50 protein-coding genes (1 of these 50 running past the window's edge) are annotated in these 57,671 nt (G+C 34.3%); 24 read left to right on the top strand and 26 right to left on the bottom strand.

The annotated features are described in order from the left end of the window. Nucleotides 1-955, bottom strand: partial view of a cytochrome c biogenesis protein CcsA gene (gene ccsA / locus EV142_RS15035; RefSeq protein WP_132036684.1) — the beginning only. 2,258 nt of this gene lie to the left of the window's left edge; only the first 955 of its 3,213 coding nucleotides appear in the window; its start codon is at nucleotides 953-955; its stop codon lies off the left edge, out of view. A gap of 319 nt (nucleotides 956-1,274) precedes the next feature. On the opposite strand from ccsA, the gene EV142_RS15030 reads away from it, so the two are divergent. The 11 genes from EV142_RS15030 to EV142_RS14980 all read left to right on the top strand — a co-directional run bounded on the left by EV142_RS15030 (nucleotide 1,275) and on the right by EV142_RS14980 (nucleotide 13,970). Then, on the top strand, nucleotides 1,275-2,036 hold the full coding sequence (locus tag EV142_RS15030; RefSeq protein ID WP_132036683.1) for a Rossmann-like and DUF2520 domain-containing protein: 762 nt from the start codon (nucleotides 1,275-1,277) through the stop codon (nucleotides 2,034-2,036). Further along, complete coding sequence (locus tag EV142_RS15025) at nucleotides 2,020-2,547, top strand: KdsC family phosphatase (RefSeq protein ID WP_132036682.1); 528 nt, start codon at nucleotides 2,020-2,022, stop codon at nucleotides 2,545-2,547. Before EV142_RS15030 ends, EV142_RS15025 begins: the two co-directional genes overlap by 17 nt. A 171-nt stretch (nucleotides 2,548-2,718) precedes the next feature. After that, a complete protein-coding gene (locus tag EV142_RS15020) occupies nucleotides 2,719-3,645 on the top strand; it encodes a geranylgeranylglycerol-phosphate geranylgeranyltransferase (protein ID WP_132036681.1) in 927 nt (308 codons plus the stop codon). Then, nucleotides 3,638-4,222, top strand: a complete 585-nt coding sequence (locus tag EV142_RS15015) for a Maf-like protein (protein WP_132036680.1) — start codon at nucleotides 3,638-3,640, stop codon at nucleotides 4,220-4,222. The genes EV142_RS15020 and EV142_RS15015 overlap by 8 nt, the downstream gene beginning before the upstream one ends. Before the next feature lie 12 nt (nucleotides 4,223-4,234). Then, nucleotides 4,235-4,765 (top strand): mechanosensitive ion channel domain-containing protein, encoded by a 531-nt coding sequence (locus EV142_RS15010; RefSeq protein ID WP_132036679.1) that lies wholly within the window; start codon nucleotides 4,235-4,237, stop codon nucleotides 4,763-4,765. A 115-nt stretch (nucleotides 4,766-4,880) separates the two neighbouring features. Further along, nucleotides 4,881-5,981, top strand: coding sequence for an AI-2E family transporter (locus EV142_RS15005; RefSeq protein WP_132036678.1), 1,101 nt, complete (start codon nucleotides 4,881-4,883; stop codon nucleotides 5,979-5,981). Between the two features lie 74 nt (nucleotides 5,982-6,055). Continuing rightward, nucleotides 6,056-7,882 (top strand): BamA/TamA family outer membrane protein, encoded by a 1,827-nt coding sequence (locus tag EV142_RS15000; protein WP_132036677.1) that lies wholly within the window; start codon nucleotides 6,056-6,058, stop codon nucleotides 7,880-7,882. Nucleotides 7,883-8,106: 224 nt separating this feature from the next. Next, entirely contained in the window at nucleotides 8,107-8,625 is a 519-nt protein-coding gene (locus EV142_RS14995) for a hypothetical protein (RefSeq protein ID WP_132036676.1), read from the top strand. A 154-nt stretch (nucleotides 8,626-8,779) separates the two neighbouring features. Continuing rightward, complete coding sequence (locus EV142_RS14990) at nucleotides 8,780-11,311, top strand: PIG-L family deacetylase (RefSeq protein ID WP_132036675.1); 2,532 nt, start codon at nucleotides 8,780-8,782, stop codon at nucleotides 11,309-11,311. A gap of 121 nt (nucleotides 11,312-11,432) precedes the next feature. Then, nucleotides 11,433-13,163, top strand: coding sequence for a sodium:solute symporter (locus EV142_RS14985; RefSeq protein ID WP_132036674.1), 1,731 nt, complete (start codon nucleotides 11,433-11,435; stop codon nucleotides 13,161-13,163). Between the two features lie 180 nt (nucleotides 13,164-13,343). Then, nucleotides 13,344-13,970: an MCP four helix bundle domain-containing protein gene (locus EV142_RS14980; protein ID WP_132036673.1), complete on the top strand. Its 627-nt coding sequence runs from the start codon at nucleotides 13,344-13,346 to the stop codon at nucleotides 13,968-13,970. A gap of 100 nt (nucleotides 13,971-14,070) precedes the next feature. On the opposite strand, the gene EV142_RS14975 is transcribed toward EV142_RS14980, so the two are convergent. The 5 genes from EV142_RS14975 to EV142_RS14955 all read right to left on the bottom strand — a co-directional run bounded on the left by EV142_RS14975 (nucleotide 14,071) and on the right by EV142_RS14955 (nucleotide 17,764). After that, nucleotides 14,071-14,913, bottom strand: coding sequence for a DUF2911 domain-containing protein (locus tag EV142_RS14975; protein WP_132036672.1), 843 nt, complete (start codon nucleotides 14,911-14,913; stop codon nucleotides 14,071-14,073). Between the two features lie 72 nt (nucleotides 14,914-14,985). Then, complete coding sequence (locus tag EV142_RS14970) at nucleotides 14,986-15,648, bottom strand: HAD family hydrolase (protein ID WP_132036671.1); 663 nt, start codon at nucleotides 15,646-15,648, stop codon at nucleotides 14,986-14,988. Nucleotides 15,649-15,736: 88 nt separating this feature from the next. Next, entirely contained in the window at nucleotides 15,737-16,453 is a 717-nt protein-coding gene (locus EV142_RS14965) for a tRNA threonylcarbamoyladenosine dehydratase (RefSeq protein WP_132036670.1), read from the bottom strand. Nucleotides 16,454-16,517: 64 nt separating this feature from the next. Continuing rightward, nucleotides 16,518-17,165: a TatD family hydrolase gene (locus EV142_RS14960; RefSeq protein ID WP_132036669.1), complete on the bottom strand. Its 648-nt coding sequence runs from the start codon at nucleotides 17,163-17,165 to the stop codon at nucleotides 16,518-16,520. Next, on the bottom strand, nucleotides 17,165-17,764 hold the full coding sequence (locus tag EV142_RS14955) for a DUF1684 domain-containing protein (protein ID WP_132036668.1): 600 nt from the start codon (nucleotides 17,762-17,764) through the stop codon (nucleotides 17,165-17,167). The genes EV142_RS14960 and EV142_RS14955 overlap by 1 nt, the downstream gene beginning before the upstream one ends. Nucleotides 17,765-17,861: 97 nt before the next feature. Here EV142_RS14955 and EV142_RS14950 point away from each other — a divergent pair, with 97 nt between their 5' ends. The 6 genes from EV142_RS14950 (at nucleotide 17,862) to EV142_RS14925 (ending at nucleotide 24,204) form a co-directional block, all read left to right on the top strand. Further along, entirely contained in the window at nucleotides 17,862-19,079 is a 1,218-nt protein-coding gene (locus EV142_RS14950; protein WP_132036667.1) for an MDR family MFS transporter, read from the top strand. Nucleotides 19,080-19,232: 153 nt separating this feature from the next. Beyond that, nucleotides 19,233-19,601 carry a BlaI/MecI/CopY family transcriptional regulator gene (locus EV142_RS14945; protein ID WP_127340561.1) on the top strand — a complete coding sequence of 123 codons (369 nt, stop codon included), beginning with the start codon at nucleotides 19,233-19,235 and terminating at the stop codon, nucleotides 19,599-19,601. Nucleotides 19,602-19,607: 6 nt separating this feature from the next. Continuing rightward, nucleotides 19,608-21,443 (top strand): M56 family metallopeptidase, encoded by a 1,836-nt coding sequence (locus tag EV142_RS14940; protein WP_132036666.1) that lies wholly within the window; start codon nucleotides 19,608-19,610, stop codon nucleotides 21,441-21,443. Between the two features lie 111 nt (nucleotides 21,444-21,554). Further along, nucleotides 21,555-22,997, top strand: coding sequence for a serine hydrolase (locus EV142_RS14935; protein ID WP_132036665.1), 1,443 nt, complete (start codon nucleotides 21,555-21,557; stop codon nucleotides 22,995-22,997). A 91-nt stretch (nucleotides 22,998-23,088) separates the two neighbouring features. Beyond that, nucleotides 23,089-23,229 (top strand): SsrA-binding protein, encoded by a 141-nt coding sequence (locus tag EV142_RS14930; RefSeq protein ID WP_132036664.1) that lies wholly within the window; start codon nucleotides 23,089-23,091, stop codon nucleotides 23,227-23,229. A gap of 129 nt (nucleotides 23,230-23,358) precedes the next feature. Further along, nucleotides 23,359-24,204, top strand: a complete 846-nt coding sequence (locus EV142_RS14925; RefSeq protein ID WP_132036663.1) for an EamA family transporter — start codon at nucleotides 23,359-23,361, stop codon at nucleotides 24,202-24,204. 80 nt (nucleotides 24,205-24,284) lie between these two features. Here EV142_RS14925 and EV142_RS14920 read toward each other — a convergent pair whose 3' ends face one another. Then, nucleotides 24,285-24,839 carry a fasciclin domain-containing protein gene (locus EV142_RS14920; RefSeq protein ID WP_132036662.1) on the bottom strand — a complete coding sequence of 185 codons (555 nt, stop codon included), beginning with the start codon at nucleotides 24,837-24,839 and terminating at the stop codon, nucleotides 24,285-24,287. Between the two features lie 209 nt (nucleotides 24,840-25,048). Here EV142_RS14920 and EV142_RS14915 point away from each other — a divergent pair, with 209 nt between their 5' ends. Beyond that, on the top strand, nucleotides 25,049-25,579 hold the full coding sequence (locus EV142_RS14915; protein WP_132036661.1) for an ExbD/TolR family protein: 531 nt from the start codon (nucleotides 25,049-25,051) through the stop codon (nucleotides 25,577-25,579). Nucleotides 25,580-25,663: 84 nt separating this feature from the next. Here the strand turns inward: EV142_RS14915 and EV142_RS14910 are convergent, their stop codons facing one another. From EV142_RS14910 to EV142_RS14855, 12 genes are all read right to left on the bottom strand, one after another. Next, nucleotides 25,664-27,967 (bottom strand): DUF7619 domain-containing protein, encoded by a 2,304-nt coding sequence (locus tag EV142_RS14910; RefSeq protein WP_132036660.1) that lies wholly within the window; start codon nucleotides 27,965-27,967, stop codon nucleotides 25,664-25,666. A 61-nt stretch (nucleotides 27,968-28,028) separates the two neighbouring features. Beyond that, on the bottom strand, nucleotides 28,029-29,843 hold the full coding sequence (locus tag EV142_RS14905) for a T9SS type A sorting domain-containing protein (protein WP_238698739.1): 1,815 nt from the start codon (nucleotides 29,841-29,843) through the stop codon (nucleotides 28,029-28,031). A gap of 37 nt (nucleotides 29,844-29,880) precedes the next feature. Beyond that, nucleotides 29,881-30,735: a leucine-rich repeat domain-containing protein gene (locus EV142_RS14900; protein WP_132036658.1), complete on the bottom strand. Its 855-nt coding sequence runs from the start codon at nucleotides 30,733-30,735 to the stop codon at nucleotides 29,881-29,883. Between the two features lie 140 nt (nucleotides 30,736-30,875). Next, entirely contained in the window at nucleotides 30,876-32,654 is a 1,779-nt protein-coding gene (rpsA, locus tag EV142_RS14895; protein ID WP_127340550.1) for a 30S ribosomal protein S1, read from the bottom strand. A 174-nt stretch (nucleotides 32,655-32,828) separates the two neighbouring features. After that, nucleotides 32,829-33,707: a hypothetical protein gene (locus tag EV142_RS14890; RefSeq protein ID WP_132036657.1), complete on the bottom strand. Its 879-nt coding sequence runs from the start codon at nucleotides 33,705-33,707 to the stop codon at nucleotides 32,829-32,831. Between the two features lie 268 nt (nucleotides 33,708-33,975). After that, complete coding sequence (locus EV142_RS14885) at nucleotides 33,976-34,647, bottom strand: hypothetical protein (protein ID WP_132036656.1); 672 nt, start codon at nucleotides 34,645-34,647, stop codon at nucleotides 33,976-33,978. A gap of 319 nt (nucleotides 34,648-34,966) precedes the next feature. Beyond that, on the bottom strand, nucleotides 34,967-36,343 hold the full coding sequence (locus EV142_RS14880; RefSeq protein ID WP_132036655.1) for a nucleoside permease: 1,377 nt from the start codon (nucleotides 36,341-36,343) through the stop codon (nucleotides 34,967-34,969). Nucleotides 36,344-36,411: 68 nt separating this feature from the next. Further along, entirely contained in the window at nucleotides 36,412-37,104 is a 693-nt protein-coding gene (gene cmk, locus EV142_RS14875) for a (d)CMP kinase (protein WP_132036654.1), read from the bottom strand. Between the two features lie 45 nt (nucleotides 37,105-37,149). Continuing rightward, nucleotides 37,150-37,749, bottom strand: a complete 600-nt coding sequence (locus EV142_RS14870) for a murein L,D-transpeptidase catalytic domain-containing protein (protein ID WP_132036653.1) — start codon at nucleotides 37,747-37,749, stop codon at nucleotides 37,150-37,152. Between the two features lie 8 nt (nucleotides 37,750-37,757). Then, nucleotides 37,758-38,777, bottom strand: a complete 1,020-nt coding sequence (gene porQ / locus EV142_RS14865) for a type IX secretion system protein PorQ (RefSeq protein WP_132036652.1) — start codon at nucleotides 38,775-38,777, stop codon at nucleotides 37,758-37,760. A 142-nt stretch (nucleotides 38,778-38,919) separates the two neighbouring features. Beyond that, nucleotides 38,920-41,373: an endopeptidase La gene (gene lon / locus EV142_RS14860; RefSeq protein WP_132036651.1), complete on the bottom strand. Its 2,454-nt coding sequence runs from the start codon at nucleotides 41,371-41,373 to the stop codon at nucleotides 38,920-38,922. Between the two features lie 269 nt (nucleotides 41,374-41,642). Further along, nucleotides 41,643-42,254 (bottom strand): DUF6252 family protein, encoded by a 612-nt coding sequence (locus EV142_RS14855; RefSeq protein WP_132036650.1) that lies wholly within the window; start codon nucleotides 42,252-42,254, stop codon nucleotides 41,643-41,645. Nucleotides 42,255-42,516: 262 nt separating this feature from the next. Between EV142_RS14855 and EV142_RS14850 the strand changes: the two genes are divergently transcribed. From EV142_RS14850 to EV142_RS14835, 4 genes are all read left to right on the top strand, one after another. Then, complete coding sequence (locus tag EV142_RS14850; RefSeq protein ID WP_132036649.1) at nucleotides 42,517-43,071, top strand: RNA polymerase sigma factor; 555 nt, start codon at nucleotides 42,517-42,519, stop codon at nucleotides 43,069-43,071. Nucleotides 43,072-43,161: 90 nt separating this feature from the next. After that, the gene (locus tag EV142_RS14845; protein ID WP_132036648.1) at nucleotides 43,162-43,701 is read left to right on the top strand and encodes an anti-sigma factor; all 540 of its coding nucleotides are present in this window, start codon (nucleotides 43,162-43,164) and stop codon (nucleotides 43,699-43,701) included. Beyond that, on the top strand, nucleotides 43,685-44,746 hold the full coding sequence (locus EV142_RS14840) for a DUF4097 family beta strand repeat-containing protein (protein ID WP_132036647.1): 1,062 nt from the start codon (nucleotides 43,685-43,687) through the stop codon (nucleotides 44,744-44,746). The genes EV142_RS14845 and EV142_RS14840 overlap by 17 nt, the downstream gene beginning before the upstream one ends. 19 nt (nucleotides 44,747-44,765) lie before the next feature. Then, nucleotides 44,766-45,497 (top strand): head GIN domain-containing protein, encoded by a 732-nt coding sequence (locus tag EV142_RS14835; RefSeq protein ID WP_132036646.1) that lies wholly within the window; start codon nucleotides 44,766-44,768, stop codon nucleotides 45,495-45,497. Nucleotides 45,498-45,624: 127 nt separating this feature from the next. Here the strand turns inward: EV142_RS14835 and EV142_RS14830 are convergent, their stop codons facing one another. The 6 genes from EV142_RS14830 to EV142_RS14805 form a co-directional block, all read right to left on the bottom strand. After that, nucleotides 45,625-46,950, bottom strand: coding sequence for an MFS transporter (locus tag EV142_RS14830; RefSeq protein ID WP_132036645.1), 1,326 nt, complete (start codon nucleotides 46,948-46,950; stop codon nucleotides 45,625-45,627). A gap of 270 nt (nucleotides 46,951-47,220) precedes the next feature. After that, the gene (locus EV142_RS14825) at nucleotides 47,221-48,030 is read right to left on the bottom strand and encodes a M48 family metallopeptidase (protein WP_132036644.1); all 810 of its coding nucleotides are present in this window, start codon (nucleotides 48,028-48,030) and stop codon (nucleotides 47,221-47,223) included. 84 nt (nucleotides 48,031-48,114) lie between these two features. Further along, nucleotides 48,115-50,514 carry a glycoside hydrolase family 31 protein gene (locus EV142_RS14820; protein WP_132036643.1) on the bottom strand — a complete coding sequence of 800 codons (2,400 nt, stop codon included), beginning with the start codon at nucleotides 50,512-50,514 and terminating at the stop codon, nucleotides 48,115-48,117. 198 nt (nucleotides 50,515-50,712) lie between these two features. After that, the gene (glgB, locus tag EV142_RS14815; protein ID WP_132036642.1) at nucleotides 50,713-52,617 is read right to left on the bottom strand and encodes a 1,4-alpha-glucan branching protein GlgB; all 1,905 of its coding nucleotides are present in this window, start codon (nucleotides 52,615-52,617) and stop codon (nucleotides 50,713-50,715) included. Nucleotides 52,618-52,651: 34 nt separating this feature from the next. Further along, the gene (locus tag EV142_RS14810; RefSeq protein ID WP_132036641.1) at nucleotides 52,652-53,932 is read right to left on the bottom strand and encodes a glucose-1-phosphate adenylyltransferase; all 1,281 of its coding nucleotides are present in this window, start codon (nucleotides 53,930-53,932) and stop codon (nucleotides 52,652-52,654) included. After that, a complete protein-coding gene (locus EV142_RS14805) occupies nucleotides 53,922-55,349 on the bottom strand; it encodes a glycogen synthase (RefSeq protein WP_132036640.1) in 1,428 nt (475 codons plus the stop codon). The genes EV142_RS14810 and EV142_RS14805 overlap by 11 nt, the downstream gene beginning before the upstream one ends. A gap of 142 nt (nucleotides 55,350-55,491) precedes the next feature. Between EV142_RS14805 and EV142_RS14800 the strand changes: the two genes are divergently transcribed. Beyond that, nucleotides 55,492-56,358, top strand: coding sequence for an alpha/beta hydrolase (locus tag EV142_RS14800; RefSeq protein ID WP_132036639.1), 867 nt, complete (start codon nucleotides 55,492-55,494; stop codon nucleotides 56,356-56,358). 36 nt (nucleotides 56,359-56,394) lie between these two features. Continuing rightward, complete coding sequence (locus tag EV142_RS14795; RefSeq protein WP_132036638.1) at nucleotides 56,395-57,045, top strand: endonuclease III domain-containing protein; 651 nt, start codon at nucleotides 56,395-56,397, stop codon at nucleotides 57,043-57,045. Here the strand turns inward: EV142_RS14795 and EV142_RS14790 are convergent, their stop codons facing one another. After that, nucleotides 57,046-57,480, bottom strand: a complete 435-nt coding sequence (locus EV142_RS14790; protein ID WP_132036637.1) for a nuclear transport factor 2 family protein — start codon at nucleotides 57,478-57,480, stop codon at nucleotides 57,046-57,048. Nucleotides 57,481-57,671: the final 191 nt, after the last annotated feature.

Here is a 57,671-nt window from a genome sequence, read left to right as displayed (position 1 = left end):
TTTTTTCCTGTCCTTCCGATTTTACTTTTACAATTATCGCATCGTGATGACTTTTGGCCTTGAAATCTTTATTCGATTCATAGGCTATACTTCCTTTCATAGCAGGATCCGGAAATACAATTCTAATGTCTCCAATACTGTATAGAGAACGCATCATCAGAGGCTGCACATTGTCTTTTGTAACTTTTCCCTGGAATTTATCTGCCATTCGCATAAAATTACCTTCAAATGGAGTCTGAATAGTGTATTTTTCGCCGGTCGTTGTGATATTAATGGCACCGTCTGTAGGTTTATTCAAAGCAAACAAAACATTGTGAATATTTTGAACTTCACCTTCTTTCAGGAAATGTTCTTCACGCCCGCCTGCTCCTGCTTCAACTAATTTAAGATATAAAGTTCCTTTCGGATCTGGTTTTACCACTTCTTTCGCTCCCATAATGTAGTTTACGTAAGTTACTTCAAACGGGGTTTCATCAAACTTGCCGGAAATCGAGAAATCATTATTGGTAACCGGTGATAATAAAAGGCTTTTTTCGAAAACCCTGCGTTTCATTTCACCTTTATATTCTCCATCAGCAAATACGGTCAGGAATGTTTTATCAGAAAAAATTTGGTTTTCAGCAGCACCTTCACGAATGGGCATCATGCCTTCGTAGCTGACATATCGCGTAATAAAAGCGCCTAAAAGAATAAAAATAAAGGCAATGTGTAATAAAAGAGTAGCCCATTTTTCCTTTTTCAGCAATTGATAGCGTTTGATATTTCCAAAGAAATTAATCATAAAAAAGACCATTATCGCTTCAAACCACCATGTATTATAAATTAGGATTCGGGCCGTATCGGTATTATACTTACTTTCTATAAAAGTTCCGATTCCCATTGCCAAAGCAAATGTTAAAAAAAGAACGGCCATTAATCGTGTAGAAAACAAAAAAGAGAATATTTTTTTATCCATTTTTGAGGAATTACATTGTATAAAAGAGCGACAAAAGTACTTAAAAATGTTGAGTTCCTATATTTGCAATTTGTTAATTAAAACCAAAAAAAGGCGCAGCAATTAAATCAAATTCTTAAAACCGCCTGCTTAATTTGACAAAGCTATAAAAGCGGCTACTATTTCTTAGGCACAGATTACAAGAATTCTTTTTTGATGTTGGGAATTAACTTTCTTTTAAATTAATGATAACGCATTAAATCTGTTTAATCCTTGCAATCTGTGGCTAAACTTCTTTCGTAGGTATCCTCTTTAAAAAAAATAATGCTAATTTTGCGTTATGATTCGAATAACGTTAATTGGTTCCGGAAATGTAGCGCAGCATTTGATTAAGGCTTTCGCTAAAAGTGAACTTACAGAAATTGTCCAGGTATATTCCAGAAAAAAAGAGACCTTATCCTCTCTTATTGAATTTGACAAAATTACAAGTGATTTTGAGGATTTAAAAGAAGCTGATTTATACATTATTGCAGTTTCTGACAAAGCGATTTCAGATGTTTCAAAGCAATTGCCTTTTCAAAACCGAATTGTTGTTCATACTTCCGGTGCAGCTTCACTTGATGTTTTAGATTCAAAGAATAGAAAGGGCGTTTTTTATCCGCTCCAAACATTTTCTAAAAACAAGGATATTGATTTCTCGACTGTTCCGATGTGCCTGGAAGCTGAAAACACTTTTGACTTTCGTGTTTTAGAAACTGCCGCAAAAAGTATTTCAAATGTTGTTTATGCCATTAATTCAGATCAAAGAAAAGCATTGCATGTTTCGGCTGTTTTTGTGAACAATTTCACGAATCATTTGTACCAGATCGGACAGGAAATTTGTGAAGAACATCAGGTTCCTTTTGAAATTCTCAGACCTCTGATACAGGAAACGGCAGAAAAAATCAATACTTTAAATCCCGCTGAGGCACAAACAGGCCCTGCAAAACGCTGTGATTCTTTGACTATTGAAGCCCATTTGGATTATTTAAGCACTCAAAATCAAAAAAATATCTATAAAATATTAACCCAATCTATACAAAATAATGGCAAAAAGTTATAAAGAAATAATGAATGACATCACCACGTTTGTTTTTGATGTTGATGGCGTACTTACAGACAGCTCTGTTTTTGTAACCAACGAAGGAGAAATTCTTCGTACGATGAATATTCGTGATGGTTATGCAATGAAAGCGGCTGTAGAAAGCGGCTATAATGTTTGCATTATTTCTGGCGGAAGCAATGAAGGTGTTCGTGTTCGTCTTCGCAATTTAGGAATTACGGACATTCATTTGGGAACTCCCGACAAAGTTAAAACGTTTAAAGAATACACGGATATTTACAATATTAATCCTGAAAACGTGTTGTATATGGGTGATGATATTCCGGATTTTCATGTTATGAAATTGGTGGGATTACCAACCTGTCCACAAGATGCAAGCCCCGAAATCAAAAATATCTGCCGTTATATTTCGCATGTAAAAGGAGGAAAAGGCGCTGCCCGTGATGTTATCGAGCAAGTCATGAAAGTACAGGGAAAATGGATGGAACATTTTAGTGGGAAACATGATTAAGTTTTTAGTCGCAGTTTTCAGTCTCAGTTCCATTTTCAGTCATAGACTTAACATTATCTAACAAAACCTTTGTCCCTTTGAACCTTTTCGCCTCTGAACCTTTATAAAAAAAAACTCAGAACCTTAGCAACTTAGCCACTCAGAATCTTTAGAAAAAGAACCTCAAAAAAAATGAAACTCCTCAAACTCATTCGATATCAAAACTTACTGATGCTTGCTTTTATGCAGCTTTTATTTCGTTATGCTTTTTTAAAACAGCAGGACATTCCGTTGGCTTTAGCTGACTGGCAATATGGTCTGTTGGTTTTAAGCACTGTTTTGTTAGCTGCTGCAGGATATGTAATTAATAATATTCTGGATGTTGCGACAGATACCATCAACAAACCCAATGATGTTGTGATTGGTAAAGGAATTTCGGAAACTGCGGCTTACAATATTTACATCGGATTAAATATTACCGGTGTTGCTATTGGTTGTTATTTATCGAATGTGATAATGAGACCAAGTTTTGCGGTTGTCTTTATCCTAATTGCTTCTGTACTTTATTTTTATTCAACATCACTAAAACAAATCATGGTTTTAGGGAATTTTGTTGTAGCCGGTGTATTATCATTTAGTGTAATCATCATCGGAGTGTTCGATATTTTTCCTGCCACAAACACTGAAAATCGGGCGCAAATGGCAAGTCTGTTTTCTATTTTAATTGACTATGCCTTATTTGCTTTTATGATTAATTTCATTCGCGAAATCATTAAAGACATTGAAGATGTAAATGGTGATTACAATCAGGGGATGAATACCTTACCTGTTGCCATTGGAATTAACAGAGCTGCAAAAATTGCTTTAGGATTTGCTGTTATTCCATTTATATTGGCTCTGCTTTACATCAATAAATACTTTATTGAAAATAATCTTTACATGGTTACTTTTTATGCCTTTGCTTTTGTTTTAGCACCACTTTTATATTTTATGGTAAAAATATTTAGTGCGAAATCTCAAAAGGATTTTCATCATTTAAGTACTGTTTTAAAATTAATACTGCTGTTCGGAATTTTATCAATCCTGGTTATTGCCATAAATATCAAGTACAATGCTTAAAGAAAAACTAAAAAAATATACTCTGATTCTGGCCTCAGGATCTCCTCGCAGACAACAGTTTTTTAAAGATCTGGATTTGGATTTTGAAATCAGACTTAAGGAGATTGAAGAAATATACCCTCCGGAGCTAAAAGCAGTTGAAATAACCGATTATCTAGCCGTATTAAAAGCAAATGCCTTTGAAGGAGAATTAAATCCGAACGAGATTTTAGTGACCAGTGATACAATTGTCTGGCACCAGAATCGCGCATTGGGGAAACCAAAAAATGCACAGGAAGCTTTCGAAATGATCAAATCGATGTCCAATGCCACACACGAGGTTTTTACATCGGTTTGTTTTAAAACCAATGCTGCTTCTACTGTTATCAATGATGTTACCAAAGTTACTTTTAAGGATTTATCAGACGAAGCGATTTTATTTTACATAGAAAATTACAAACCCTACGATAAAGCAGGTGCTTACGGTATTCAGGAATGGTTTGGTTTTATGGCTGTTACCAAGGTTGAAGGTTCTTACACGAATGTTATGGGACTTCCAACGGCCAAAGTTTATGAATATTTGAGTACTTTAGTATAAAAAAAAATACTTATGTTTTCTTTTAAAGAATATAGTCAGGAAATAATAACGACAGGAATTCTCCTTTTTGCATTAATTGCTTTAAGAATGATTCTTGCCAAGTTAATTCGTCGTTATGCCAGTTCCAGTCAATTATTAGAGCATCGGACCAACTTGGTCATTAAATACATTCATGTGTTAATGAATATATTGGTTATAATAAGCCTGATTGTAATCTGGGGAGTTCAAACCAAAGATATTTTTGTAACTGTCTCTTCTATTGCAACCGTAATTGGTGTGGCCATGTTTGCGCAATGGTCTATTCTGAGCAATATTACTTCCGGAATGATTTTGTTTTTTTCATTCCCTTTCCGGATTGGCGATACCATAAAAATTCACGATAAGGATTTTCCAATCGAAGCGGAAATTGAAGATATCAGTGCCTTTCATGTAAATTTAAAAACCAAAGAAGGCGAAAAAATCATTTTTCCAAATAATCTATTACTGCAGAAAGGCATCTCTATTATGCCGGTCCACTACGAAGAAAAGGAGTTTTTTGATTAATTTCTGAATGGGAATTTTATAAACTAAAGTAGAAAAGCTAAAACAATATTATTTAAATAAAGTGTAATATTTGTTTCACTAAAACTCTATTTTTTTATAAAAAATTCCAAAAAAAATGACTCGACCAGTAGAATTGCCTTTTTATGTAAAACTTTCTTTAATAGTAATAACTTTAATCTGTTTTGCATTTATTTTTTGCATCGGAAAAGATATTATTACACCTGTATTAATGGCATTTTTATTTGCTGTTTTATTGCTTCCGGTTTTTACTTTTTTAAACACAAAACTTAAATTTCCCAGATATCTCGCAGCCTTTCTTTGTGTTATTCTTTTTGCTTCATTTATTATTGGTATATTATTTTTTATCTCTTATCAAGTCAATGATATGGCGAATGATTTTGATACCATTAAAAAGAACGCAAATGCTTTTATTGTTGATATTCATAAGTTTATAAAAGATCATTTTAATATTAGTATTGGCGAACAAAAAAAATATATCGATAATGTAACCAAGGATTCAGTTAAAAATGGAAATGCTACTCTGGGCTCCGCCATCATATCAATAAGTGATCTTCTTTTAGATTGCACCATTATTCCGATTTATACCTTTTTATTTTTATTGTATAAGGATCATTTTATTCTTTTTCTGGTCAAATTAATAAGCAAAGAAAGTCATGCAACGTTAAAAAATATTTTATCTCAAATAAAAGTTTCTATCAATAATTATATCGTTAGTTTAATTTTAGAAATGATTATTGTGTCGGTATTAACAAGTTTAGGACTTTGGATTATCGGTGTAAAATATTTTATTCTTCTGGGACTTATCACGGGAATATTAAACCTGATACCTTATATTGGTATTACAGCAGCCGGAATCATAACCATTTTAGCTTCGCTTACAGGTTCTGCAGAAACATCTATGATACTTTCAATTTTGATTGTCAACCTGATCGTTCAATTAATTGACAATAATGTACTGGTTCCGTTAATTATTAATTCTAAAGTAGAAATCAACGCATTTGTCTCTATCATGGGCATCATCATTGGTGGCGCGGCGGCCGGAATATCCGGCATGTTTCTGGCGATACCGCTTTTGGCAATTTTAAAAATTATTTTCGACAGAATCGAATCACTGGAGCCCTGGGGATATCTGATGGGCAATCATATGCCAAAAAGGTTTATTTGGAGAATTAAAAAAGTACATTCTGAAAATTAAATAGTAACCGAATGAAAGATATGAGCAATATTTATCTTACATTTAAAATCTTTGTAAAGTCAAAATACCGTTGAATGTTTCGAAAATTTAAAATAATAATATCTGTTTTACTTTGCTTTTGCCTGCAAAGCATTTGTGCGCAAGTAGACAAACCGAAAAAGGAAACCACTAAGGATAGTGCAGCAGTTTATAAAAAAATTCAGAATTATTCTAAAAAGCGCAAGTTCACCAAAACATTGCACAAATGGCTTTTCAGAACCAATAAACCCCGAAAAAGAGAAGCCGAAATTATAGAAAAAGATACTACGAATTATGATGGTAAAATCATTCGTAAAATAAATGTCGTGACTTTAGACCCTTTTGGCCACTCTGTGACAGATTCAACAGCCATGCCCAGAAACTGGGGAGAAAGAACGGGTAATAAACTGCATTTAAAAACAAAAAAAATAGCTATTTATAATCTGCTGTTATTTAAAAGAAATACACGTTATGATGCTTATAAAGTACTGGAAAGTGAGCGTATTATCCGATCTCAGCGATATGTGACAGCAGTAAAAATTACAAGAAAACTGGTGAGTAAAGAATCGGATTCTATTGATGTTACCATACGTGTATTAGATTCGTGGAGCACAATTCCCCGCTTATCTTTTTCAAGCAACAAGATTTCTGTAGGGATGAAAGAAAAAGATTTTTTCGGATCCGGCCAGCAATTGGATTATCGTTTTACCAATCGTTTTGAAGATGGAGCTAACGCAAATGATATCACCTACACCGTTCCGAATATTGTCAATACTTTCATAAGCACGACGTTAAAATACAACATGGATCTCGACAATAATTACAGTAAAAGTGTTGCTGTCGAACGGGCCTTTTATTCTCCCCTAACCAAATGGGCGGGCGGAATATTATTAGGCCAAAGTTTTAGAAGAGACAGTATACAGGCTGCGGATTTGCAATATTCTTTCCAGCCTTTTAAATATGATTATCAGGACTTTTGGGCAGGAAAGGCGGCAAAAGTTTTTGAGGATGAGGCTAACGGAATTACAAACTTGATTGTATCCGGCCGCTTTTTGAATATCGATTATAAAGAAAGCCCGTCAAGGGATTTTGATCCTACAGATTATTATTCGGATGAAAAACTAATTTTAAGCGGTGTCGGAGTTAATACCCGAAGATTTGTCAAAGATAGTTATATCTTTAGAAATGGACAGACCGAAGATGTCCCCATAGGCAGGATTTACGGAATAACATTAGGATATCAATATAAAAATACTTTTTGGAGGCCCTACGTCGGAGCACAATTTTCTTTTGGAAACTATTACAGATTAGGATTTCTGAGTATGAATTTTGAAGCCGGAACTTATTTTCATCAATCTAAAACCTACCAGACAACTTTACTGCTTGAATCAAATTATTTTACCAAACTATATAGTATTGGAAACTGGAAACTAAGACAATTTATTAATCCTAAATTTGTATTGGGTATGAACCGCGTCGATGTTATTGGCGATCAGCTAAATATTAATGATCGCGAAGGATTGGCTGGTTTTAACGCTGCTTTGTACGGAACCAGTAAAATGGTTTTATCGCTACAGACACAAACCTATGCGCCACATGCGCTTTGGGGATTTCGTATGAATCCGTTTTTTAATTATTCCTTAGCCGTACTTGGAAGTCAAAATGATGCCATGTTTAGAAATAAACCTTACCATAAGATCACTTTAGGTTTAGTAGTCAGTAATGATTATCTGGTTTTCAGTTCTTTTCAATTATCACTATCCTACTATCCCAGTATTCCGCTGCAAGGTGATAATATTACTAAAACCAATACTTTTGAAACTACAGATTATGGTTTACAAAGTTTTGAACTGGCAAAACCAAGAGTTGTGGAGTATAAATAAGCTTAAAGTTGAAATCCTTCCATTTATTTTCCTGTTGAAAGTGATTTTTCTATAAATTTTTAACTTTTATACAACATATTAATAATCAATTATTTCCAAAAAATTAAAGAATAACCAATCGATAAAATACCTTTTTTATCGGTTAAAATACATTTGGTTTTTATTTTTGGCACAGTATATGAATATCGGTAATTACGATTAAAATTAACATAAAAAGTAAAAAAATGAAAACAATTAAAATAGCAATCGCCGGACTATTTCTTTTGATTGCAAACGCCACGAATGCCCAGGTATCTGTAAACGTAAACATTGGAACTGCTCCTGAATGGGGTCCTTCTGGTTATTCTGAAATGGAGTATTATTATTTACCGGACATTGAAGCTTACTACGATGTCAGAGCCTCACAATTTATTTATTTTGGAGGAGGAAGATGGGTCAGAACTGCTCGTTTGCCAAGACAATATCGTAATTATGATCTGTACGGAGGTTACAAAGTTGTTCTAACAGATTACCACGGCAGAACTCCTTACACCTATTTTGACAGACACAAAGTAAGATATTATAAAGGTTATCACGGTGCTCCTCAAAGACCTTACAGACCACGACCAGTTTATGGTTACAATGAGCGTCACGACAATCACAGAGATAACAGACATCATGATAAACATGACAGACACGATAACCACGACAGACATGATGATCATCACAGAGATCATGATCATAACGGACACGGAAGAAGATAATTATTTTCTAAATAAAAAAGCGAGCATCATTGCAATGATGCTCGCTTTTTTATTGTTTTAGTATGATAAAATTTAAGCATTAACATTTCATTTACATAATCTTCAAAAATATAATTAGTATTTTTGAGGCTCTTTCAAAACACCTCATTACGCTATGCGAAAAATTCAAATACAGTTTCTTTTTATTTTTTTAGCTGGAACCTTCATTTCTTTTGCACAACAACCACAAAAACCGAATGCTGTAGAAATTTACAATCAAATCAAAAAATTAAACTTTTTAGGTTCTGTATTGTATCTGGCAGCACATCCTGATGATGAAAATACCCGTCTGATATCCTATTTGTCAAATGAGGTAAATGCCAGAACAGGATATTTGTCCTTAACGCGTGGTGATGGAGGTCAGAATTTAATTGGTCCGCAACTGCGAGAATTATTAGGCGTGATAAGAACTCAGGAATTAATTGAAGCCAGAAAAGTAGATGGCGGAGAGCAGTTTTTCTCCAGAGCCAACGACTTTGGTTATTCCAAAAATCCGGATGAAACTTTAAAAATCTGGGATAAAGACAAGGTTCTGGCGGATGTGGTCTGGACGATAAGAAAATTTCAGCCCGATGTGATTATCAATCGATTTGATCATCGCTCACCAGGCACAACACACGGACATCACACATCATCTGCAATGTTAAGTGTTGAAAGTTTTAATTTGACAAATGATCCGAAAATATACCCTGAACAGTTAAAATACGTAAAACCATGGCAGGTAAAACGTCAGTTTTTCAATACTTCCTGGTGGTTTTACGGAAGCCAGGAAAAATTTGATGCTGCCAATAAATCAAAATTCACCAAATTGGAAACTGGTGTTTATTATACCGGAATCGGAAAATCTAATCAGGAAATTGCAGCTTTGAGCCGCAGCCGTCACCAGTCTCAGGGTTTTGGAAGTACCGGTGCGCGTGGAACTGAAACAGAATATCTGGAGCTCATTAATGGCGAAAGCCCAGCAAACCCGGATCAGTTATTTGATGGAATTGATACCACCTGGAACCGAGTTAAAAACGGAAAACCGATTGGGGAATTAATTTCTAAAATTATAGCAAAATATGATTTCAGCAATCCATCAGCAAGTATTCCGGAATTAGTGAAAGCCTATACCATGATTGAATCTCTGGAAGACGATCACTGGAAAAACCTGAAATCTGCTGCGATAAAAAATATCATAGCCTCCTGCTCAGGATTATATCTCGAAGCTGTTGCGAGCGAACAGGAAGCAACACCCGGAAGTACTGTTAAGTTAAGCCTTGAAGCGATTAACCGATCTGCGGTGGGAATGGAACTGATGAGTGTAACTACACTACCCGATCATAAAAATACAATTCAAAACAGTATTTTAAAAAATAATACTGATCTGAAAACCACACTTCAACTGCAGCTTCCCAATACAATCGAATATACACAACCCTATTGGCTAAAAGAAAAAGCCACTGTTGGAATGTATACGGTGTCTAATCAGGAAAATATTGGAATACCGGATATTATAAGAGAGGTAAAAGTTGTTTTTAATGTAAAAATCAATGGTGTTGAAATTCCGTTTGAACGAATCGTAGTTTACAAATATAATGACGGCGTAAAAGGAGAAATGTATAATTTTCTTGATATTGTTCCAGAAGCTACCACTTCAATTTTAGAGAAAGTGTTGATTTTTAAAGACACCAAAAGTAAAATGGTTCCTGTAAAAGTTCGTGCGGGAAAAGATGACATTAAAGGAACTTTACAATTAGAATTACCGAATGACTGGCTGATTTCTCCAAAACAAATTCCGTTTGCTTTAGAGAAGAAAGGAATGGAACAAACCTTTTATTTTGAGGTTACAGCACCAATTCACCCCGAAGAAGCCATTGCAAAAAGCATTGTTACAATTGATAACCAACGTTTTGATAAAGATGTAACGATTATCGATTACAGTCATATTACAAAGCAAATGGTCTTAAAGTCTGCCGAATCTAAATGTCTGCGAATTGATCTGAAAACCTCAGGAAATGCAATCGGATATATTATGGGTGCAGGGGATGAAGTTCCCGAAAGCCTTGCTCAGATGGGATATAAAGTAACCCTTTTAAAACCTGAAGAAATTACTCCCGAAAAACTTGATTCTTTCAATGCCGTAATTACAGGAATTCGGGCTTATAATACCGTTAATGCTTTGGCCAACAAACAAAAAATACTCTTTGATTTTGTAAAAGGCGGTAAAAACATGATTGTTCAATACAATACTTTTGGTAAAACGGTAACCGATCAGATTGCGCCGTATCCGTTAAAAATATCAAATGACCGTGTGACAGAAGAAAATGCAAAAATTACTTTTCTGGCACCCAATCATCCTGTTTTAAATACGCCAAATAAAATCAGTACCAAAGATTTTGAAGGATGGACGCAGGAACAAGGCTTATATTATCCGGATCAGTATGACCCTGCCTTCACTCCTGTTCTATCGTCGCATGACAATGGGGAATCACCAAAAAATGGTGCCTTGTTAGTAGCGCCTTATGGAAAAGGATATTACATTTACACCGGTCTTAGTTTTTTCAGGGAATTGCCAGAAGGTGTTGCCGGTGCGTACCGACTACTTTCGAATATCATTTCACTAAAACAACCTATAGAAGCTCCCAAACAGGAACTAAAGAAATAAATATTCAAAAATGGAAGACAAAAAAACAAAAAGATGGAAAAAAAGCTACACTTATGTTTTGGTAGCAAACGCCGTTTACATCCTTATTTTTTTCTTAATCATGCAATTATACTCATAACCTATGCAACTATTTGACTGGATCGTACTTATTGTTACTCTTTTATTTATTGTTGGGTATGGTTCGTGGAAAACCAAAGGAAGTAAAAATGTTGAGGATTTCATTTTAGGAAATCATGAAACACCATGGTATACCGTTGGACTCTCTGTAATGGCTACTCAGGCAAGTGCAATTACTTTCCTGTCGACTCCGGGACAAGCCTACCATGATGGAATGGGGTTTGTGCAATTTTACTTTGGATTGCCAATTGCCATGATCGTCATTTGCGTTACTTTTATTCCATTGTATCATAAAAGTAAAGTTTTTACAGCCTATGAATTTTTGGAAAAACGTTTTGATATTAAAACACGTTCGTTAGCTGCAATCCTTTTTTTAGTTCAAAGAGGTCTGGGAACCGGGCTAACCATTTATGCCCCGGCGATTATTTTATCGGCACTTTTAGGCTGGAATCTGACTTTCATGAACATCATGATTGGTTTGCTGGTTATTATTTATACTTTTTCAGGAGGAACAAAAGCGGTGAACGTGACTCAAAAACAGCAGATGTTTGTGATTATGACCGGAATGTTTATCACCTTTTTCCTGATTTTACATTACTTACCAAACGATATGACTTTTACGAGTGCCCTGCATATTGCCGGAGCAAATGATAAAATGAATATTGTGGATTTTTCTTTTAATCCGGAAGAAAAATATACCTTCTGGAGCGGAATTACGGGTGGTTTTTTCCTGGCACTCGCCTATTTTGGAACAGATCAGTCGCAGGTTGGACGTTATTTATCCGGGAAATCAGTTCGTGAAAGCCAAATGGGACTTATCATGAATGGCTTGCTAAAAGTACCCATGCAGTTTTTTATCCTGCTTACAGGAGTGATGGTTTTTGTCTTCTTCCAATTCAATCCGGTACCGTTAAACTTTAATCCAAACAATAAAATTGTGATTGAGAAATCCGCTTTTAAAGAAGAGTATCATCTTTTGGAGAAAAAACTAAATACGCTTTCTGAAGATAAAAAAGTAATCAATTTATTGTACATCGATCAGTTGAATCAGGATTATGACAATCCGATTTTGAGAAAAGAACTGGTGGCATTATCCAATAAAGAAAAAGACCTGCGTGACCGTGCGAAAGAAATTATTTCTAAAGCAGACAGCAATAGTGAAACTAATGACAAAGACTATGTGTTCTTTCATTTCATTTTGCATTATTTACCAAAAGGACTTATCGGATTATTGCTGGCTGTAATTCTTTCTGCTGCAATGTCATCAACAGCATCAGGTTTAAATGCTCTGGCGTCTACAACAGCTATAGATATTTATAAACGAAATCTGAAAACCGAAAAATCAGAGAAACATTACTTGAACGCAACCAAATTTTTCACGCTTTTCTGGGGAATTATTGCCATACTTTTTGCCTGTGTAGGTACCTTATTTGAAAACCTGATTCAGTTGGTCAATATCATTGGTTCCATCTTTTACGGAACCGTTTTGGGGATTTTCCTGGTTGGTTTTTACCTGCGTCGCGTTCAGGCAAAGGCAATGTTTTACAGTGCTATTATCAGTCAGATCACCATTTTTGTAATCTATTATTTCATGATTTATATTTACCCAAGCGGTCAGGAAAAACTGGGATATTTATGGCTGAATTTTATTGGTGCCATTTTGACTATTGTGTTGTCGTTGTTAATGCAGCTGTTGGTCTTCAAGAGAAATGAACTTGAAACGAATGAATTGTAGGTTTAAGAATTTCCGTAGTACGATAGCACACCGATTTTGCGGATTCTTAAGGAAGTAATTTGAAAATGTTTCTATGAAGAATAATGCTAAAACGTGCAAATGCAAATCTTATTTATAAGATAAATGCTGTTTCGAAAATATATATCTTTGAGAAACTAACCATTGCTAAAATGCATCATTATGAAAGACCTGAAAAAATACAGCAACAAAACCAAAGCTGCTTTTATTTTGCTGGTAGTGATGCTTATCATTATTCTTAGTAATTTCAATACGCTGCAAAACTCTAAAAATGTCAATGAGAATATCAATGCCATTTATAAAGACCGACTGGTCGTGGCACGCTATATTTTTCAGTATTCAAACAAGCTTCATTTTATAAAAACAGAAGCCGAACAGCCAAACCTGAGTGATCATCTCAAAAGGAATGAAATTGTCAATACCTTAAAAATCATTCGTAGTATAGATCATTTATACGCCAAAACGGTTTTGACTCCAAAAGAAAAAACCTATTTTGAGGCTTTTTTAAATTCCTGTAAAACAATCCAAGCTCTATCTAAAAGCAATAACTGGAAGCAGGTTTCTAAATCAGGCGATGAAGCTTTGAAAACTTTGGAATTATTGTCTCAAATTCAGATCACCGAAGGAAAAGCGAAATTAAACGCGGCAAATGAGATGTATGGCGGAAATAATAACCTGGGACAGCTTCAGATTGCTTTGCTTATTATTCTGGGCGGCATTACCTTCTATTTGCTGCTTATAAAAAAGAAGAAAACAATCCGGATTCCGGAACCGCCAAGTTTGAATTGAGTTAAAAGTTATAAAAAAATCCAAATCCCAATAAATTGGTATTTGGATTTTTATATTTTGGAATTTAAGTATTTGGAATTTCAAAGATTCAAAGAATCTTTTATCTGCTCCACTCAGCGATACTGTCTTTGTTCATTTTTACATAATCCTGATTGTTGGCAGTTTCTGCAGCAGCTAAAGAAAGTTTTGCTGTCTCCACAGCACCTTTTTTATCTCCTTGTTTTGCCTGGATTAATGATTTTAATCTTAAAATAAAGTAAGGTTTATCAGCACTCATATCCAAAGATTTATCTACATAATTTCTGGCATCTGCAATGTTTCCGTTGGATTGGAATAAATATTGTGCTGATGCAAAATAATCATTTTCTGTTGGTCCTGCCAAAGTTTTTTCGATACTTGTTGTTGCCGTTTTTGACGTCGGAACTTCAAATTTCAAAGCCACATGTGAATTTTCCCACGCAATTTCAAGAAAAGCAAAATTTGGATCTAAACTATTGATTCCAATAGTAAGCGTTTCAACCGGAGTTGGTAAAGCATTTTCCTTAACGGTAGTTTTTAAAGCTACATTGGCATCACTCCAGTTCTCAGGTAATCCCCAATTGTCTGTAGTACTGTAAAAAATTACTTCCCAGCTTTCAATTTTAGGAATTGTATAAAGTGCATATTTTCCTTTTTTTAATGTTTTGCCATCAATCACCACATCGTCACTAAAACTGATTATGGTATTTTCGTTCGCTCCGGTTCTCCATAATTTTCCAAACGGAACTAAGTTTCCGAATACGGCTCTTCCTCTCGCACCCGGTCTTGAATAGGTAACTTCAACATCCGTCAAACCAACGGTTTGTTTGATATAGGCTTTTGGACTCGCTTGTGGTGTTTTTACCTGTGCTTGTGAGACAAAAGGAGCCATAATAATGGCTAATGCAATGATTAGTTTTTTCATTGGTTTTAAGTTTATTTGTTTTGTTCAAATTTACAAATTCAATCCCCTAACAAATGTTAAATTTTATATAATTCAGTTGCCCAACTGTGCTATTTTTTGAGCATTTAATTCCTTAAAATCATTGATGATTAAATCTGCCGTTGACAGGTCCTGTAATTTAGAATGATGGCTGTTATAGCCGATACACAACAAGTTTGCGGCTTTAGCAGCTTTTACGCCATTCGTACTATCTTCAATTACGATACAATTTTCTGTCGGAGCGACTGATAACGATGCGGCATGAAGAAAAATAGCGGGATTCGGCTTGGATTGCGGAAAATCTTCACCACTTACAATATCCGTAAAATAAGAATGCAGCTTAAATCGCGTAAAAACACGTTCGATGGTTACTTTTGAAGCTGAAGAAGCCAGGATTAACTGAATTCCGCTGGCATACAAATCCTTGATCAAATCTTCTACGCCTTCCAACAGATATAAATCTTCTTTCGTATCGAATGCATCATTAAAAATGTTTCTTTTTCTTTGAATCAAATCCTCTACTTCCTGCTCTATCGATGGAAAAAATCCTTTCAGGGCCTGAAAGGTATTACGGGTAGAAAATCCCGTAAATGAAGTGTACATTTCTTCTGTTACATCAATATTCAATTCAGAAAATTGTTTGTAATACGAATAACGGTGAACGGGTTCTGTGTCTACAATAACACCGTCCATATCAAAAATTACTGTTTTTATCATTTTTTTTTAAGGGGCTAAGGTTTTTTCTGCAGGTTCAGAGAGGCAAAGGTTTAGGTTAAAGACTGAAAACTGATACTGAGACTGAAGCCTATTCTTTCTTAAGCAAATATCTTATTACCGTTTCGGCAGCGTGAAGACCAAATAATCCGGGCATATAGCTGTTGGTTCCGTAAAATGATTTTTTGAAATTCTTGCCGTCTGTCAGTTTTAAGCTTTTTGTATCCTGAATTTCAGAAGAAAAAACAACTTTCAATTTGTTGATGTTAGCTTCCCTCAGGCGTTTGCGGATTGCTTTAGAAAAATAACAGTTTATCGTTTTAGAGATATCTGCCACTTTTACTTTAGAGGCCAGCATTTTTCCACCAGCACCCATACTGCTAATGATTTTTACTCTTTTGCGTTTGGCGGCGAATATTAAATTCAATTTAGGCGTAATACTGTCGATGCAGTCCAAAACGTAATCAAACTCAGGGGAAACGATTTCAAAAGCCCGTTCCGGAGACAAAAATTCCTGAACACGGGTCAGTTTTAATTCCGGATTGATATCCATTAAACGATCTCCTACAATTTTGATTTTGGCTTCGCCAACTGTAGAATGTAAAGCCGGTAACTGTCTGTTTATGTTGGTAATATCTACTACATCTCCGTCAACAATTGTCATACTTCCTACTCCGGCCCTGGCCAGAAACTCAGCTGCAAATGATCCGACACCACCTAAACCCACCACCAAAACATTGGACTTTTGGAGGTTTTCTAATCCTTCTTTGGTAAATAAAAGCTCGGCTCTTTCTGTCCACTCTGCCATATCTCTTTTTGTTTAAAATTTTATTGTTTTTTGTTTCAGATTCCTTTTAATCTGAAACTTTTTTTTATTTATGGAATACCCTTTTATAATTCGTTGAAATTATATCTTGTAACGCACTGTAATTTATATTTTTATATTCTGATGCTAAATCATAAACCTGTTGTATTGTTTCTTCAACCGTATCTGTCTCGAGAAAAAAACGATCGTTTGGAATTTGTTGAAAAACAGTTCTTAATTCCGGATTTCTCAATAAATATTTTCCAAAAGAAATATAGAATCCTTCTTTTATAAGCTGGTCTGCAAGCTGACTGTTTTTCGAAAATCCGTGTATAATCATCGGAACCGTTATCTTCCTTTTTTTCTTAATCGCAATCACTTCCTGAAAAGCGGCCACGCAATGAATCACAACCGGTTTTTTATATTTTTCGGCTAAAATCAATTGTTTTTCAAAAACTGAAGTTTGCAGGTCCAGTGGAATTTCAATCCGTTTATCCAAACCGCACTCGCCGATTGCCAGACAATTTTGGTTCTGCAACTTTTCTTCTATAATTTTCAAATCAGTGTCAATTTTGTCTTCTGCAATATACCAGGGATGAATTCCAATGGAATAAAACGGAATTGAAGCATCAAATTCACGGGGATACTGATTGACCAATTCTAAAACATCGGATTGGTTGGTGAGCTTATGGGTATGAAAATTAAAAAATTCCATTAATGAAAAGCTTTAACTCCGGCTTTGATTTCAATTTTTAAATCATTTTCCAACGGAACCAGCGGACAGGAATATTTATGATTGTAAGCACAATAGGGATTATACGCCTGATTGAAATCAACTGCGATGGTCTCTCCTTTCGGGACTTTCAAATCAATATATCTTCCGCCAATATAACTTTCTTTACCGGAAGTCAAATCAGAAAAAGGCAAAAATAAATGATCTTTATATTCTTTTGTTTTAGAAAGATCAATACTTCTGTATACATTCAATTGCAGTGCAACACCATCAATCTTAAAATATAAAGTTCCGTATTTAATGTATTTTGGTGTTCTTGTTCCCGTGGTTTTCATTTCAAAAACCTTTTCGTTTTTTGCTTTTACCAATTTTGCATTTACAAAATATTTACTGTTAACCGGATAAAAATCCAATGTTTTAAATGACTTTAAATCTTCTGCCATCAACGGACTGGTCTTAGCGTCAGCATATTCTGCGTTAATGGTCTTTTGAAATTTTTCGGCATCACTTTTATCAAATTTCTTTTGGCTGAAGCCGAAATTAAAAGTCAGCAGTAAAACAAATGCGATTATTTTTTTCATCTTGGAAATTTTATGCAAAAATAGTTTAAAAGTAACAAAGCAACAACCGATCTACATTACAAAGTTTTCTAACTTTGTTGCAAATAACCTTTTTATAATGCTCAAAACTGCTTTTACCCACTACATCAATAATTTCAGAGGATTTTCAAGAGAAATCTGGATCCTTACACTGGTAACTTTTATTAATCGTGCCGGTACTATGGTACTTCCGTTTTTGTCGAAATACTTAAAGGAAGACCTTCATTTTACCTATAATCAGGTGGGTTGGATTATGGTTTCATTTGGTTTAGGATCTATGTTGGGTTCCTGGCTGGGCGGAAAACTATCCGATAAAATCGGGTTTTATAAAATCATGATTTTTAGTTTATTTACCAGTGGGGTTTCGCTTTTCTTCGTACAATATATCACCACTTTCTGGGCATTATGCGGTGCTATGTTTATATTAATGGTCATTGCAGATATGTTCAGGCCGGCCATGTTTGTTTCTTTAGGAGCTTATGCCAAACCGGAAAACAGAACGCGTGCCCTGACTTTAGTACGTTTGGCCGTAAATCTTGGCTTTGCTGCCGGACCTGCTTTAGGTGGTTTGATTATTATGGGAGTTGGATATCAGGGACTGTTTTGGGTAGACGGATCTTCCTGTATCATTGCAATTTTGATTTTTGCACTTTTGGTAAAAGAAAAGAAAAAAGTAACTCATGAAGATAAAATTGAAAGTGCCAAAGCAGTAAAATCGGTTTTTCATGATACTATATTCTGGGCTTTCTTATTTGTAAGTTTTGTAACCGCCATGATTTTCTTTCAGCTATTTACCACTTTACCCTTATACCACAATGAGAAATTTGGGTTGAGCGAATTTCAGACAGGACTTTTAATGACGCTAAACGGCCTTCTTATTTTTGCTCTGGAAATGCCAACCGTTGGTTTTATGGAAAGAAAAGGTTTTCCTAAAATAAAAATTATTATCCTGGGCTCGTTTATCATGTCGCTGAGTTTCTTCTTATTACTTATAAATGTTTGGGCCGGAATATTAGTAATTGCCATGATATGTATTTCTCTTGGCGAAATTCTAACCTTTCCGTTCTCCAACGCCTTTGCCTTAAGCCGTGCACCCCGAGGTCAGGAAGGACAATATATGGCACTTTATACCATGAGTTTTAGTCTGGCACACATTGTGAGTTCAAAGGTTGGTTTTGAAATTATCTCCAGACTGGGGTATCAGATCAACTGGTTTTTTATGGCGTGTATTGGAGTTGTAGCAACGCTTTGTTGTTTTTGGATCAAGAAAGCTTTGATAGACGAAAAAGTTTCCTGAATTTTATTCTAATCATAAATCATTAATTTTCAATTTATTACACTTAAATCGAAGTACTTTTTCATGTTTTAAACTGAAAATTTAGTTAAATAACTATTTTTATAGTTGTGTAACTATAAAAATAGTTGTAGGTTTGAATTAAAATTAGAAAACATGCAAAAGCTAACGAACAAGGAAGAAGAAATCATGCACATTTTATGGAAGCTTAAAAAAGCATTCGTAAAAGAAGTTCAGGCAGAAATAACCGAAGATCAGCCTCATTATAATACACTTTCAACTATTGTAAGGAATCTGGAAGAAAAAGGATATGTGAGCCATAACGCCTTTGGAAATACACATCAATATTATCCTATTGTAACGATTGAGGATTACCGAAAAGGTTTTATGAGTACCGCTATTGATAATTATTTTAATAGTTCCTATAAAAGTATGGTTTCGTTTTTTGCCAAAGAAGAAAAAATATCTGCAGCAGAATTACGCGAAATTCTGGCTATGATTGAAAATCCAAAAGAAGAAAAATAACCGTTTATGGAAGCACTTTTCATTTTTATCGCAAAATCAAGTGGATTACTTGCTTTGTTTTACTTGGCGTATTATTTATTACTGCGCAAAGAAACTTTTTTCAACAGTAACAGGTGGTTTTTACTATCCGGCCTGATTACAGCTGTGGTATTGCCCTTTTTAGTGTATACCAAAGTGATATGGGTTGATCCTGTTCCGGTTTCCAATATGGCGTACTCCCCTGTTTTCACTCCGGGTACGATACAGGAAGAGTCTTTTGAAATCGACTGGAATTTGGTTTCCCTTGCCATTTACGCACTTGGTTTTACGGCTTTCCTGGTAAAATTCGGAATCGATTTTTATAGTTTAAATTCGGTTTTAAAAGGCAAAAAAGTACAACAGCAAGCTGATTTTAAGTTTATCGATATCAACGAAAATATTGCTCCCTTTTCTTATTTTGATTATATCGTGTACAACTCATCACTGTACAGCGCCTCAGAGTTAGAGAATATTATTGAGCATGAAAAAGTACATAGCGATCAGAATCATACTATTGATGTTTTGATCTCAAGAATTTTTTGTGTGCTGTTTTGGTTCAATCCGATTATCTGGCTTTATAAAAAGGCTATTCTACAGAACCTTGAATTTATTGCCGATAGCGAAGCTGCAAAAAAAATATCTGACAAAAAAGCGTATCAATACACGCTTTTAAAAATAACAACACATGAAAGCTGTGTTGCAATCACCAATCATTTTTATCAATCATTAATCAAAAAACGAATCGTCATGTTAAACAAAAATCAATCAAAAAAGAGGAATTATTTAAAGTATTACGCTATAATTCCGGCACTTCTAGCTTTTGTCCTGCTGTTTCAGGTCAAAACAATTGCACAGGAGAAAGCTTCAGACCCGATTACAAACATTGATCCTAAAGGAATAGAATCTATGGATGTATTCAACATTTCTAAAAATACTACTGATGCTGAAATTGCAGAAAGAATTAAAATTTTAAAAGAAAAACATCAGATTAAAGTAAGTGTTTCTGATTTAAAAAGAGATTCTAAAAACGAGATAACCTCCATTCAGATTGAATTAAAAAATGAAAAAGGAGTAGTTAAAGTAAAAAGAACCGAATCTACTAATGGAATTGATAAAATCGGAATCATTATTATTAAAGAGAAAAGCGGTAAAATCAGTTTTAATTTTTCTGATGATGAACAAATAAAAAATATTGACAGGTCTGATGAAGATCAGGATGATGAGATTAGAGAAGTGGAAAACGTTGACGCTCCTGATGCTCCTGATGCTCCGGGCACGTCTGGTACTCCTACTCCCCCAACACCTCCTGCACCACCCGTTTTTCCGGGAGGTCCAATGCCTCAGGTTCCTGCATCGGCTATGGCTAATATGCCAAAACCACCAACACATCCCGGAAATGTGAATGACAAAGCAGCCATGAAAAAATTCGAAAAAGAAATGGCTGAATTTGAGAAAAAAATGGAAGCATTTGAACCGGATATGGCCGCCTACGAGAAAGAAGTAGAAGAAGTAATGTCAAAACGCGAAGCTATTTTTGAAAAAGAAATGGAAAAATATGAAGTTGCCATGGAAAAATACAATGCTGACATGCAAAAGTTCAATCAGGAAAACCAGCAAAATGTCAATTTCAATAATAGACAATATCAAATAGACATGAAACAGCATGCCATAGATATGAAGCAATATGAAAAAGACATGAAACAGCACGCTAAAGATATGAAGCAACAGGAGAAAGACATGAAGCAGCATCAAAAAGACATGATTCAGCATCAAAAAGATATGGCTAAACAACAAAAAGAGAGAGCCAATAGACAAAATAATTAATACGTAAAAATTTAAAACGTATAACTTACTAGAATCATAAAAAAAACCAGTGCCCAACACTGGTTTTTTTTACGTCAAAAAATCAATTCTAATTTATTTGAATCCTATTAAATGAAAAAAATAATATGCATTTTGTTTTTACTACTTTGTTTTTCAGTTAAGGCACAACAAAAATCAGAAGCCCTGAGCGAAAAAGAGATTTTAATTCTAATGGATAAAAGTGCAGCTGATGTATTGAAAGAAGCCAAAGCAAATTCAGTTTCTATTGGAGTTGTGAAAGAAGGAAAAACCTATACAAAACATTATGGTGAAATAGACAAAGGAAAAGGTAATACCGCAACCAATAGTACTATTTTCGAAGTGGCCTCCATTACAAAATTATTCACGGGATTACTCGTAGCACAAGCCGTTTTAGAAAAAAAAATAAATTTGGATGATGACATTCGAAAATATATTACCGGTGATTATCCCAATTTAGAATATGAGGGAAATCCTGTCAAATTCCGGGATTTGCTATCTTTCAGAAGCGGATTTAGCCATGATTTGCCTGATAATTCGGAAATCAGAAAAAATATAAGTGATACTAGCTATCTTGCCTTTAAAAGACTGGACGACTCGTATAGCAGAGCGGCTTTTTTTCAGGACTTACATGCCATGAAACTGGATACTTTACCGGGTAAAAAATATAAATACAGTAACGGCAGCGTTCAGCTTACAGCACACATTTTGGAAAACGTGTATCATAAAAACTACGAAACCTTACTTGAGGAAAATATTTTCGATAAATTATCATTAAACGATACGCAGCTTCTTATAAATCCCAATACAATAATTGCAAACGGATATAATGCAAAAAATATTCAAATGCCAATTTTATCAGATAATTTATGGGGAGCAGCCGGTGGTATCAAGTCGACTTTGGGAGATTTAGTAAAGTTTCTGGCCTTCGAACTGGATACTAAAAATAAATTTGCTGTAGAATCACAACGAAATCTTCTGGAGAGTGAAACCATGTGGAACGGCTATTTTTGGGATGGAATTGAAGTAAGCGGTTTTGGGGAAAACAGCTGGAAACATGGTGGTGCTTTTGGTACACAAAATATGTTTTTGGTATATCCCGAAAGTAAATTGGGAATCTCTGTTATTGTAAATGTAAGTGATCAGAATACAAGCAATGCAATCGGACATGCAGCTGCAAAATTAGCCTTAGCGCTATTGCCAAGGGAAGAATCACAGAAAGGAATTTACGGATATAAAATAAAAGATAATTCTATACAATTTACCTACGAATACAATACACTTTTTAATTCAGATCTGGTAAAAAGCGTTTCCATTGCCGGTTCTTTTAACAACTGGAATACTGAGGACAAGAACTATCAAATGATTCGGAAAAATAAAAATACTTTTGAGTTATCGATTCCTGTAAGTAACTTTAAAAAAGATCATCTCCATACTTTTAAATTTGTTATCAATAAAACGGGCTGGGTGGAAGCTCCTAAAAATATTTCAAACAAAGAAAATAGCGCCGACGAAAATCTAATTCTAAAACTTTAATCGCTTTACAAAATACAAATCTCTAATACTCAGAAAGACTTTGCTGTTTAGCAAAGTCTTTTTTATATCTTTGAAAAAAATAAAACCGTCCATGTATAAAATTTTAGCTAAAATCAATAAAGTTCTTCTACCGAGTTTTACCAAACAGGGTTTAGATATTACCAAAGCAAAAAAATGGCAAATGGCCCTTATTGGTTACCGTTATTTTGTAACTAAACGTGCTTTAGATTAATTTTTCACCATATTACTTCTGATCTATAACCATATTGTACCATTCTGAGTACAATCTGTATCCTTTTATACCTTTCAAAGTCTTTTCTGTTCCGTAATTTGTAGTTTTGCTTTTCAGTATAAAATTGCAATGAAAAACAAAGAATTTAACCTCCCTCCTGTTCCGGCAGTACTTTTGGCCATTATAAGTGTACAATGTGGTGCTGCAATCGCAAAAACAATATTTCCTGCACTTGGCGCGGCGGGAACGGCATCGATACGAATTGGTGTCTCCGCTTTAATTTTATTATTGGCTTACCGTCCCAATTTATCCAAAATCACAGGACAACAGTGGAAAATTGTTATTCCTTATGGTTTGACTTTGGGTGCCATGAACTTAATCTTTTATATGTCTATTGAAAGAATTCCAATTGGCCTGGCCGTTACCTTAGAATTCATCGGGCCGCTTTTGGTGGCTATAGTCGGATCAAGACGTTTGGTCGATTATTGCTGGGTATTGCTCGCAGCCGCAGGGATTGTCCTGATAGCACCCTGGACCAATTCCCGAATAGATACTTTGGGAGTCTTATTTGCGCTGTTGGCTGGAGGGCTTTGGGCTACTTACATCGTCCTGGGTGGAAAAGTTTCTAAAATCATGAACAGTGGTGAGGCCGTTTCTATCGGAATGCTTTTCGCTTCTCTTTTAATTCTCCCCTTCGGTTTTTATGAAAATGGATTAGTTAATCTTACTCCAAAACTTATGGGACTGGGAGTAGCATTAGCCTTGTTATCCAGCGCCATTCCGTTTACACTCGAAATGAAAGCTTTAGGGCAGCTTCCTCCCCGAACCTTCAGTATTCTGATGAGTTTAGAACCGGCAGCAGCAGCAATCTGTGCCTATATTTTTTTACAGGAGCAACTGAATTTTTATGAGATTTTAGCTGTTGTCTGCGTTATAATTGCATCAGCCGGCTCAACTTTAACCGCTAAAAGATAAATATATCAATCCAATTATTATATAAAAAAACCTGTAAATGATATTTACAGGTTTTTTTATGATGACTTTTATGCCCTTAATTAGTTTTTAGGTAACAATACCGTATCAACTACATGAATCACACCATTTGACTGATTTACATTTGCAATTGTAACTTTAGCTTTATTTCCGCTTTCGTCGCTGATATATAAATCCTTTCCATCCATCCAGGCAGTCAGTGTACCACCGCTTACTGTTTTAAGAGTCGCTTTTCCTTTACCCATTTTTATTGCTTTTGCGATATCAGAAGAATTCATTTTTCCGGCTACAACATGATAGGTTAAGATCGTTTGTAACGTTTTGATATTTTCTGGTTTCAATAATGTCTCAACAGTTCCTGCTGGCAATTTATCAAACGCTGCATTTGTTGGGGCAAAAACGGTGAATGGTCCTTTACTTTGTAATGTTTCTACTAATCCGGCAGCTTTTACAGCAGCAACCAAAGTAGTATGATCTTTTGAGTTAACAGCATTTCCAACAATGTTTTTTGTTGGGTACATTGCTGCTCCTCCCACCATTACTGTTTTTTGTGCATTAGAAGTAAATGCAAATCCTAAGGCTAAAACTGCTACAGCTAAAAATTTTCTAGTTTTCATAATTAATAATTTAAGTTATAAGCTCATTTACGCTGTAATATTTGTTTTGGTTTTAGGAAAAAAATAAAAAATCAGAAACAAACATAAATTATCCTCAAAATACACTGTAAAACAAGACTTTATTGATTTAAATTATTTTTGGATATTTTTAGAATTTGATCCTTTCCTGCATTACTTTTTTTGATACTTTAGTAATAAATTCATTGATTATGGAAAATCTACCGCAGAAAGTAAGAAGTAAAAAGCTAAGTACAAAGGTCGATTTGACCGCTATGGTTAGCGTTTCTTTTTTGTTGATCATCTTTTTTATGGTAACGATTGAGTTGGCAAAGCCAAAAGCTATCGATTTAACTTTACCTGAGAAATGGAATGATGATGGTGTTATTAGATGTGGAATGGGTATTAGCGATCGCATAATAACAGTTTTATTAGATGAAAATAATAAAATCATACTCTATAGTGGGCTTTTAGGATATGAATCAGAAAGTCCCAAAGAAATCAAATACGGTAAAAATGGAATTCGTCACGAACTATTTATTCGAAATAAAAATATTCAGGAGTATTCTGCTAAATTGGGAAAACAAAACAGAGGAGCAATTGTTATCATTAAGCCAAGTAAAAAATGTAATTATAAAAATTTGGTAGACATTTTAGATGAAATGGCAATTGCTAAAATTGACACCTATACAATTGTTAATGATTTTACTCCGGAGGAATCTAAACTATTAGCTGCCAGATAAAAATCCTCTCTAAACCTGAAACAAAAAATAGGTAAACAAAAAAATCCCGCATTGCTGCGGGATTTTTTTGTTTAAGATCAGGATCTATTTCTTGATAAATTTCATGCTTGAACTTCCTAAATCAGACTTTACTTTTATAAAATAATTGCCCGCTCTCAGCTTCGAAATATCAATACTGGAGACTGATTGTGCATTGGGAACAGCAATCACAATCTGCCCCAAAAGATCGTAAATTTCCAAGGATTTTATTTCTAAATTCTGTGTATTATGAATGTTTAAAATATCATTTGCGGGAACCGGATACAAAGCCAGATAATTCGAAAATTCAAAATCGGGAGTGCCTAACGTTTTAAAGGTTGAAGTTTCTTTATTCGTCAAAATTGGAAAATTGTAATCGAAATAAATATTCGCTTCATTGGCAAAAGAATCTCCAACAACAAGTGTAGGTTTTGTTTTGATTTTAAAAGCGATATAACCGTCATTATTATCGTCATCAAAAGGAAGTTTAATATTTTCGAAGATAAATTCCACTTTATTTCCTTCTGAAATTTTGGTTACAAAAGAATGACTTGAACTTGTTGGAACTAAGGTCGAAATATCAAATTTAGCTAAATCAATCATGTCTTTTACAACAATATTTTCAGCTGAATATGTTCCCTTGTTTTCAAAACGAATCAAATAGTGAACATATTCACCTATTAAACCTGGTGTAATAATTTTACCTTCTAAACAAGTTTTATCATTTGGATCTAAAGAACCAACAACCGTTTGGTTTAACGTAAAAACATTGTCGTCAGGAGTTTCGTCTGTATCAACTGATTCAATTGTTGTTGTGAATTTTAACACATCGTCGATATTTACGGCAGGAGTTTCAGTTGGATCATTTAAATTTAGCCTGAATACTATTTCTCTGCTCTCAAAAGGCTTTAAATTTGTGAAACTCCATTGAATGTTGTCAACTGTTTTATTGATAAAACTAGTATTTGAAGAAATGTAATCTAAGATAGCATCATCAAATTTAAAGTTAACAGAACCGGATTGTATGACATTCCCTTTATTTTTATAAACTATTTTATAATTGCTGTTAAACCCGGGTCTTGCCATATTTAAAGGAAGCAAAGTAACCTCTAAATCCGGATGAGTACCATTTGCTGCAATGCAAAAATCCTGGATAAAAGGACTGTTATGTGCCGGAAAATCAGCAATAACTTTGGCAGGCAAAACACTAAAAAATGATGCATTCTCTAAAATAACAGGCGTAATTGTATGTTGTCCTGCTTGAGGGTGAAGATTATAATTACCTGATTTATCAGTAATAAAATCCTGAGAAATGATACCATTTGTAATATTAAACTTTAGAAAAGGAAAAAGAGGATCATCATTATCACAACCATTACTATTAGAATCCCATCTTTGACTGCCTTTTACAGTATAAGAAATTCCTCCCGGTAAGAAACTGCAATAAGAACCAACCATACATTTACCTGCTAGTTGCGGGTAACTTCTATTGATACGATATTCTAGAGTGGATAATTGAACTTCATCTGCACAGATATATTTTAATTCATATTTATTCGTATTATTTCCAAAAGAGACTGTTTCATCCCTGCCATTTTTAATAAATATTGAGTTTAGCAGATAGTTATTGGCAAGATTGATATCTACAGCACTATACATATTAGAAGCGTCCAGTGTAGTAAGATCATTGAATTTACAATTTAAATATTTCAGGTTATCAATTCCGGACATTTTTAAATCAGTCAGTTTTGTGGAGCTACAATCAACATTCACAAGGCTTGGAAGATTTTGCAGTACTAAAGTGTTTGAAGTTATGGTGGTATCTCCAAATCCGAATGCTGCACAATTTGCTGTTTCCAGTAAAGGAAAATCTGCAAGTACAAGATTTTTTATGGCATTTTGTGAACAATTAAAAGTGGTAAGCTTTGAAAGTCCGGCCAAATCAAGCTGCTTGATCCCGTTATTGCTGCAGTTTAGATAGGTTAAATTAGAAAGTCCGGCAATATTTATAGTTTTCAGCCTGTTCGAATTACAATCTAAGTATTCCAATTTTTTCAGGGTCGCAAGGTTTAAATTAACGAGCGTATTTCCTTGGATTTTTAAAGATTTAAGATTTGTAAAATATTCTATTCCTGTTACATCAGTAATATAACGATTCTCCTCCTGCACTTCATAAATATTTAAAGCTTCAAAAACATCTATTTCCTTATCTCCATTACTATCAGGCATTAAATAGAGCCCCTTACTATCTCTTGTAATTCCGCCAGCCAGTAAATCCGACTTAAATTGTGAATTTGAAAAAGTAATGATCTGAGCACTCAAAACATTAAAAAAGGATAAACTAATAATTAAAAAGTAGCTTTTCTTCATATAAATAATTTTCTTTTTACAGGAATCGTTTAAAACAATACCATGTTTTTTATTAAAATTGCTATTGTTTTATAAACTTCATTGCTGAACTTCCCTGATCCGTTTTTACTTTTATAAAATAAGTACCAGCTCGCAGTTTCGAAACATCAACACCTGAAACGGATTGTGCATTGGGAACAGCAATAACAATTTGTCCCAGTATATCATAAATTTCCAGTGCTTTTATTTCAATCGACTGTGTCACATGAATGTTTAAAATATCATTTGCAGGAACCGGATACAAAGCCAGATAATTCGAAAATTCAAAATCGGGATTACTGAGTGTTTTAAAAGTTGAAGTTGCTTTATTGGTTAAAACCGGGGAATTGTAATCAAAATAAATGTTGGCCTCATTGGTAAAAGAATCTCCAACAACGAGTGTAGGTTTTGTTTTTATTTTGAAGGCTATATAACCGTCATTAGTCGCATTATCAAAAGGCAGATTAATGTTTTCGAAAATAAATTCTACTTTGTTTCCTTCCGAAATCTTTGTTACAAAAGAATGACTCGAACTTGTTGGAATTAAAGTAGAAATATCAAACTTATTCAAATCAATCATGTCTTTTACGACGATATTCTGAGCCTGATAAGTTCCCGTATTTTCAAAACGAATCATATAATGAGCATACTCACCAATTAAGCCTGGTTTAATTACATTGCCTTCTAAACAAGTTTTATCGTTTGGGTCGTAAGAACCTACAACGGTTTGATTCAAAATAAATGTATTGTCTAATGGCGTTTCTTCACCTGTCTCAGAAGTAATAGTGGTACTTAATTTTAAGATATCACCATTATTTACTGCAGGCTTATCTGTTGGTTTATTCAATTTCAAAATAATATCAATCTCTCTGCTTTCAAATGGTTTTAAATTAGAGAAATTCCACGATAGGTTATTCACAGTTTGTGTTGAAGCTAAAGGATTAGCAACAATCAAATCCAAAACATTATCATCAAAATTTAGATTTACCGAGCCAGATTGTATTTGATTTCCTTTGTTTTTATAAATCAATTTATACTTTGCATCAAAACCTGGTCTCGCTCTGGTAATAGGCAAAAGCGAAACATCTAAATCCTGATGAACACCATTAGCTGTAACACAAAAATTTTGAACAAACGGACTCGCCTGAGCTGGAAAACTAACCGCAAGATTAGTAGGAGAAACGGTATAATAATCTGGATTTTCAAAGACTGGAGTAATTGTGTGAGTTCCCTCTTTAACAGGGATCGAATAACTTCCGGAAAAATTAGAAATAATATTACCAGTTTTCACTCCGTCATTAATTGTAAACTTTAAATTAGGAACAACTATATCCTGATCGTCACAACCATTCATATTACTGTCTAATTTATGATTGCCCTGAATAACGTAGTATGTTCCTCCCGGAGTGAACGAACAATAACTACTTATTGAAAGATTGGGATAACCAGCTCTGTTAATGGAGTTTTGCAAATATGTAATTTCATCATCATCAGCACAAATAAATTTAATTTTTGGACAGTTATACAAATTGCCTGAATTTACGTAACCATTTTTTGTGTTAAAAAATGTAAGTTCTTTATTATCAGAAACATCAAAACTAGCTTTACCTCTTACATTCGATAATTCAATACTTTGTAATGATGTATTAGTGCAATCAAAAGTTTCCAAATATCCTGATAGATTTAAAGAAGTAAGAGGATTATTACTGCAATAAAATTTACTTGCTGGAACAGTTATAGTAATAGAATCTATTAAATTCAATGAAGAATCTCCTCCTTCATAAGCTGGCAAAAAATTTAAATTGGTCAATTTATTATTTGCACAATTAAAAGAAGTCAGGTATTTTATTGAACCCAAATTAATGCTTGTTAATAAATTAGTACCTAGATTAAGGCTATTTAATTTTATTATCTTTTTTATTTAAATTGGATAGATCTATAGTGGTGAGTTTATTTTTGTACAGAATTAAATCTATTACTCCGGGTAATTTATTTAAAGTTACGGAAGTCAACAAATTATCATAAGAATTCATTGTGATAAGATTTGGTAAATCTGACAGAATTAAATTTGTTAATTGATTCTGACTACAATTTAATTCCATTAATTTAGATCCCGATTGCAAAATTAAATTTTTTAAAGAATTGTTTTGACATTCGATATGCCACAACTTATAAAAATTTGTCAAATTTAAACCTATTATAGAATTATTATTACAGACTAACACTTCTAAAATATTTAAATTTTCATTATCGAAATCAATATTTAAAAGAGAATTATGATCACATTCAAGTGACACCAAATTTTTAGCATTGGTAAGATTCAAATTGGTCAGCTTATTATTGGAACAATCCAAAAAATTAAGCTTAGGGGAATTAAGGATATTAAGATTTGTAATTAAATTATTTTTACAATCAACAGTGTCTAAATTATTTAAAGCTGATAAATCAAGAATTGAAATTGAATTGCCATAACAGTGCAACAATGTCAAATTTTTAAATTCATTTATTCCTGTTAAGTCAGTTATTGAACAGTTATTGGCCATTAATTGATAAACATTCAAGGCCTCATTAATTTCTATCTCTCCATTATTATTTTTATCAATGTAAATTGCGTCTCCATTTACATCTTTACATAAAATTTTATTGCTAATTAATGCAGCTTTAAATGTTGGATCTGGAATATTCACGTTCTGCGCACTCAATCCATTAAAAAAACAAAAAGCAAAAAACAAAAAGTAGATTTTCTTCATAGTGTTCAAATTTTCAAACAAAAATAACTTTTTAAGATAATAACACAACTTTATTTGTTAAAATTTATTAAAATAAAAAATATAAAGCAAAAAAAAGTCCCACATTGCTGTGGGACTTTCTATTTAAAGGAAACTAAGAATTATTTTTTCTCCGTTTTTTCCATTTTAGCTTTCAATGCAGCTAATACATCATTGTTATCTCCTAAAGTTGCAGCTGGTGCATTTGTAGTAGAGTTAGATGAAGTATTTTCAGTTGCAGCTTTCACGTTTTTCTCTTCTTCTTCACGGAAGATAGCAGTGTGAGAAGCAACTACTCTTTTGAATTCTTTGTTGAATTCGATTACTTTGAAATCAGCAGTATCACCTTTTTTCAATTTCTTTCCGTCTTCTTTTTCAAGGTGACGAGTAGGAATGAAAGCAACGATATCATCTCCGAATTCTACAGTAGCTCCTTTGTCAACGATTTCAGAAATTTCACCATTGTGGATAGTTCCTACAGCGAAAGAATCTTCGTATTGATCCCAAGGATTAGCAGTAGTTTGTTTGTGACCTAAAGATAATTTACGTCCTTCAACATCTAATTCTAATACTACTACATCAAGTTTCTCACCAACATTTACAAATTCAGATGGGTGTTTGATTTTCTTAGTCCAGGATAAGTCAGAGATGTAAATTAATCCATCAATTCCTTCTTCTAATTCTACGAAAATACCAAAGTTTGTAAAGTTTCTAACGATACCTGTATGTTTAGAACCTACCGGGTATTTAGAAGTAATATCAGTCCATGGATCCTGAGTCAGTTGTTTGATACCTAATGACATTTTACGGTCATCTCTGTCTAGAGTTAAGATAACAGCTTCAACAACATCTCCAACTTTTACGAAATCCTGAGCAGAACGTAAATGAGTTGACCATGACATTTCAGAAACGTGGATTAAACCTTCAACACCTTCAGCAACTTCGATAAATGCACCGTAATCAGCGATTACAACTACTTTACCTTTTACTTTATCACCAATAGTTAAATTAGCATCTAAAGCATCCCATGGGTGAGCGTTTAATTGTTTCAATCCTAATTGAATTCTTGTTTTCTCATCATCGAAATCAAGGATTACAACGTTTAATTTTTGGTCTAATTCAAGAACTTCACTTGGGTGGTTGATTCTGCTCCAAGAAAGATCAGTAATGTGAATTAATCCGTCAACACCACCTAAGTCAATGAACACACCATAAGAAGTAATGTTTTTAACAACACCTTCTAATACTTGTCCTTTTTGTAATTGACCGATGATTTCTTTTTTCTGTACTTCGATATCAGCTTCGATAAGCGCTTTATGAGATACAACAACGTTTTTGAATTCGTGGTTAATTTTTACCACTTTGAATTCCATCATTTTGTTTACATATACATCGTAGTCTCTAATTGGCTTAACGTCAATTTGAGAACCAGGTAAGAAAGCTTCAATTCCGAAAACGTCAACGATCATACCACCTTTAGTTCTGCATTTTACAAAACCATTAACGATTTCTCCTGTTTCGTTTGCAGAAATAACTCTATCCCATGATTTGATAGTACGTGCTTTTCTGTGAGATAATACTAACTGACCTGTTTTATCCTCACGGATGTCGATTAATACTTCTACTTTGTCACCTACTTTTAATGCCGGGTTGTAACGGAATTCGTTTAAAGAAATAACACCTTCCGATTTTGCGTTGATATCAACGATAACGTCTCTATCTGTAATTCTAACAACTACACCTTCAACAACTTCTTCCTGATCTGTAGCGATGAAAGTTTTTGATACTAAGTCTTCGAATTCCTGTAAGTTTTTCTCATCTACTGCATCAATACCTTCTTCGAAGTTATGCCAGTTAAAATTTGCTAAAAACTCTTCTTGTGATTTTAATTGTTCAGACATGCTGATAAAAAATTTGTATTCCGTTTTCCTCGAGTTTCATAAAGCAGTAGAAAAAACAGAAGTTGTTTTACATAAATAGTTGATACCTAAAGGAAACTCTTCTTTGCCAAAAGGTTTGCAAAATTAATACATTTATTTGTAATAGCAAAACAATTCTAAATGATTATCAATTCATTATTTATCCAATAATAATTTTGACAACTGACTATTAATTGTAATGTATTCTACAATCTGATCACTATCAAATGTTATATTGCCTTTATCATCTATTTTTGATGTTTTATTATCAATTGACAAATAGTTTTTTCCGGATTTAGATTTATAGAGCGTAAATATGCTATGATTATCTGTCTTGCTGTCAATGCTTTTACTTAATAAATCAAAACCGGCATGATTGCTTCCCAATATATCAGCTATCATTTGCTGTTGGTTGTCTATATAGCTAAAAGCAGGAAGCACCATTTCTTCATACCACGAATTAGTAGATTCGGAAAAAGGTTTTTTTGCCTCTAGATAGGATAGAAAACCAGAAATTGCAATAACAATAATAAACTCTATTGACCAGACAACCCAAAGGAATGCACCGCTCGCTGTCGCGCCACGAATACCCCACGTACCATATTCATTAACCTGACTGATATATTCTAAAACTAAATCTGGTCGAAATATTAATGAAAAAACCTGTAAAAATTCAATATTACTTACTGTAATCCCTATTCTGTCAGACCCATAACTTTCTCCTGCATTAATTACTAAATCTATCCAGATTGCCCAATGAAGGTACAAGGCAAAAAAAGCAGCTGTCAATCCAATAACAAATCCTAAAACCGGATTTCTAACTTTTCCTTTTTTAATAACAATTAAGGCAACTACAAATCCAATGAGAAAACCAAAACCTAATGTAATAAAAAAGTTAACATATACGAATGGAATGTACCAAATGCAGTACGCATATAGTAATCCCAATACAGGAAATGCCGTAACACTGACCAGCAGCAAGTATAAGATAAAAATTAACGAAAATTTGCCTGATGGTTTATAATATTTCTCCATATAATTATTAATGATTTAAATTGTTGATTGATTTTAATGGTTTCAAAGAAAGAAGTTGATACCTAAAACAGTCAAAACTTATTAAAAACTTTCTTACCGAAATATTTTACAAGAATAATATTAAATTTTGGACTTACAAAATAGAAATTATTGTTAATTAATAAGAAGCAAAAGTTGCAGATTTTCCAGATCCGAAGCCTATTATGCGTTGTCCTGAAAAAGGTTGACTGGATTAGTACTATAAAATTAATATAATAAACCAGACAGTTTAAAAGAAGTCTAATTGATTCAAAAACGCTGCAGTTACATTTGTATTTTTACTTTTTGCAAGTAATATGTCCAATTTCAAAACCGTTAATCTTCCATCATTATCAATATAATTAAGGATTTCCTTAGTTACATTTAGCGAAATAGTTATGGGCTTTTCGAAATTAGGCACAAGTTGAGAAAGATTAATTTCAATCTTTTCTCCTGTCTTATCCTTATACGTTAAAGTACTGCTGCTGTTTTCAAACACTGATTCGGTCAGCGTTTTATTATGTGTTGTCATGGTAAGCCATATCGTTCCGTTATAAAAATAAACTTCTCTGGTAGAAAAATCCATAAAAAGATCTCCTGTCTGGCCATTCGCTCTCGGTACGCCGTTTTCTTCTGTCAGATTTTCCAAATCATTCCATTTGTTATTATACCAGTAATAGTAACCCGGTGAAATCCCTGCTCCTTTTACAGTATTCAAAACCAATATAAATTTGGTGTTCTGATCTACAATCGTGGACTTATCAGACCTGCTTTTTAGTGCTGCTCTTGGAATCATAATTTCTTCATTTTTACAAATTGCATCGAAACGTGATGATACATCAGACAATTGTTTGCTGCTACCCGTCTGGCACAGTGCTATGAAAGGAATCAATAACAGGAAATAAAAAATTATCCTCTTCATTGTTTTGTATCTTTTTAAGGATTTAACCGTTAAATCCGATACAAAAATACCTGCTTGATTTTCAGATAATTAATCAAAAACAATAACTGACTTAGTCCCGTAATAAATGGTATGCTATTGCAAATAAGTGGCAAAAACGAAAGAAAATGACAGGCTTATTCAAAAATGAATTTTAATGTTTTTTTACGCAACTATCAAACTTTCCTGTTTCTTCCTTAAAAAAGCTGACTGGAGTAGCAATATAAAATTAGTTCAATCGGAACATAAAAAAACCCGTTTCCAATAAATTGAAAACGGGTTTTTAAATATCATAAATACCTTAATGACTTAAATTTTCTATTTCTTTCGGGTCATGTTTATGTTTAAACAAAATCGCAAAAGCAATCGCGATAACCAAAGCATAAGCAGCAAACGACAACCAGATCGTATGCCAGTCTTTCATTAAAATCGGGTTTGTAAAAATTCCATCAGTTGAGACTGTATTTCCCTGTGCTTTTACGAATTCCAACATTCTGGAATTTGTGGTATCGGTTTGCAAAAAACCAGCTAATTCAGTAGTATTGTTAAATGATTTTGTAAAGAAACGATCAATTGCCCAACCGGAAGTTAAACTTCCTAAAACAGCTCCTACTCCATTAGTCATCATCATAAACAATCCTTGTGCCGAGGAACGAATTTTAGAATCGGTATTGCTTTCTACGAATAATGAACCTGAAATATTAAAGAAATCAAATGCCATTCCGTAAACGATACAAGACATAATAATCATCCATAAGCCACCAACGGGATCTCCAAAAGCAAACAATCCAAAACGCAATACCCACGCCAGCATACTAATCAGCATTACTTGTTTGATTCCGAAACGTCTTAAGAAAAAAGGAATCGCCAAAATAAATAAAGTTTCAGAAACCTGGGAAATCGACATAATGATCGTCGAATATTGAATCACAAAAGAATCTGCATATTTTGGAAAATGTTTGAATTCATCTAAGAATACATCTCCGTAAGCATTTGTCAATTGCAATGCGCCTCCCAAAAACATAGAGAAGACAAAAAACAAAGCCATTTTATAATTTCCAAATAACTTAAAAGCTTCTAATCCTAATGTTTCCACTAACGAAGCATCCTCTTTAGTCAGACGCTGTGGCTCACATTTCGGCAATGTGAAAGCGTAAATTCCCAGAATTAACGCACCCACTCCGGCAATGTAAAACTGGTATTCCGTTGCTTTACTTCCGCTTAAATTGGTAATCCACATCGCTGCAATAAAACCAATTGTTCCCCAAACGCGAATTGGCGGAAAGTCTTTTACTATGTTTTTATTGTTCAGTTTTAGTGAAGTATATGAAATCGAGTTACTCAACGCAATTGTTGGCATATAGCAACACATTGCCGCAAACATGACATATATAAAATTATCCGGTGTAGTAACTTGTGCAATCCCGAATAGAACTACTGCATAAATGATATGTAAAAAGCCATACAATTTTTCAGCATTAATCCATCTGTCTGCAATTATTCCGGTAAGAGTCGGCATGAATAAAGAAGCAATTCCCATGGTTCCGAAAACAAGACCAAACTGGGTTCCTTCCCAATTTTTAGTTCCAAACCAATAATTCCCAATTGTTATAAGCCAGGCTCCCCAAACAAAAAATTGAAGAAAGCTCATTATAATCAACCTGTTTTTAATTCCCATATGATGAAATTGTCTTTTTAAATAAATGAAGCGGTAAAACTACCATTAAAAATGATATCTGCAAAAAATTAAGCGGTTTTAACAACGTCGTTTATTAATTCCAAAACAGCTGAGAACTGTTCTTCGCGACTCAGGTAAGAATTATCTATTTCGATGGCATCATCGGCAATGACCAAAGGAGAATCTGCACGGTGTGTATCTATATGATCTCTCTCTACAACATTTTTCAAAACATCTTCATAAGAAACATTATCCCCTTTTTCCTGTAATTCATCAAAACGTCTTTGTGCACGGGTTTCTGCACTTGCAGTCATAAAAATTTTCAATTCCGCATTTGGAAAAACTACAGTTCCGATATCTCTACCATCCATGACTATAGCTTTGTTTTTTCCCATAGCTTGCTGCTGCTCTACTAACTTCGAACGTACCTCCGAAACTTCTGCTACTTTGCTTACATAGTTGGACACCTCAATAGTTCTGATTTGTTTTTCAACATTTTCGCCATTCAGGTACATTTCTGCAAAACCCAGTTCTGCATTGAATTTAAACTCTAATTGAATTTTTGGAAGGGAATCGACAAGACCTTTTGTATCAAAAGAATCAGGCCCTATGAACTGATTTTGCATTGCAAATAAAGCTACGGCTCTGTACATTGCTCCTGTATCGACGTATACGTATTCTAATTCTTTTGCCAACTGTTTTGCTAAAGTACTCTTTCCTGTTGACGAAAATCCGTCGATTGCAATGGTTATTTTTTTCAAAATAATCTTTTGATTTTATAAATTTATAATAAGATGCGGGTATTTTTAATAATAGATATCTAAGATAATTTTTGACTTAGAAGTGTCTATTATTTTTTCAATTCTTTTAAAGAAAGCCTCACTAACCATTGGACAGCCCTGGCTGCGTGAAATATAATGATCCTGTTCACCTTCCGGAACAGCTGAATATTGATGCAGCACAATAGATCTTTTAAGAGCGTTACTGTTAGTGTCGTCCAGACCAGCTAATTTATAAGCTTTACCAAACATTCCTTTATAACATTTTTCTATAGAGTACCTTCCCAGAGCCGTAGCTTTAGATTCCGGTACATTACTAAATTTTAATTCTCCGCCAACTCCGGTTTCCGATCCTGATCCGTGAGCTACAAGTCCCTGATCGAGAATTTTATCATTTTCCAAATCATAAACAAAAAAGCGGTTTTTACCTGATTTTATTTTCATATCAACTAAAAAAGCAATTTTTCCATTGTAATTGGAACCAGCTCCAATCTTTTCTTTTATTTCGCTAATGTGAAAATTTATCCTTTCGACATCAGCAGTAGTCAGGGTTTCGTCTTCGAAATTAATTTTTGAGGTGTTAAAAAAACCTGCAGTAACAAAAAGAATTAAATAAAATAGTTTCATAAAATTGCCTATTGAAAGTTTAAGATTAGTCCAAAAAGACTCGTATTAGCCGCTAAAGTATATTTTGAATATGAATAATTGAATTTCAATCGATTCATTTTTAAACCAAATCCTAAGGAAACCCCTGAAAAATTACGCTGTTCTTCCACTCTCAATTCTTCCCCTCTTCTAAAATTATAACCCATTCTGATGTTAAATGCTTTTTTTGGAAAAAGCTCTACTCCTACAACTACATGTCGCAAAGCATTGTTTACGAATGAAACTTTTTCTTCTTTAGTAGTTCCATCAATATTAGTTTCTCCGCGAACAGGATTCGAGAATGAAACATTCCATTGTTGCAAATTTTCTAAAGAAAGATGCCAGCGAAGCGGCACGTGTTCTAATTCTTGTGACATTCCTGCAATGATTTCAAGAGGTAAATTCTCCTGTATTCCTGAATAGGTTGTGAACTGTGTTCCAATATTGCGAATTACCAGCGCCAAATTTAAATCATTTTTTTCAATTATATACAAAAAACCCAAATCAATTGCTCCTCCAATAGAATTATAACTTTCTAACGTTGAAGTTATTAACTTCACATTCGCTCCAAAATGAATATCTGTATAAGGAACATTATAGGCATAACCCAATGAAAGTGCGCCTTCACTGCCTGTAAACTCTGAAGTGGCCTGACCATTTTCATCATAACCATCAAATGTACCGTAGTTTATATAGCTTACCCCGGCATAGAAAGTCTGAACATGTCTGTCATAAGTATAAGCATATGAAGCAGTTCCGTAAGACGCGTCCCCATAATAACTTCCGTAATTCATAGCCAGGTGATTATCCATATCCTCGTTTAAAGTTGCTGGATTAAACATAACCTGATTGACATCTTCATCATAAATCGTTATCGTATTTCCACCTAACGCTGCCTGCCTGGGTGAAGTTGTTAAATTAAGAAACTGATAGGTGTGACGACCTCCAATTTGTCCGAAAGAAACCGAACAAATCAATAACATTAAAAATAAAACAGGTCGTTTTAACATGCTTTTCAAGGCGTTCCTATATGGGAATAACGCAAATGCGAAGATAAAATTATATAACTTATAAAATAAATATTATGACTAAAAAAATCCAGATTCCAAATCGAACATTTCGATCTGGAATTCGGATTTTTAAATTTGAAATTTATTTTAATATTTTAGCGTTTTTGGCATTTTGATCCGTTAAAGCCAAAGCCAGAACTTCACTCATTTCTTTCACATAATGAAAGGTAAGCCCTTCCAGATATTCAGCTTTAATTTCATCAATATCACTTTTGTTTTCGTGACATAAAATGATTTCTTTGATATTAGCTCTTTTCGCTGCCAGGATTTTTTCCTTGATTCCGCCAACCGGTAAAACTTTCCCGCGAAGGGTAATTTCTCCAGTCATTGCGAGACTTTTCTTTACTTTCTTTTGTGTTAACAAAGAAACCAGTGAAGTCAGCATTGCAATTCCGGCGCTTGGACCGTCTTTTGGCGTTGCACCTTCAGGAACGTGCAGGTGAATATTATATTTTTGGAACAATTCTACACTTAGGCCTAATTTCTTAGCATTTGCTTTGATGTATTCTAAAGCAATGGTAGCCGATTCTTTCATTACAGTGCCTAAATTTCCGGTAATACTCAAAGAACCTTTTCCTTCCGAAATTAACGACTCTATAAATAAAATATCCCCGCCAACACTCGTCCAGGCTAAACCTGTAACTACTCCGGCTACATCGTTATTTTCGTATTTATCACGTTCCAGTCTTGGCACACCCAAAACGGTCAGGATATCTTCATCCGTCACTTTTTTATTATACTCTTCTTCCATAGCTACTGCTTTTGCAGCATTACGAATGACCTGAGCAATTTTAGTTTCCAGATTACGAACCCCTGATTCACGTGTATAACCTTCTACAATTTTTTCTAATTGTCTTTTACCAATGGTCAGATCTTTGGAAGTTAAACCATGCGCTTCCAATTGTTTTGGAAAAAGGTGTCTTTTGGCAATTTCTACTTTTTCTTCGATAGTATAACCTGACATCTTAATCACTTCCATTCTGTCACGTAACGCGGGCTGAATGGCAGCCATATTATTTGAAGTCGCGATAAACATCACTTTAGATAAATCATATCCCATCTCCAGGAAATTATCGTAGAAAGCACTGTTTTGCTCCGGATCCAATACTTCCAGTAAAGCGGAAGAAGGGTCACCACTATTGCCGCTTGAAAGTTTATCGATTTCATCTAAAATAAAAACCGGATTTGATGTTCCGGCCTTTTTCAGGCTCTGGATAATTCTTCCCGGCATCGCACCAATATAGGTTTTTCTGTGTCCTCTGATTTCTGCTTCATCACGTAGACCACCCAATGAAATACGCACATATTCACGTCCTAAAGCTTCTGCAACAGAACGTCCGATAGAAGTTTTTCCAACACCGGGAGGCCCTGTCAAACAAATAATCGGCGATTTCATATCGTTACGAAGTTTCAAAACAGCCAGATGTTCCACCATTCTTTTCTTCACTTCTTCAAGTCCGAAATGATCTTTGTCTAATATTTTATGGGCATGTTTTAAATCAAATTTATCTTTGGAATATTCACCCCACGGCAATTCCAAAAATAACTCTAAATAGTTACGCTGAATTCCGAAATCAGGAGATTGCGGATTCATCCTGCGCATTTTAGACAATTCTTTTTCGAAATGTTTCTGCGTTTTTTCGTCCCACTTTTTCGTTTTCGCCTTCTGCCCCATTTCATCCATTTCCTCTTCCTGTGAAACGCCTCCCAATTCTTCCTGAATGGTTTTCATTTGCTGGTGAAGGAAATATTCACGTTGCTGCTGGTCTAAATCAAAACGGACTTTTGACTGAATGTCATTTTTCAATTCTAATTTCTGAAGCTCCACGTTCATATATCGTAAAGTTTCCAACGCTCTTTCTTTTAAGCCGTTTATCGAAAGTAAACCTTGTTTTTCCTTTACTGATAAATTCATATTGGAAGAAACAAAGTTGATTAGAAACGATTGGCTCTCAATATTTTTAATCGCAAAAGTGGCTTCCGAAGGAATATTTGGACTTTCTTTAATGATCTGAATAGCCAGTTCTTTCACAGAATCTAAAATAGCAGTGAATTCCGTATCATTTTCATCCGGACGTTCTTCTGTTACTTCTTTTATAGTAGCTGTAATATAAGGCTCTTCTGAAACTACATGATCAATTTCGAAACGTTTTTTTCCTTGTAGAATAACCGTAACATTCCCATCAGGCATTTTTAAAACACGCAGGATTCTGGCTACCGTTCCTATTTTATGAATATCATCTTTAGACGGATCTTCATCTTCTTCATTAATCTGAGAAACTACACCAATTATTTTTCCAGCAGCATTCGCATCGTTAATCAGCTTTATGGATTTATCCCGTCCTGCCGAAATCGGAATTACAACACCCGGAAATAAAACAGTATTACGTAAAGGTAAAATTGGCAATGAAAGCGGAAGCTCTTCATTATTCATTTCTTCTTCGTCTTCCGGAGTTAATAATGGAATTAATTCTGCTTCTGAGTCAAATTCCTGAAGTGACAGATTGTCAATAGTAAGTATTTTATGGTTTGACATAATAATATATAAGTCGTTTTGTCATTAAAAGTTTAATTCTAACTATAAAAATAACATTAGATGGGGCAGTTTTCAGTAAAACTTTGCTAAGCGTTTCATTTACAAGATAGGTCGTAAAAATAGACAATCATTGTGCCAAAAACAAAAAAGAAAGCTTTGAAATAGTTTAGGCTTATTTAGAAAATAGTAAAAAAGCACGAAATTACTTTCAGGCTATAATTTAAATTAAGATTGACGATATTTAGCTTTTTTAATTTAAAAAATAAAACTTATTCTAAGTAAGGTTTATATTTTATATCAAACCTGCTCTCTCTGATTTTAGCAATAGTTTGATCATCATCATTATAACAATCAAAAGAAAAAGTTCCTGAAATTATCAATTTAGATTCGTCAATTTTCGTGATTTTTAATTCGCCATTATAATCCTTTGATGTTTTATATTGGTGATTTGTAAATACGTACGCATTATTATCTTTGGATAGAGCTGTTGTGGAAAAAGAATATTTAGCACTAAACAAACCATCTCCTTCCATAGTAATGGGGTACGTTTTTCCTTCCGCTAAGGGTAGATCAGATCTTGTTGCATTTATAACTATATCTTTATTCGTTATTTCATTCATAGCAACTATTCTTAAATAGTATCCCGGCTGAAAATCGTAATATTTGTCATCTAATTTAAAATAGTTTGCAGATACTATCGGCGCATCACTTCCGAAAATAGCTCCGGAACTTTTTGGCAAAAATGTAATGTCATCTACTCTACATCCGAATGTATTTTTTCCTTCTGTAGTTTCAGAAGGCAAATCACTTCTTGTACCGTCATCGTCTTTTGTACAACTTATCAAACAAAACAGAATTAGAAGGCAAAATATTTTTTTCATAACTATAGCTTTGGATCAAATATAAAGGATCGAGTCCGATTATTATTACGGTTTCACAGAAATAACGGCAAATACTGCCTAAATCTAACCGAAAGTCTAATGAAATTCTTCCAAATAACGGACTTCCCTTTTGATTCTTAATAGCTTATTCATTCAATCCATTTCAAAAAATTAAAAAAAAAATAAAAAATACAATTAATTTTATCCAAACTGTAACAAACTAAAAAAAGCCACGTCCTTATAAAAAACCAGCAACCAATACTTGAATATAACAAACCAAAATATCGAAGAATTAATCGCGCTTTGTAAAGAGAACAATCAAAAAGCACAATTCGAAGTTTACAATCGGTACTGTAAAGCCATGTATAATGTAGCTTGCAGAATTGTAAAAGACGAACATTTTGCACAAGACGTCATGCAGGAAGGTTTTTTGAAAGCTTTTACAAAAATAAACGACTATAAGCAGGAAGTTGCTTTTGGGGCGTGGTTAAAAAAAATAATTGTCAATTACAGCATTGACTTTTATAAAAAGAATAATGCCTTTCAGGTAGAAGACCTGAGCAAGACTTTATATAAAACAGAGGAAAATGACAGCTTCTTTTCTGAAAATATAGATCTGAATTCACTCAAGGTGAAACAAGTCTTAGATACCATTTCAGGATTAAAAGATAACTATCGTATGGTCCTAACCCTCTTTTATATTGAAGGTTATGATCAGGAAGAAATCAGCGAAATTCTGAATATTACCTATGCCAACTGTAGAACAACATTGAGCAGAGCAAAAGAAAGCCTGCGAAAAAAATTAGAGGAAATATGAAATCGCCACTAAAAACCTGTTAGTGCAGACAAACACCAATAAATAAAGAGGCGATACCCTGTATCACCTTTAAAAATAAAATCTGGATATATGAAAAAGGAAAATGAAAACTTAGATCAGTTGTTTAAAAAATTTGAGAATCAATGGGATGTCGAAGAGGTGAATCCTGACCATCAGCTTGACTTCCTGAATAAATTAAATAACAAAAAGAAACCTAAAAAAAATTATTATGCTGTTTGGGGAATTGCTGCTTCGATAGTCTTGTTGCTGGGAATATCTGTTTTTTATAACGATAGTCAAAAACCAAAAGAATTCAAATTTGCATCAAATGAAACTAAGCGAACCGATTCTATTTTCAATATTTTAATTGATAATGAACTGGTTAAATTAAAAGAAAAAAGTTCGCCGGAAAACGAACAGATAATTAATGATGCATTAAACCAGATGAAAGTCTTTGATGCCGATTATCAGAAGATCATAAATGAATTGCAGAAAAACGGTGAAAACAAACAAATTATTTACGCTATGATCAGCAACCTTCAAACGAGAATATCGTTTTTACAGACTGTATTACAACGAATTGAAGAAAATGAAAATTTAAAAAATACTACACATGAAAAAACATTATAACCTACTGATTTTATTCGTTTTGATTCCATTTTTGGGATTTGCAAATGATGACACTTTTATTTCAAAACAAAAAACAATTAAGAAAACCTATATCGTTAATTCGAATGCAGGAATTGATATTGATAACCGATACGGAAATATTTCAGTATCAACCTGGGATGAAGACAAAATTGACCTTGCCATTACCATAAAAGTAACCGGAGGAAATGAAAACTGGGTAAACGAAAGACTCAACAGTATTGATGTTGACATTACAGCCTTAAAATCAATGGTTACCGCCATTACTTCCACCGGAAATTCTTCTGTAAAAAGTAAAGGGAGTAGTAATAGTTTTGAAATTAACTATGTGATTAAAATTCCGAGAAACGGAACTGTAAAACTCAGTAATAAATACGGAAATATCATGACAGGCGATTTAGCTTCAACCAGTGAGATCTTCTGCAAATACGGCAAGATAAACCTTGGAAGACTCAACGGAAACACAAATTCAGTTCATATCGAGTATTGCCAGAGTTCCAACATTGAATACATTAAAAGTGGTAATATTGAAGCGCGATATTCCGGTTTACGAATTGCAGATGCCGGCAAAATCAACCTGGATACCAATTACACGGATCTGGTTGTCGGTGACAGTCAGAATATAAAATACGACTGTAATTACGGAACCTTTAAATTTGAAAAAATGGGTACTGTTACCGGAGCAGGAAATTATATTACCGTTAACATCGGAGAGCTTTTAAATACCTTAACTGCAGATCTTAATTACAGTAAATTAACGATTGGAATCATAAACGAAAAGGCCAACAACATCAATGTTACCTCCGGTTATTCAGACGTGTCCCTGGGTTATGATACAAACTATTCTTTTGATTTTGACATTAATACTAAGTACGGAAGCATAAAAAGTGACAATTCGCTGGATGTTTCCGTTAACGAAAGCAAAAATGCCAGCAAAAAAATTAGCGGATTCAATAAGAAAAAAGGCCAAAACAAAGTAATTATTACTTCGAATTACGGAAACGTAACAATAATCAAAAAACAATAATCTTAAAATCAATCAAAAAATGAAAAAGTCAATCAAACTATTAATTTGCAGTATATTTCTTTTAAGCACGGCAGCCAATGCCCAGTGGTCTAAAAACCGAATAAAAGGAAATGGTAAAGTGGTAACCAATAATCGCTCGACTGCCGATTATGACAAGATTAAAGTATCCGGTTTCTTTGATGTTGATTTAGTTTCCGGTAAAGAAGGAGCGATCACTGTAAAAGCTGAAGAAAATTTGCAAGCCTATATTAAAGTTGAAGTAGAAGGCAATGTGCTTAAAATTTATACCGAGAAAAATACAAGCATTAGTCCAAGCAGCGGTAAGACAGTTCAGATTACAATACCTTTTGAAAAAATATCGAATGTTTCACTTGCTGGTTCAGGTGACATACGATCAAAAAGCATTATAAAATCGGATTCATTTTCGGCAGCATTAGCAGGCTCCGGCGATTTAGACCTGAATGTTGATGCTACTACTTTTGATCTTGCAGTGAGTGGTTCCGGAGATATTGTTTTAAAAGGAAATACAGGAAGTTTAACAACAAAACTATCCGGTTCAGGTGATATTGATGCTGCTTCATTAAAAGCTAAAAATGTAGATATCACGATCTCGGGTTCAGGCGACAGCAAGGTATTTTGCAGTGAAAACCTAAAAGCAAGAGTATCCGGCTCTGGTGACATTGAATATGTGGGTAATCCAAAAACAAAAGAAACCAAAGTCAGCGGATCAGGAAGTATTTCGAAAGCCTAAAAAAATTACGGCTGCTTTATATTCGTTGAAAAAATCATTTGAATACATCCTAAAATGAATTTCAAAAAAAAAGAGCTGATGGATATTTTAGTATCCATCAGCTCTTTTTACTATATTTTAGTAGCTACTATTTTGAAGTAGCATTTTTAGGGATCCTTCTTAAAAGAAAAATAGCTGTTACGAAGAATAATCCCAATATCACGATAGCTGCACGCGGGCTGCCGGTAATCTGGTCTATAATTCCGTAAACGCACATTCCGATTACGATTCCAATTTTTTCGGCTACATCATAGAAACTAAAAAACGAAGCTGTATCTTCTGTCTCAGGCAGTAATTTAGAATAGGTAGAACGTGATAATGCCTGAATTCCGCCCATCACAAGTCCGGCCATAGTAGCCATCGCATAAAAATGAATCGGCAAAGTAATAAAATAAGCAAGTCCGCAAAATACAGCCCAAATTATATTGATTACCACTAACGTTGGAATATTACCCCAATTATCTGAAGCTCTTGACGTTAACACAGCTCCCAAAACAGCCACCAACTGTATTAATAAAATACAAATAATCAGACCAATAGTACTTTCTTCTTTCGAAGCCCATTGAATTTCCTGTGCTCCAAAGTAAGTAGCCACCAACATCACAGTCTGTACAGCCATACTGGAAACAAAGAAACTTCCTAAATAACGTTTTAAAGCAATATTTTCTTTTAATAAAGCCCAAACCTTCTTTAGCTCCTTAAAACCGTTAAAGAGCACATTTTTAGTTAATTTTTGGCCTGTTTCCTTACTCCCTTTTGGTAAATAATAATACGTATACTGACTGAATAATATCCACCAGACACCAACCATTATAAACGAGTATCGCATGGCTTTCATCGCTGCTTCACCATCAGTTCCGGTAATTCCAAAAAGCTTTGGTTTCATAATCATCGCCAGATTGATAATTAAAAGAATAACGCTTCCGATATATCCTAATGAATATCCTTTGGCACTAATTTTATCCTGCTGCTCCGGAAAAGCAATATCCGGAAGGTAAGAATTATAAAAAACCAGACTGCCCCAATATCCTATCAATCCTAAGAAGTAAAATAATAATCCCACATATATATCCGTAAGATCAAACCAGTACAAGCCCATACAGGATAAAGCACCTACGTAGCAAAAGAACTTCATGAATGATTTCTTGTTTCCCACATAATCGGCAATTCCGGATAATAAAGGAGAAATAAACGAAACCACTAAAAATGCAGCAGCAGTTATAAAACTTATTAAAGCAGAATTTTTTAAGTGCATTCCGAAAACATCAATGTAGTGATCACGTTCGGAAAATAAAGCTTCATAAAAAATCGGAAATACTGCTGATGCAATGGTCAAAGTATAAACAGAATTGGCCCAATCATAAAACGCCCAGGCGTTTAGCAATTTTTTATCTCCTTTTTGTAATTTTCTCATAGAAATGGTTCGGTTAATTAAGCTACGAATTTATCTAATTTTTATTAAGAATTCATTATTACAGTATTAAGAACTTTTATTTTTTTGTTTCAGGTTTCTGGTTTAGGTATTTAGATGCAGTATTCAGTCACAGTTTTCAGTCGCAGTCGCACCTTTCAAGTTTCAAGTTTCAAGTTTCAAACCGAGACTGAGAGTGAGACTGAGACTGAAAACTAAAAAAGAGGCTATCTACTAGTAAATAACCTCTCACTTGATACGTAAAAAATATGTTTATTTTATAACTCCAACTTTAAGTGCAATTGCTTTAGCTTCCGGAATTAATGATTTTATGTTGGCAATCCTTGTCGCATCTGACGGGTGTGTACTCATAAACTCCGGTGTTGATCCTCCTCCGGATTTTGCAGACATCCTGCTCCAAAAGGAAACGGCATCATCCGGATTATATCCTGCGATTGCCATCAGTGTCAGTCCTATTTTATCAGCCTCTGTCTCGTTTCCTCTGCTAAAGGGAAGCATTACACCTACCTCTGTACCAAGTCCGTAAGCTTGTGAAAATATTTGTTGTGTTTGCTCAGATTTTCCACTTGTAGCGGCTCCTAAAGCCACACCTCCAATTTGTTGCAATTGTGCAGCACTCATTCTTTGCGCACCGTGGTTCGCTAAAGCATGTGAAACTTCATGTCCCATAACAGTTGCCAAACCGGCGTCATTCTGGGTTATTGGCAAGATTCCCGAATAAACGACAATTTTACCTCCCGGCAAACACCAGGCGTTAACTTCTTTATTATCTACCAGTTTATATTCCCAGCGATAATCCTGTAAATATTGACCCTGTCCTAAAAATTTCAGGTATTTCTCTGCAGCAGCTTTAATTCTGGATCCTACAACATCAACTCTTTTAGCATCAGCCGTACCTGTAATAACTTTATTTTCAGTTAGAAACTGATTATACTGCTGAAAAGAAGACGGAAACAATTCACTGTTTGAAACAAAATTTAAACTTTGTTTTCCTGTAATTGGATTTGTTGCACATGCAACCAAAAGAATAGTAAGTATTCCTCCTATCAAATATTTTTTCATAATTTTTCGTATTTAGCAACACAAAAATACAATTATTATGAAATCATCATTTACATAATTTAACAAAAATATATCATAATATGGCTATTCCCCAATAAGATGAAGTTCACTGAATTCCTTATCCACTATTAAGAAATGGCTCTCTGAGAAACTTACTTCATCAAAAGCGATTCTTTCGTTATCAATTTCAATTTCTTTTACTTTAAACGGTAATCCAATTAAATTGATTTTATAGGTACTGTAATTAGTTTCAAATTTTCCTTCTTTATGCAGCTGCACTATCAATTCTTTTTCTTTACCAATTGATGTGAAAGAAAGAAAACTGTAGCGTCCTTTTTTATAATCGTAACCATCCTGGGAATCTTCGTAAACAAATGATTTTTCCTTTCCGTTTTTAAAGTATAAATCCAGCGTCAGTTCATCAAATTCAAGCTCTCCGACATATTGCTGAACCGGATATTTCGGAATAATGGCCCCCGCTTTTACAAAAATTGGAATTTCATCAAATTTAGTATCCACCCAGACTTCTCTACCTCCATTTGAAAACTCATTGGTCCAGTAGTTATACCATTCCCCTCTTGGAATATACATACGCCTGCCTACAGCGTTAGGTTCAAGTATCGGACAAACCAATATTTGATTTCCGAAAATAAATTCGTCATTTCTATAATGCGTTTGTGTATCTTCCTGATCGTAATATACCAAAGGTTTTAACATCGGAATTCCTTCTTCAATATATTGCCAGAACATCGTATATAAATAAGGTAATAACTGATAGCGAAGGCTAACAAATTTTCGGGTAATATTAATCACTTCTTCATCAAACGCCCACGGTTCCTGATTCCCATGATCTCCGGAAGAATGGGTTCTGCAAAACGGATGGAAGACGCCTAACTGAATCCAACGTGCGTATAATTCTCCTGTTGGCTGTTCTGCAAAACCTCCAATATCCGATCCTGTAAAGCCCATTCCCGAAATAGACATTCTCTGTACCTGTATGTTGGCAATCCATAAATGTTCCCAGGTAGCCACATTATCTCCTGTCCAGGACGATGTATAACGCTGTGCTCCGGAATAAGCAGATCTTGTAATGACAAAAGGTCTTTTGGGATACGCAAATCGTTTTACCCCGTGATAGGTTGCCCGGGCCATTTGTGTTCCATAAATATTATGGGCTTTTCTGTGGCTGCACGGATTTCCGTCATAAACATGGCGAACATCCATTGGGAAAGTTTTATTTGGAACCTCCATAACAGCTGGCTCATTCATGTCGTTCCAGACTCCTTTTACGCCAAAATCTGAAATTAATTCTTTAAATAATCCTGCCCACCATTCTCTGACTGCGGGATTTGTATAATCCGGAAAATTACATTCACCAGGCCATACTTTGCCTTTCATGTAAGGTCCGTCGGCTCTTTTGCAGAAATAATCTTTCTCTAAAGCTTCTTTATAAACGGAATATTCTTTGTCGATTTTTATTCCCGGATCAATAATTACAACTGTTTTAAAACCATCTTCGGCTAATTCAGCAATCATTCTTTTGGGGTCGGGAAAATATTCTTTACTCCACGTAAAACATCGAAAACCTTCCATATAATCAATATCCAGATAAATGGCATCGCATGGAATTTTAAGCTCCCTGAATTTTGAAGTGATTTCTTTTACTTTACTTTCGGGATAATAACTCCATTTGCATTGGTGATATCCTAAAACCCAAAGTGGCGGTAGTTCCGGTTTGCCAGTCAAATCAGTATAGGTCGTGACCACATCCTGCATTTGTGGGCCATAAATGAAATAGTAATTCATTTCGCCTCCTTCTGCCCAGAAGCTGGAAACATTTCTTCTTTCCTGACAAAAATCAAAAAAGGTTCTAAAGGTATTATCGAAGAAAATACCGTAAGATTGTTTATTATTTAAGCCAATATAAAAAGGTACTACCTTATATAAAGGGTCTTGTTCTTTTTGAAAAGCGTATTGATCGGTAGCAAAATTTTCGAGTCTTTTGCCTTTTAAATTCATTTGCGTGGCTTTATCGCCCAGTCCGTAAAAACATTCTCCATCTTTTGAAGACTTACTCATTTTTACGATATTTCCACCATATTCATAACTTTCTTCCCAATGAAAACCAAGTTCATCCTCAAGAATCAGAACATCACTTAAATCATAAATAGACAAACGAAGATCTGCCTTCTGAATTTTACATTTGACTTTACTGGTTCTGATCTGAAAATAAGTTTCCTCTTCTGTAAGTTCGAGAAAGTTATAGCCATGCAACTGTGTTTTATCAATCGCATATGAAAAATCGTTACTAAAATAGCCTTTTGTCGTAAAACGAAACCGAATTAAACTGTCTCTGAGAATGGTAACTTTTAAGATTACTTTATTATCAGTATGAAAAAAAATAGAATCCCCTTCATGCTCATAGGAAACAATTTTTGATGGATATAAATCGCCCTTGTATTCTAATGATGTGTTTGTAATCATATCGATAATGAATTAGTTATAACAACGCTACCTCTTCCAAACATACAAAAAAACTATATAAGCCGCTATGAATATAAAGATTATTCACGAAAACGTTTTTTCTGTGTGAGTGATAAATTAGGCCTTAAAAAATCAGAAAATCGATAATATACGAGCTCAAAATTAACAAAATCTCATTTGGAAAAAAAGGACTGAATTTTATTCAAAAGAATATAGGGTTACACTCAAAGGAGGCAAAATTAATTCGACCGAATAATCCCTGCCATCATAGGGTGATGCTTCAATTTTAATTGAACGCGGATTACTAATTCCACTTCCGCCATAAACCTTATCATCACTATTAAATACGGGAACCAATTTTCCTTTCTGAGGAATTCCGATCCTGTAATTTTCCCGAACTACCGGAGTGAAATTACAAACCACTACTAAATTTTCTTTAGGATTGTTTCCTTTTCGAATGTAGGACAGAATGGCATTTTGATGATCTGAATAATTAATCCATTCGAAACCCTCGCCACTAAATTGTTTTTCGTACAATGCCGGTTGTGATTTATACAACTGATTCAAATCTGTAATTATTTTTTTAATTCCGGAGTGATAATCGTATTGTAGTAAATGCCAGTCCAGGCTTTTTTCAAAATTCCACTCATCACTTTGTCCAAACTCAGAACCCATAAACAATAATTTTGTCCCGGGATGCGTAAACATATAACCGTACAACAAACGTAAATTGGCAAACTTCTGCCATTCATCACCCGGCATTTTATTCGCAACAGATTTCTTTCCGTAAACCACTTCATCATGCGAAAACGGCAACATGAAATTTTCGGTAAAAGCATAAGTCATCGAAAAAGTCAATTCATTTTGATGGTATTTTCTATAAACCGTTTCTTTTTGAAAATATTTCAGTGTATCATGCATCCAGCCCATCATCCACTTCATTCCAAAGCCCAGACCTCCGGTAAAAGTAGGTCTGGAAACCATAGGAAAAGAAGTACTTTCTTCTGCAATCGTCTGAACTCCATTAAAATTAGCATAAATAACTTCATTGAATTCTTTAAGAAAACTAACTGTATCAAGATTTTCTCTTCCTCCATAAATATTAGGTTCCCACTCCCCTTCTTTTCTGGAATAATCAAGGTACAGCATCGAAGCCACGGCATCAACCCGTAAGCCATCTGCATGATACTGCTGCAGCCAGAAAACAGCGTTGCTAATCAAAAAAGCACGCACTTCATTTCGGCCATAATTAAAAACAAGACTTTTCCAATCCGGATGATAACCTTTTCTGCGATCCGGATGTTCATATAAATTTGAACCGTCAAAAAATCCTAAACCGTGCGCATCATCAGGAAAATGAGACGGAACCCAGTCCAGAATAACTCCAATCCCGGCCTGATGCAATTTATCAACGAGCACCATAAAATCCTGTGGCTTTCCAAAACGGGAAGTCGGCGCAAAATATCCGGTGAGCTGATATCCCCACGAAGGATCATACGGATATTCCATTATGGGCATAAATTCTACATGGGTAAAACCCGTTTCCTTTACATAAGCTACCAAATCTTCCGCTAATTCCAGGTACGTCAGGAAACGATTGTTTTCTCCACGTTTCCACGAGCCTAAATGCACTTCATAAACCGAATAAGGTTTATCCAGACCATTATTTTCCTGACGCGATTGCATCCAGTTTTCATCCTTCCAGTTATAATCCAGATCCCAGACAACAGAAGCCGTATGAGGTGGTTTTTCACAATATAAAGAGAACGGATCTGCTTTTTCGGTTACAACACTATCGATATTCGATTGAATTTTATATTTATAAAGTGCTCCTTTTTCCAGGTTTGGAATAAACCCTTCCCAAATACCCGAAGAATCCCAGCGTACTTGTAGTAGATGCTCTCCTCCTGTCCAGTAATTAAAATCGCCGACAACAGAAACAGATTGTGCAGTTGGAGCCCAAACCGCAAAATAAACGCCTTTTACTCCATCAACTTCTATTAAATGTGCACCAAGTTTCTCATATAATCTGAAGTGTTTCCCTGCTTTGAATAAATCAATATCAAAATCAGTAAAAAGGGAATGTGTGAGGACTTTATTCATATTTGGTTTTTAAGGCAATAATTAATTTTAAGCTTTATTCAATTCTAAAATTATCCGAAAGAACAACTCCTTTTTTAATAACAACAATTCCGTCTTTTATACTGTATAATTCGTTGGTAAAATTATCTAAATGCTTGCCTCCGTTAATATGAACATTGTTTCCAATACGCACATTTTTGTCCACCAGAACATTTTTTATAAAACAATTATCGCCTATTCCAATATGAATTTTATTGTTCTCGGAATCCTCATGCAGTTCATCAAGATCCTGATAAAAATCATTCCCCATCACATAACAGCTTTCGAGTACTGTTCCCTCACCAATTCTGGAACGAATACCAATTACGGAACTCTTAATTTCTTTGGCATTAATAATACAGCCCTCAGAAATTAAAGACTGATTAATCACCGAATTTCTAAACTTTGAAGGAGGAAGCAATCTTGGACGCGTGAAAATTTTATTGTCATTATCAAACAAATTAAATTCCGGAATATCGGCAGTAAGACCAATATTTGCTTCAAAAAAAGATTCAATATTTCCAATATCGGTCCAGTACCCTTCGTATTGATAGCTCAGAATTTTATGTTTACCAACCGCTTGTGGGATAATTTCCTTGCCAAAATCCTTTGTATCAGGATTTTCCATTAACTCTTCCAATAATTTCTTATTGAAAATGTAAATCCCCATCGAAGCCAAATATTTTTTGCCTTTAGCCTGCATTTGTTCACTCACCTCTGATTCCCATTCCGGTAAAAGCGAAGCATCCGGTTTTTCAATAAAAGCTTCCACACAATTCTCATGATCCGTTTTCAGAATTCCGAATTCCGGAGCATCCTTAGCATTTACAGGTAATGTCGCAATAGAAATTTCTGCATTACTTGCAATATGAGCCTCTAACATTTCGTTGAAATCCATCTGATACAATTGATCACCGGATAAAATCAAAGCGTGTTCGAAGTCATGCTTTTGAAAATGTGACATACACTGACGAACGGCATCGGCTGTACCCTGAAACCAGGTCGGATTATCAGGCGTTTGTTCAGCAGCTAAAATATCGACAAAGGACTGACTGAAAATACTGAAATTGAAAGTGTTTTTGATGTGTGCATTCAAAGATGCAGAATTAAATTGTGTCAGTACAAATATTTTAAAAATATCAGAATTAATACAATTTGAAATTGGAATATCAACCAATCTGTATTTTCCCCCAATCGGAACAGCTGGTTTTGATCTTGTTTCTGTTAATGGGAACAAACGTGATCCTTGTCCTCCTCCTAAAATAATGGCAACTACATTTTTCTTTTTAAACTTCATTTTGCTGAATTATTAAGTTGTATATTTTTATGTATTCTTCACATACTGTTTCCCAGGAATGATCTGTACGCATTCCTCTTTCAATTATTGTATTGAAACTTATTTTATCGCCATAGAGTTTTACGGCACGATTAATTGAATAACAGATATCGCCGACAGAAGCCTGATCGTGACAAATTCCGTTTCCGTCATCGCCAAAATCAATCACAGTGTCGCGTAATCCACCTGTCCTTCTGACAATAGGCACTGTTCCGTAGCGCAAAGCATACATCTGATTTAAACCGCAGGGCTCCACACGAGAAGGCATTAAGATAAAATCAGAACCTGCATAAATCAAATGGGCTAATTCTTCATTATAGCCTATAAAAACATTGTAATTCCCTATATAGTCATTTCTAAGTTGCGTTAATTGTGACTCAATCTCCGAATTACCCGATCCCAGAATCAGGATATTTATATTTTCAAAATTCTCTGATAAAGCTAAAGCAGAAGCCTGAGGCAATAAATCGCCGCCTTTCTCTTCAAACAATCGCCCAATGAAACTAAACAGCGGTTTTGCAGGATCTAAATCAAATTGCTCGCAGAGCTTTTCTTTGTTTTTCTGCTTCCCTGCCCTAAAAGTTTCAGTTGTATAATTTTCATAAAGCATTTTATCAGTGAACGGATCCCAGATATCAATATCAATTCCGTTTAAAATACCTTTTGATTTGCTTCGTACTACTTTGAATAATTCTTCAAGTCCATTAGCAGCATAATTGATTTCGTTCAGATAACTTGGCGAAACCGTTGTAACAGCATGGGCACATTTAACTCCAACAGCCAAAGAATTTATAGCATTATTCCATTCTAAAAACCCAACATGAATTAAATCGAATTGAGGTAAATAATGCAATTTATCAAAGCCAAACCAGCCCTGATACAATCCATTATGAATGGTGATAACTGTCCTTACATTTTTTATTTTTTCATACTTATAAGCATATTTTACTAAAAACGGAATTACTCCGGTATGATGATCATGACAATTAATAATATCAGGAACGGTTTCGCGACCGGAAATCCAATCTAATGCGGCTATTTGAAAAGACAAAAAGCGTTCAATATCGTCTTCATATCCGTACACGTTAGGTCTGTCAAATAATTCTTTAATTTCTATAAGATACAATTTGTACCCAAGCTTATCCGTGGTTTCTTTCAAAACACTGAATGGAAATTCAAAATTACCTAATTTGACTTCTCCCCAGTGAACGTATTCAAATTCGTTATCCTTTTTAAATTTCGTATCATAACAGGGTACAACAACACGAACCTGATGACCTGCTTTATTCTGGTATTTAGGCAATGCTCCTACAACATCGGCCAATCCGCCCACTTTTGCCATAGGATAACATTCTGCACTGATATGAAATATTTCCATTTTAGAAATTTATAAACCTTTTAAATAATTAATCAAATACAAATTCTTTTTTGAGCAACCATTTATTAATTATGTTACTTTTATGTTCTTTAAATTTAGGAAAAAATACACAGAATAAAGACCTGAAAAAAAAATTATCAATATGGCAAAAAAGGCTTCCAATCCTACACAATCCTTAAAAATTCCGCAGTTTATAATCATATCCAGTAAAATATGCGCTTTTATTTCTACTAAATTGGCTACAAAATATGCGGCAAAGCTTTTTACAACCCCCATAAAACATAAGGTTCCTAAAAGAGAATTGGATATGGACCATAAAAGCATCCAAAAAACAATCTATGTTCCTGCTATCGACAAAAGCGTTGTTACCTATGAATATGGAAAAAGTCAGCGAAAAATACTAATTGTTCACGGTTGGTCCGGACGCGGAACCCAATTATTTAAAATAGCCGAAGAACTTTTACAAAATGGATATTCAACAATAAGTTTTGATGCTCCGGCACATGGAAAATCACAAGGAAAAACCACTATAATGTCTGATTTTATAGAATCAATTTTAGAAATCGAAAAACATTATGGCCCGTTTGAATTTGCGATTGGCCATTCATTAGGAGGAATGTCGGTTCTTAATGCAATTAAGGATGGATTAAAGGTCAAAAAAGCCATTATTATTGGAAGTGGAGATATTGTACAGGATATTTTAGATGATTTTATTTCCAAATTAAGATTGAAACCGGAAATGAGCAGACTTCTATGTAATTATTTTGAAAATAAATATCAGACCAAAATGGATAATTATTCTGCTTACAGAGCAGCTGCCAAGGTCAAAATTCCAGTTTTGGTAATTCATGACAATCATGACCCCGAAGTTGCAGTAAAAGCAGGAATCCATATTCATGAACATTTAGAAAATGGAACTTTACTTTTAACTGATAATTTAGGTCACAGAAAAATTTTAGGAAATCAAAATGTTATCAAAAAAATAATAGATTTTATTAAAAGTACTTAATTTGTAATGGTACAATTCACTTTAAAAAAAACTAAAATGGATTTATTTGGAGAAACAACCGATTGGGAAGTAAAATTAAAAACCTTATTAAAAAAATACAAAGGTAAAAAACACCCGCTTGAGTATCAAAGCACTTATCAATTACTAGTTATGGTAGTGCTGTCAGCACAAGATTCTGATGCAAACATAAATTCCATTGCTCCTGCTTTATTTGATAGATTTCCAACTTTAACAAGCTTATCCAGAGCGAATACGGAAACATTTATTCCTTACATAAGTAAAGTCAGAAATTATCCAACCAAAGCAAACTGGTTATTGGAAATTGCAGAAACACTTCAAAAAGATGAAAATATTCCTTTAACGCTAAAGGAGTTAACAGCCCTAAAAGGTATTGGAAGAAAATCCGCAAATGTAATTCTGAGAGAAACCCATCAGCCGGCAGAAGGTATTATTGCTGATTTGCATGTAATTCGGGTTGCGCCCAGAATCGGAATAATCAAAGAAGCTAAAGATGGTAACAAAGTAGAAAAAGATTTAATGCAGGAACTTCCAAAATCCATTTGGTCTGAGATTGGAATGGCAATTTCTTTTTTAGGACGGGAAATCTGCAGGCCAAAACCTAAATGTGAAGAATGTTTGATGAAAGATTCTTGTCATTACTATGCAACGCACCACTTAAGTAAATAATTATTTTCTTCTTGTATCGATCAGATAAATAATTTTCCAGTTCGCTTTTTCTTTAAATAACGTAAAAGTATTCACACCTGAATGACTTAGTTTATCATTGATATAAAATTCGTACGGAGCCCAGACATGAGCCATACTTCCGTCAATTTGAATAGTAGAACTTACTATTTTCTCTTTAAACTTCACATCAGAAGGAATTGTCGCAATAGATTTATAGAATTCCTTTACACTTTCATCCGCTAATTTATTTCCTTTTGTTGTACTTTCTGTAATAGATTGCAAAATAAGTTGATCGGAACAAACTAATTTCAATTTGATTGTATCTTGCTGATGAAATGCCACAAAGAAATTATCAATCACTTCCTGGACTTTATTTTTTTGAGCATTACAAACTATCCCAAAAAGCAATACTATAAAAACAATTATCTTTTTCATAGAAATCAGTTTAATTTTTTAAGACTAAAAGTATAAAATTTAAATCATTTAATGAATTGATATTTAGCCTACAGTTATTGTTTATGGGCGTTTCCCTGTGGGCCGGGCTCTTCACTAAATCTTTTGCGGGATTGGTTTGGGGGACTTTAAGAGATTTACGTTCCCCGCAAAAGGATATCGCTGCGATCCCT

Origin of the sequence: Flavobacterium circumlabens (assembly GCF_004345565.1) — a bacterium.
GTDB classification, from domain to species: Bacteria; Bacteroidota; Bacteroidia; order Flavobacteriales; family Flavobacteriaceae; genus Flavobacterium; species Flavobacterium circumlabens.
The sequence above is the reverse complement of the archived record's forward strand: the minus strand, read 5'-3'. Positions and strand labels throughout refer to the sequence as shown.

Excerpts from the sequence above, each read along its gene's own strand:
- EV142_RS15030 (WP_132036683.1), top strand. The coding sequence starts at position 1,275 with ATGATTCGAATAACGTTAATTGGTTCCGGAAATGTAGCGCAGCATTTG.
- EV142_RS15025 (WP_132036682.1), top strand. The coding sequence starts at position 2,020 with ATGGCAAAAAGTTATAAAGAAATAATGAATGACATCACCACGTTTGTT.
- EV142_RS15020 (WP_132036681.1), top strand. The coding sequence starts at position 2,719 with ATGAAACTCCTCAAACTCATTCGATATCAAAACTTACTGATGCTTGCT.
- EV142_RS15015 (WP_132036680.1), top strand. The coding sequence starts at position 3,638 with ATGCTTAAAGAAAAACTAAAAAAATATACTCTGATTCTGGCCTCAGGA.
- EV142_RS15010 (WP_132036679.1), top strand. The coding sequence starts at position 4,235 with ATGTTTTCTTTTAAAGAATATAGTCAGGAAATAATAACGACAGGAATT.
- EV142_RS15005 (WP_132036678.1), top strand. The coding sequence starts at position 4,881 with ATGACTCGACCAGTAGAATTGCCTTTTTATGTAAAACTTTCTTTAATA.
- EV142_RS15000 (WP_132036677.1), top strand. The coding sequence starts at position 6,056 with ATGTTTCGAAAATTTAAAATAATAATATCTGTTTTACTTTGCTTTTGC.
- EV142_RS14995 (WP_132036676.1), top strand. The coding sequence starts at position 8,107 with ATGAAAACAATTAAAATAGCAATCGCCGGACTATTTCTTTTGATTGCA.
- EV142_RS14990 (WP_132036675.1), top strand. The coding sequence starts at position 8,780 with ATGCGAAAAATTCAAATACAGTTTCTTTTTATTTTTTTAGCTGGAACC.
- EV142_RS14985 (WP_132036674.1), top strand. The coding sequence starts at position 11,433 with ATGCAACTATTTGACTGGATCGTACTTATTGTTACTCTTTTATTTATT.
- EV142_RS14980 (WP_132036673.1), top strand. The coding sequence starts at position 13,344 with ATGAAAGACCTGAAAAAATACAGCAACAAAACCAAAGCTGCTTTTATT.
- EV142_RS14975 (WP_132036672.1), bottom strand. The coding sequence starts at position 14,913 with ATGAAAAAACTAATCATTGCATTAGCCATTATTATGGCTCCTTTTGTC.
- EV142_RS14970 (WP_132036671.1), bottom strand. The coding sequence starts at position 15,648 with ATGATAAAAACAGTAATTTTTGATATGGACGGTGTTATTGTAGACACA.
- EV142_RS14965 (WP_132036670.1), bottom strand. The coding sequence starts at position 16,453 with ATGGCAGAGTGGACAGAAAGAGCCGAGCTTTTATTTACCAAAGAAGGA.
- EV142_RS14960 (WP_132036669.1), bottom strand. The coding sequence starts at position 17,165 with ATGGAATTTTTTAATTTTCATACCCATAAGCTCACCAACCAATCCGAT.
- EV142_RS14955 (WP_132036668.1), bottom strand. The coding sequence starts at position 17,764 with ATGAAAAAAATAATCGCATTTGTTTTACTGCTGACTTTTAATTTCGGC.
- EV142_RS14950 (WP_132036667.1), top strand. The coding sequence starts at position 17,862 with ATGCTCAAAACTGCTTTTACCCACTACATCAATAATTTCAGAGGATTT.
- EV142_RS14945 (WP_127340561.1), top strand. The coding sequence starts at position 19,233 with ATGCAAAAGCTAACGAACAAGGAAGAAGAAATCATGCACATTTTATGG.
- EV142_RS14940 (WP_132036666.1), top strand. The coding sequence starts at position 19,608 with ATGGAAGCACTTTTCATTTTTATCGCAAAATCAAGTGGATTACTTGCT.
- EV142_RS14935 (WP_132036665.1), top strand. The coding sequence starts at position 21,555 with ATGAAAAAAATAATATGCATTTTGTTTTTACTACTTTGTTTTTCAGTT.
- EV142_RS14930 (WP_132036664.1), top strand. The coding sequence starts at position 23,089 with ATGTATAAAATTTTAGCTAAAATCAATAAAGTTCTTCTACCGAGTTTT.
- EV142_RS14925 (WP_132036663.1), top strand. The coding sequence starts at position 23,359 with ATGAAAAACAAAGAATTTAACCTCCCTCCTGTTCCGGCAGTACTTTTG.
- EV142_RS14920 (WP_132036662.1), bottom strand. The coding sequence starts at position 24,839 with ATGAAAACTAGAAAATTTTTAGCTGTAGCAGTTTTAGCCTTAGGATTT.
- EV142_RS14915 (WP_132036661.1), top strand. The coding sequence starts at position 25,049 with ATGGAAAATCTACCGCAGAAAGTAAGAAGTAAAAAGCTAAGTACAAAG.
- EV142_RS14910 (WP_132036660.1), bottom strand. The coding sequence starts at position 27,967 with ATGAAGAAAAGCTACTTTTTAATTATTAGTTTATCCTTTTTTAATGTT.
- EV142_RS14900 (WP_132036658.1), bottom strand. The coding sequence starts at position 30,735 with ATGAAGAAAATCTACTTTTTGTTTTTTGCTTTTTGTTTTTTTAATGGA.
- rpsA (WP_127340550.1), bottom strand. The coding sequence starts at position 32,654 with ATGTCTGAACAATTAAAATCACAAGAAGAGTTTTTAGCAAATTTTAAC.
- EV142_RS14890 (WP_132036657.1), bottom strand. The coding sequence starts at position 33,707 with ATGGAGAAATATTATAAACCATCAGGCAAATTTTCGTTAATTTTTATC.
- EV142_RS14885 (WP_132036656.1), bottom strand. The coding sequence starts at position 34,647 with ATGAAGAGGATAATTTTTTATTTCCTGTTATTGATTCCTTTCATAGCA.
- EV142_RS14880 (WP_132036655.1), bottom strand. The coding sequence starts at position 36,343 with ATGGGAATTAAAAACAGGTTGATTATAATGAGCTTTCTTCAATTTTTT.
- EV142_RS14870 (WP_132036653.1), bottom strand. The coding sequence starts at position 37,749 with ATGAAACTATTTTATTTAATTCTTTTTGTTACTGCAGGTTTTTTTAAC.
- porQ (WP_132036652.1), bottom strand. The coding sequence starts at position 38,777 with ATGTTAAAACGACCTGTTTTATTTTTAATGTTATTGATTTGTTCGGTT.
- lon (WP_132036651.1), bottom strand. The coding sequence starts at position 41,373 with ATGTCAAACCATAAAATACTTACTATTGACAATCTGTCACTTCAGGAA.
- EV142_RS14855 (WP_132036650.1), bottom strand. The coding sequence starts at position 42,254 with ATGAAAAAAATATTTTGCCTTCTAATTCTGTTTTGTTTGATAAGTTGT.
- EV142_RS14845 (WP_132036648.1), top strand. The coding sequence starts at position 43,162 with ATGAAAAAGGAAAATGAAAACTTAGATCAGTTGTTTAAAAAATTTGAG.
- EV142_RS14840 (WP_132036647.1), top strand. The coding sequence starts at position 43,685 with ATGAAAAAACATTATAACCTACTGATTTTATTCGTTTTGATTCCATTT.
- EV142_RS14835 (WP_132036646.1), top strand. The coding sequence starts at position 44,766 with ATGAAAAAGTCAATCAAACTATTAATTTGCAGTATATTTCTTTTAAGC.
- EV142_RS14830 (WP_132036645.1), bottom strand. The coding sequence starts at position 46,950 with ATGAGAAAATTACAAAAAGGAGATAAAAAATTGCTAAACGCCTGGGCG.
- EV142_RS14825 (WP_132036644.1), bottom strand. The coding sequence starts at position 48,030 with ATGAAAAAATATTTGATAGGAGGAATACTTACTATTCTTTTGGTTGCA.
- EV142_RS14820 (WP_132036643.1), bottom strand. The coding sequence starts at position 50,514 with ATGATTACAAACACATCATTAGAATACAAGGGCGATTTATATCCATCA.
- glgB (WP_132036642.1), bottom strand. The coding sequence starts at position 52,617 with ATGAATAAAGTCCTCACACATTCCCTTTTTACTGATTTTGATATTGAT.
- EV142_RS14810 (WP_132036641.1), bottom strand. The coding sequence starts at position 53,932 with ATGAAGTTTAAAAAGAAAAATGTAGTTGCCATTATTTTAGGAGGAGGA.
- EV142_RS14805 (WP_132036640.1), bottom strand. The coding sequence starts at position 55,349 with ATGGAAATATTTCATATCAGTGCAGAATGTTATCCTATGGCAAAAGTG.
- EV142_RS14800 (WP_132036639.1), top strand. The coding sequence starts at position 55,492 with ATGGCAAAAAAGGCTTCCAATCCTACACAATCCTTAAAAATTCCGCAG.
- EV142_RS14795 (WP_132036638.1), top strand. The coding sequence starts at position 56,395 with ATGGATTTATTTGGAGAAACAACCGATTGGGAAGTAAAATTAAAAACC.
- EV142_RS14790 (WP_132036637.1), bottom strand. The coding sequence starts at position 57,480 with ATGAAAAAGATAATTGTTTTTATAGTATTGCTTTTTGGGATAGTTTGT.